We start from the raw sequence: 49,989 nt of genomic DNA, 5'->3' as shown, positions 1-49,989 counted from the left end.
TAGCGTGTTTCGTGTCCGCAGCCGCCTGTGGGGCCACTGGCGCCCCCTACCAGGTAAAGGGGGTGGGGACCGCCCGCGGAGGGGGGAAAAAAACGCGCGTACCCCCCCGGATTGCCCGGGGGCCCACGCCTGTTTCGACAGTGCTTCGACCTCAGGGAATGGCGATGCGACCCTCGACCGCGGCCAGCCCGATGTCCTTCCGGAAGTGACTTCCCGGCAGCTTGATCGCGGAGATCTTGGAGTACGCGTCGGCGCGCGCCGCGTCGAGGTCGGCTCCGACTCCGACCACGCTGAGCACGCGTCCGCCCGCGGAGACCACCTGGTCGTCGACGAGCTTGGTGCCAGCGTGCAGGACACCGTCACCGTCGGCGCCGGTGATCACGTCGCCGGTGCGCGGGGTCGCCGGGTAGTGCTCGGCCGCGACCACGACGGTCACCGCCGAGCCGTCCTGCCACTCGAGCGGTGCGACCCGGTCGAGCGTGCCGGTGGCCGCCGCGTTCAGCAGCTCCCCGAGCGGGCTCTTCAGCAGCGCGAGAACCGCCTGGGTCTCGGGGTCACCGAAACGGCAGTTGAACTCGACGACGGCGGGGCCGTCCTTGCCGATCGCCAGCCCCGCGTACAGCAGCCCGCTGAAGGCACTGCCGCGAGCCACGAGTTCGGCGGCGACCGGCTTCACGACGTCGTCGACGATCTGGGTCACGGTCTGCTCGGGCAGCCACGGAAGCGGCGTGTAGGCGCCCATGCCGCCGGTGTTGGGTCCGGTGTCGCCGTCGCCGACCCGCTTGTGGTCCTGGGCCGGCAGCAGCGGCACGACGGTCTCACCGTCGACGACGCAGAACAGCGACACCTCGGGGCCGTCGAGGAAGGATTCGAGGAGGACGGGGTGGCCGTTCTCGAGCAGTTCCGCCGCGTGGTCGCGGGCGGCGTCCCGATCGGTGGTGACCACCACACCCTTGCCTGCCGCGAGGCCGTCGTCCTTGACCACCCAGTTGGGCCCGAAGCGGTCCAGTGCCTCGTCCAGCTTCGCGGGCGAGTCGACGATCTCGCTGTGCGCGGTCTTCACGCCGGCGGCGGCCATGACGTCCTTGGCGAACGCCTTGGAACCTTCGATGCGCGCGGCGTCGGCCGACGGGCCGAAGCAGGCGATCCCTCCCGCGCGGACGGCGTCCGCGACACCGAGCACCAGCGGGACCTCGGGGCCCACCACGACGAGGTCGGCGTCCAGCTTCTTCGCGAGCGCCGCCACCGCTTCCCCGGACGCGATGTCGACGGAGTGCTGCTCGGCGATCTTGCCGATCCCGGCATTGCCGGGCGCGCACATCAAGGCACTGACACCCGGATCGCGAGCAAGGGCGAGAAGGAGGGCATGTTCACGGGCTCCGGAGCCGATAACGAGTACGCGCACGGATGTCAGCCTACGGGCCGCGCCAGGCTGCGGCTCCGCCGCCCGTGAGTACTTGTTAACCGCCCGCGGTTAACAAGTACTCACGGGCGACGGCATGACCTTCGGCGACGGCGTGTGCGACCTTGCGTGGGACGAGCGCATCGCCGATGACGTGCACGCGTGGGTTGCCGGGCGCGAGGTGCGACCAGTCGGCCGAGCGCCGCTCGCCGGCGACGACGACCCGGTCGGCGTCGAGGCGGGTCCTCGCCCCCGACAGCGTGCTCTCGAACTCGACCGAGCCGTCGGAGACCGCGACCGTCGACGACAGCACGCGCACGTCGACCGGTTGGCCCGACAGCCGGCGCAGGTACTGCACGCGTCCCTCTGCGGGGAGGCCCGACGCGAAGGCCGCGGCCGGCGTCAGGACCGTCACGAGGCCGGCTCCGGCGGCGAGTGCGGCTTCGACCGAGCTCGCCGCGGGCCAGAGCCCGAATCCGTCGTCGACGACGACGACATGGCCCGCGCCGCGCAGCGGCTCCCCTCCCCCGGCCAGTGCCTGCGACGTGAGCAGCGACGTCGTTCCCGCCGCTTCACGGGGCAGCGTCTCCTCGGCCCCGACCGCCAGGACCACGTCGTCGAAGCCCTCCAGCTCGGCGGCACTCACCCGGTGGCCCAGCCGCATCGTCACCGCCGACAGGTTGTCCGAGTAGTAGTCGAGGAGGCGACGCCACCCGCTGCGGTTCGGTGCGTCCGCGGCAATCGCGAGCTGGCCCCCGATCCGGGCGCGGCTCTCGAAGAGGGTGACGTCGTGGTCGGGTCCGAGCCGCATCGCGCACTCGAGACCGGCCGGGCCCGCACCGACGACCGCGATCCGGCGCCGGTCCGCGGACCGGCGCGTCGGGCCGAGGGTCAGCGGGTACGCCGGACGCGCGGACTCGCCCGGCGGAGCGAGTTCGGGGTTGACCGAGCAGAGCAGGACCGGGTCGAACGTCCGGCAGTCCTCGTTGCAGGACACGCACGGGCGGATCGCGGTTTCCCGGCCGGTCAGCATCTTCCGCGGGAAGTTCGGGTCCGCGATCAGCGGTCGTGCCACGCCGACGAGGTCGGCACCCGACTGCAGGGCGCCGTCGATGGACGCGCCGGTGCGGAAGGACTGCGACACGAGCAGCGGTGGCCCGGCGGCCGCGCGTAGCCGTCCGACCGCGTCGAGCAGCGGCGGGTCGGTGACGGCCATGTCCCGGACGTAGGTGGTGCGCACGCCGACGGTGACGTTGACGTAGTCGAAGCCCGAGAGGTGCGGAAGCAGCTCGCACAGCCCGTCCATGCCGAGGCCTGCCTCTTCTCCTCCTTCGGCGGAGACGCGCACACCGAGGACGAGACCGGGACAGGCGTCGCGGATCGCGGCCGCGATGCGGTCGAGGATCCGTACCCGCTGCGAGACCGTCGCGGCGTCGGAGCCGAAGTTGGTGACCGGCGAGAGGAACTGCGCCAGCAGGTATCCGTGGGCAGCGTGCAGTTCGACGACGGGGAATCCGGCGGACCACGCGTGAACAGCGGATGTGCGGAAGGCGTCGACGATCCCGTCGACCTCGGCGGGCCCGAGTGCGCGGGGACGCGTCGGTTCGCGAGGCGAGCGGACGACGGTCGGTGCCACGGGATGACTCCACAGTTCGGCGCCGAGCGTTTCGCGACCGAGGTGGACCAGTTGGCACGCCGCCACGGCCCCCTCCTCCGTGATCGCCCGTGCCCGGGCCTCGAGGCCTGCGACGACTTCCGGACGCCAGGCCTCGGTGATGTTGCCGTTGCGGTTGGCCGAGTTCGGTGACACCACGGTGCCGCCGACGATCAGCATCGCCGCCCCTCCCGCCGCCCGGCGGCGCCAGTAGTCCGCGTCGCCGGGCGACGGGACACCGCCGGCGACGGCTCCCGAGGCGTGCGCCGTCCCGACGAGACGGTTCGCCAGCCGAAGCGGGCCGAGCTGCAGCGGCCGAGCAGCACGTGGAGACGTCATGAATACTCCTAACTGAACTGGATTCACTTCACGCTAGCAGGTGATTGACATCACACGGCAACTTCTTTAGATTCAAACTGATATCAGTTCAATTTGAGGGGAATCATGTCGTTCGTTCTCATCCACGGCGCGGGAATGGGCGCCTCCTGCTGGGACCCACTCCTGCCGTTGCTCGAAGGCGACACTCTCGCAGTCGATCTCCCCGGACGGGGTACACGCCGATCCGCCGACCCGCGGACCGTCACCCTTGCCGACTGCACCGCGGCCGTCGTGGCGGATGTGGAAGCGGCGAACCTCGATGACATCGTTCTGGTCGCGCATTCCTTCGCCGGAGTGACGGCCACGCCGGCCATTCCTGCGCTCGCGGGCCGATTGCGGCACGTCGTCTTCCTCTCCGCTGTCGTCCCCGCCGACGGCACGCGAGTGATCGACCAGATCGACCCGGACGTCCGCGCCGCCGTGGAAGAGTCGATACGAGGCGGTCTCTATCGCCAGGATCCTGCGGGCGCCACAGCGATGCTCTGCAACGACATGGACGCCGAGCAGACCGGCTGGATGATCGACCAACTGGTCGACGACTCCGCCGCGTTACTCACCGAGTCCGTCGATCTGTCCGGCCTTCGGGCCGACATCCCCCGCACCTACGTACGCCTGACGAAGGACGCCTGCTATCCGCCCGAACTGCAGGAGCGATCGGCCGCCGTCGTCGGCGGCGACACCGTCTTTCTCGAATCCGGCCACATGGCCATGGTGACGATTCCCGATCAGGTCGCCGCGCTGCTGCACGGGCTCTCGGCGTAGGCCCTCACCGCACGTTCGATCCCCTCGCTCACAGACCGAAATACACGGATTCGCATCCGGCGAACCGATTCCGGAAGGACTTTCATGCCATGAGAAGTGTGCCGATAAAGCTGATGGCGGTCGCGGTGGTCGCCGCGTTCGCTTCCGCCGCCTGCGGATCCGGCGGGTCCGGCGTCAGTCGACCAGTGTCGGGCACGTGGGACGACGTCGTCGCCGCGGCCGAGAGCGAAGGCAGCGTACTGCTGTACTCGAGCCAGAATCCCGCCAATCTCGAGGCGCTCAAAGTGGCATTCGAGCAGGAGTATCCCGAGATCTCCCTCGAATACGTCCGGGGAACGGACGCCGACATCAACCCGAAGGTCGAGGTCGAGAATCAGACGAAACGCGGCACGGCCGACGTTCACATGCTCACCGACTCCGCCTGGATCGAGACGGCCGCGGAGTCGGGCACGTACTCGGCCGACCTCGTCGGCCCGGCGTTCGACGCGCCGGAGTACGAACCCCAGAAGAGCATCATCTCCGACAGGTTCTTCCTGACCAGCGCGGCGGTGTTCTCCCTCGGATGGAACACGACAGCACTTCCCGGCGGCCTGCAGAAGCCGGAAGACCTCCTCGACCCGGCGTTGAAGGGCAAGATCGGCATCGTCAACCCGTCGGGGATCGCCTCCTACGTCGACTTCTACCGATTCTTCGAGAAGAACTTCGGCCCCGGCTATCTCCAGAAACTCGCCGAACTGAAACCGCGCATCTACCCGAGCGCACTGGGGGTCGCCCAGGCCTTGACGTCCGGCGAGATCGTCGCCACGCCGGTGGTGCAACCCCTGGTGCGGGAGAAGGAATCGGGTGCGCCCGTCGACTGGGCTCTGCCCACACCCCCGTGGGGAACACCCTGGTTCACGCATGCCCTGTCGGCGGCGCCGCACCCGAACGCGGCTCAGGTGCTGGCGAACTTCATGGTCACGCCGGCCGGTCAGAAGGCGCTGTCGCTCGGCTACGCGAGCGCCCTTCCCGGCATCGAGGGAAGCGTCGCGCGGGCCCAGGACATCGCACTGCCCAACCCGTCCGATCTGACGCCCGAATCGCTCACCGAATACCAGGCCGACTGGGAAAAGAGATTCATCCAATGACGTCACACGACGCGCGACTGGGTGACACCTGCGCTCTCGTCACCGGTGCCGCTCGCGGGATCGGCGCCGCGACCGCGGAACTCTTCCATGCGCAGGGCGCGACGGTGTACCTGTGCGACGTCGACGACGACCTCGGCAACAGTGTCGCCGCGAAACTCGGTGCGAGAGCCCACTATCGGCACCTGGACGTGACCGACGAGGCCGACTGGTCCCGGGTGACCACCGAGATGGCGGACCGCGGCCATCCGATGCGCATTCTGGTCAACTCCGCCGGCGCCGCGTCCAAGTCGTCGATCATGGACACCTCGCTCGCCGAGTTGCGGCGCATGATCGACCTCAACCTGGTGGGCACGTTCCTCGGACTGCAGGCCGCGGGCGCCGCGATGACCGCAGGCGGGTCGGTGGTCAACCTGTCCTCGCTGCGCGGCGTCCTCGCGGAGAGGAACATCCGGGTCAACGCGGTGTGCCCGGGCAGTATCGACACGGCCATCACCGCGGGCGCAGGTTTCGCCGACGACGACATGAATGCGTATGTGAAGAGCATTCCGATGCAGCGACGGGGTCTGCCGCTCGAGGTGGCGAAGGCCATCCTGTTCCTCGCGAGCGACGAGAGCAGTTACGTCACCGGCACCGATCTCATGATCGACGGTGGAACCTCGGCGGGCGCCAGGACTCCCAAACTCTCGTCGTCGTGACGGACCGGCCCGGCAACTCCTTGCCCGCCGGCCATCCCACCGCTACGCTGAAATGAACTGAATTCACTTTATATTCGTCCACCGCTCCGAAACCGGGAGCCCGGACGGACGCCCTCCCCGACAAACCACTCGCAACCAGGCAGGTGCCAGGTGACATCGCAATTCAGGGTTTCCAACCTGACCAAGACCTTCGGGTCCAACACCATCGTCGACCAACTCGATCTCGACATCGAGGACGGTGAATTCCTCGTACTGCTCGGCCCCAGCGGTTGCGGCAAGACGACCACGCTCCGCTGCATCGCCGGCCTCGAGACACCCGAGGGCGGGTCGATCGCGTTCAAGGACCACACCGTCTTCGACGCGTCGGCCCGAATCAACGTTCCGGCCTACAAGCGCAACATCGGCATGGTCTTCCAGTCCTACGCGCTGTGGCCGAACATGACGGTGCGGGAGAACATCCGGTACCCCTTGAAGGTCCGCCGGATGAAGACTGCCATGGCCTCCGGCCAGGTCGAAACCGCTGCGGGCATGGTGGATTGCGGGGCCCTGCTCGACCGGTACCCCTCCCAGCTCAGCGGTGGGCAGCAACAGCGGGTGGCGGTGGCGCGCGGATTGGTCGCACAACCCGATCTGGTGCTGTTCGACGAACCCCTGAGCAATCTCGATGCGCGACTGCGCGACCAGGTGCGGTCCCAGATCCATCAGCTCCACCAACGTCTCGGCTTCACAGCCGTATTCGTCACCCACGATCAGGCCGAGGCGTTCGCGCTCGGAGACCGGCTCGCCATCATGAAGGCGGGCAAGATCGAGCAGTACGACACCCCCGAGCGGGTCTACGAGACCCCGGCCTCCGACTATGTCGCCGCGTTCATCGGTATGGCGAACCGACTCGAACTCGTCCGGCGGCACGAGGGCTGGACAACGCGCGCGGGCACTCCGGTAGACCTCGATGCGGCCGTCATCCAGGGCGGACACCTCGGGGGCGACGCTGCCCTGGGAAGAATGCGCCCCGACGACCTCGCCCTGCATCGTTCGCTCGACGAGGTCGCCCCGGGCGATGTCGGCCTGACCGGTGAACTCGTCACCTCGGAGTACGGCGGTCGCCATTTCGACGTGACGGTCGACGCCGGCGGTGAGCGGTTGTACCTGCGCGCGGATGCGGGACGGCACGGATCCTGGTTGCGCGGCGCCGCCACGGGATCTCCTCTGGTGGTCAGCTTCTCCCCCAGCGCCCTGCGCGTGTTCCCGCACCCCGACGGGCACGTCGATCTGCACGCTCCCGAGCTCGCTCGGGCCGCAGCCCGAGCGGAGGCGTGATGGCTACCGTCGCCGTGAGCCGCGGTGCGCGGCCGCTCGTCGTCAGCGCGGTGTGGCGGACCCGGCTCGGGTACGGTGCGCTGCTGGCGTTTCTCGCGTACCTCGTCGTGCTCCCGCTGTTCCGGCTGCAGTCGCTGGCGTTCGAAGACGGCGCGCGCGGATATCAGGCCCAGTACGGGCGGTACGACATCGGTCAGACCATCCGGACGACCATCGCCCTCGCCGTCACGTCGCTCGCCATCGCGATGGTGCTGGGCACGGTGCTCGCGTTCGCGGCCACCAGACTGCCACGCCGGCTGAGCTTTCTCCGGATCGTCCCCATCCTGCCCATCGTGATGCCCGCGGTCGCCAACGTGGTCGGGTGGGCATTCCTCCTGTCTCCGGGGCCGGGGTACCTGAACGCACTCCTGCGCACACTTCCCTGGTGGAACACCGTGGATTCCGGACCGATCGACGTCTACAGCACCCCGTGGATCATCATTCTCACCGGTTTCGGACTCACGTCGTTCGTATACCTGTTCGTGAGCGCGGGCATGCAGAACATCAGTTCCGAGCATCTCGAGGCCGCGCAGATCAGCGGTTCGTCCACGCTCGGAGTGTTCTTTCGCGTCGTGCTTCCCCTGCTTCGCCCGTCCCTGGTGTACGGCGGCGGAATCGCGCTGCTTCTCGGACTGGGCCAGTTCACCGGGCCGCTCCTGTTGGGGCAGAACGCGGGCGTGAAGGTGCTCACCACCGAAATGTACCGCCGTGTGTCGGAGTCGCCTGCGGATTTCGCTGCCGCGGCGGCCGCGGGGTCACCGCTCGTCATCTTCGGCATCGTCGTCGTGCTCGCGCAGAAGATGCTTCTCGGCAATCAGAAGCGCTTCGTCACCCACGGCGGAAAAGCGTTCGCGCCGAACACCGGACGCTCGATCTGGGCCGCCGCGGCGATCTCCGTCTACGCGATTCTCGCACTTGTCGTTCCGCTGATCGGGCTCGCCATCGTGGCCGTGTCTCCGTACTGGTCGGAATCGCTGTCCTGGAATCTGTTCACACTCGACAACTTCCGGGCGCTCTTCCAGACGGCGAGCATCGTCGACTCCGTGTTCACCAGTCTTCTCACCTCCGTCGTCGCAGTGGCGATCTGCGTGCCGATCGGCTATCTCACCGCCACTCTGCTCGTGCGAGGCCGCACGCACCGGGTCCTGGGGACCATCGGTGACGTCATCACGGCTCTCCCCCTCGGCATTCCGGCGGTGATCTTCGGCGTCGGGTTCCTGCTCACCTACACGCAGCCTCCGCTGATCCTCTACGGCACCAAAGCGGTCATCATCCTCGTGTACGTCGTGCTCATGGTGCCGTTCTCCACCCGGATGCAGATGACGGCGATGCTGTCGCTCGGGGAGACGTACGCCGAGGCGTCGGCGACCAGTGGCGCGAGCCCGTTCGTCACCAATCTCCGGGTGATCCTGCCGCTGATGAGACCGACCGTGCTCAGTGCCGTCGCCTTGATGTTCATCCTGCTGACCCACGAGTTCGCCGCCTCACTGCTCGTCCGTGCCGCCACGACACAGGTGATGGGCACGCTGCTGTTCGACCTGTGGGAGAACGGCTCGTATCCGCTGGTGGCGGCGATGGCGCTGCTCATGACGGCCGTGACCAGCATCGGCGTCGTGTTCGCGATGCTCGTCGGTGGCCGGAACGTGTTGAGCAACCTGTGATGTCGGCATGTCCGGCCCGATCCGAACGAAAAACGAGGAGTACAGATGAGTGTGGGACCTGACCGGCTTCGCGACAAGGTCGTCCTGCTGACGGGTGCGACCGGTGGGATCGGCGTCGAGATCGTCCGCAGGCTTGCCGACGAGGGCGCCCACGTCGTCGTCACCGATCTCGACGAATCGGCCTGCCATGACCTGCTTCGCACTCTCGCCCGGCCCGAGCGACATGCCGCGCACGCCCTGGACGTCTCCTCCGAGGAGCAGTGGGAGGCGGTCGTCGCAGCAGTCGAGAAGAAGTTCGGCGCTGCGCACGCCCTGGTCAACAACGCCGCCATCGGCAGTGTCGCGACGGCCGAGGACGAAACCCGGGCGCACTGGGATCGTGTGATCGGGATCGGTCAGACCGGCACGTGGCTGGGCATGAAACATGCCGGTCCCCTGATCGAGCGCAGCGGCGGCGGATCCATCGTGAACATGTGCTCGATCCTGGGAACCGTCGGTGGCCTGGGCAACAGCGTCGCCTACGCGGCCGCCAAGGGTGCCGTCCGCACGATGACGAAGAACGCCGCCCTGCACTGGGCGAAGGCGGGCGTGCGGGTCAACTCGCTGCACCCGGGATTCATCGCGACGCCACCCCTGCTCGAACGGTGGGAGGGCACCGAGCGTCACCGCGAGATGCTGGCCGGCACGCCGATGGGCAGGCTCGGGCGCGGTGAGGAGATTGCGGCCGCGGTCGCCTTCCTCGCGGGCGACGACTCCACCTTCGTGACCGGAGCGGAGATCTACGCCGACGGCGGGTGGACGGCTGCCTGAACCCCGGCAGACGAACATGGCCTCCGCGCGATGCGGAGGCCATGTTTGCTGTGCGGCTGGGTTTGCTGTGCGGCTGGGTTTGCTGTGCGGCTGGGTTTGCTGTGCGGCTGGGTCGTCACCGCAGACGGCACAGTGTCTTTCCCACGGTGCGGCCGCGCAGCATCGCGACGATGGCGTCCGGCGCCGACTCGAGACCGTCGAACACGGTCTCCTCGGCAACGAGCCGCCCGTCGCGAAGATAGGCCCCGACCTCGGCGCGCATGTCGCCGAGCAGGTGGTCGTAGGCACCGGCCCGGAAACCCTTCACCGTGAGGCTCTTCGACACGATCTGAAAGAGGTTGCCCGGACCTGCCGCCGCCGTCTCCGCGTCGTAGGACGCGACGGCGCCGGCCATGGCCACTCGGCCTCCCGTCCGAAGGCGATGCAGGGCGGCCCCGAGATGCGTTCCGCCCACGTTGTCGAAATACAGATCGATGCCGTCGGGTGCCGCACTGTCGAGGGCCCGGGTCAGGTCCGGCGTGTGGTAGTCGAACGCGGCATCGAGATTCAATTCTTCCAGCAGGAACCGGACCTTTTCGGCGGATCCCGTGCTGCCGACCACGTAGTGACCTCGGAGCTTGGCGATCTGTGCGGCGAGGCTGCCGACCGCTCCGGCCGCCGACGAGATCCACACGACGTCTCCGCCTGCGAGTTCACCGATGCAGTGCAGTCCCACGTACGCGGTGAGCCCGGCGCTGCCCAGCGCTCCGAGATATGCCTGCGGCGGGTGCTCGCCGGTGTCGAGTCGCGTCACACCACCGGCACCGGCGAGGGTGTCACCGTCCTGCCGGATCACGGCGAACTCACGAAAACCGTTGATGTGCAGCACCGTGTCGCCCGGCTCGAAGCCGGGGGCACGGGACCGGAGTACCTCCCCGACAGCCAACCCGGTCAGCGTCTCCCCGATGCGGAACGGCGGCAGGTAGCCGGCGGGGCCGGTGGGGCCGAGCCGCATCCTGACGGACGGGTCGATCGACGACCACGAGTTGCGCACGAGAATGTCACCGGGACCGAGTTCTTCGGGAACCGTCACCACGTCGAGGCGGAAGTCCGACGGTCGAACCCTCCCCTGGGGATGGTGTGCCAGTGTGAGTTCACGACTCTGCATAGGAATCCTTTCGACTCGGACCACGGAGAAGACTTCGACTCAGACGACGGCGAAGACGTCGTGGCCGTCTCGTTTTCGGACGGTGAGCCTGCCGCGGTCGACCAGGGTGTCGAGGTGCGCGAGGGTCTCACAGGTGGCGATCATCTGATTGAACGGGTCGAGCGTGGTGAACGGCCTGTCGCGACGAGTCCACGTGACCACGTGCGCCACGGCGGTCGCGGTCCCCTGCCCGAGAGAGATCAGCGCGGTGCGCATGGCATCGAATCGCTGGTCGTGGTGCGCGAGAAGCTCTTCTACTCGACGGTGCACGCTCGGTGCCGGATCTCCGTGTGCCGGCAGGAGCTGCGAATCGGGGCGGTCGAGCAACCGGGACAGCGAGTCGAGGTAGTGTCCCAGCGGCAGGTCCCACTCGCCCAACTCGAAGCCGATCGACGGCGTGATCGAGGGCAGGACGTGGTCGCCGCTGAACAGCAGCCCCTGATCCACGTCGTGAAACACCATGTGTCCCTTGGTGTGGCCCGGGGTGTGCACGACGTCGAGGGTGTGCCGGCCGATCGGGAGTGGACCCGCGGCGAGCCAGTGGTCGGGTTCTTCCCAGTCCGCGGGGTAGAACGGTTCCGCGGCGGTCAGGGTCTTGACGGTGTCTGCCAGGACGGGGGCTCCCGCGCGGCGGAGTTCGTGCAGCGAATCCGTCGGAACGTTGCTGCCGAGGGCGCCGACCGCTGCCAGACCGTCCGCCTCCGCGACTCCGAGGTGGACGCGTGAACCGTGACGGCGGCGGAGTTCGACGGCGAACGTGTAGTGGTCGCGGTGCACGTGGGTGACGTAGATGTCGTGAATCTGGTCGGGGCGGTGGCCGATCCGGAGCAGTGCCCGCTCCATCTCCTCGAACGTCGTGCCGACTCGCCAGCCGCCGTCGACGAGGGCCAGGCCGTCCGGGGTCTCGAGGGCGTAGACGTTCACGGCCCCGAGTCCGTCACCGGGCATCTGGAGGGGTATTCGATGCACACCGGGCGCCACCTCGTAGCAGCCCGGCTCCATCCACCCCGCCCTCATGATGTCGCGCTGTCCACTTCGACCATCGTCTTCTCCTCGCCCATGACGAGGATGCGCTTTCCGCGCATCTTGCCGACGTTCTCCACTGCGGCTTGCCATTCCGGGCTGGCGAGCGCGGCATCGAGGTCCTCGCGGGAGTCGAAGCTCAGGATCGACACGCCGTCCCATTCCCGGGACCGGTCGTCCATCGCGTCCAGCACTTCGGTGTGCTGCCAGCGTCGCAGGCCGGGAAGCGGATAGGTCACGTCGGCGTGCTCACCGCGCCACCACTGGATGAACTGCTCGTGGCTCCAGTCGTGCGGACGGGCGGCCAGGACGATCAAGTTGTACATCATCTCTCCATTACTGACATGAATTAGGTTCAATTATCGAGGGTGCGCAAAAGCCACTCCCCGATCTCCGCGGGTCACGCGCGGACGATACGCAGGGTGGCGTCGCGAACGTGCCGGTTGAGCTGGTCGAGTGTCATGTCGCCACCTGGCCGGTACCAGCGCCACACGCTGACGACGAGCCCGAGGACGAGCCGGGCCATCAAACGCGCATCGGCGTCGGCGAAGGCCCCGGCACCCATCCCCTTCGCGATGAGGAGAGACCACGCCTCTTCGATCGAATTCACCAGCGCCCGTGACGTCTGGCGCTCGGCTTCCTCTTTCTCGGACTGACGGGGCGTGGCCAGCAGATCCATGTGGCTCTGGAGGATCCGGCGCTGCAGGGCGTCGCGGGGGGTCGCTTCCAGGGCGCTGGTGATGGCGGCGCTCAACGCCTCGACCGGGTCGTCGATGCCCTCGATCGCGGTCGTGAATCGCTCGAGCGACTGCGCCAGTTCGAGACGCATGATCGTCAGCAGGCAGTGTGCCTTGGATTCGAAGTAGTGGTAGAGCGCGGTCTGGCCGATACCGACCTCGTCGGCGATCGACGCCCACTTCGTGTGCTCGAAGCCCACTTCCCCGAAGCGCTCGATTGCGGCCGTGAGGATGAGCCCGCGCTTGGAACGCGGACCATCGCGGAGCGTCATGGCTTCTACGGACACGGGATCCCCATCCATTTGTCGTCGGGTCGGTACCGGTAAGACTACCTGAACTGAGGTCAGGTCGGGTGGGGATCAGGTGGTCCCGGTACCGGCGAGCAGGCGTGTTGCGAGATCCACCGCATCCGGTCGGGACAGTTTCCCGACCCGGTTCTGTGGCAGGTCGTCGATCGTGAAGACGAACTCCGGCCACTTGAACTTGGGAAACTCGATGTCACCGAGGTGGGCAACCACCTCACCGAGGGTAATCGGTGCACCGGTGCTCACGACCAGGGCTGCGGCGCGTTCACCGAGCAGTTCGTCCGGCACCGGTACCACGCACACCTGGGACACGGTCGGGATGCGGGCGATAGCGGCCTCGACCTCGTTGATGTCGATGTTGCGGCCGCCGCGGATGATGATCTGCTTCTGCCGCCCCATGACCCGGATGGTCCCGTCGTCCGCGATCTCGACGAGGTCGCCGGTGGGCAGGAATCCGTCCGCGGTGAGGTCGGGCGGCGCGGGAACACCGGCCCGGGCATAACCGACGAAGAGGGACGGCCCGTTGACCTGAGCGTCGCCCACTCGCCCCGACGGCAGTGGCGCGCCGTGCGCGTCGACGGCTCGGACAACGGTGCCGGGGAACGGCCGGCCGTCCCGGCCCAGGCGTACGTCCGGCTCGTCCGACGGCAGCGGGGTGGTGTGCCCGAGGCACTCGGACATCCCGAACACCCGCAGGAACGTCGTCCCGAGAATCTGCTCGGCGCGGCCGAGCGCACCGGCGTCCATCGGGCCGCCGCCGACGGTCATCGCCCGCAGCGAGGTCAGCGCGCCCGCCGCGTCGGGTGCGACGGCCAACTGAAGCGCCATGGTCGGGACGAGCATCGTCCAGGCGACCTGGTGTTTCCTGACCACCTCGAGGGCGCGCGCCGGCTTCCAGCCGTCCATACAGACCATCGGCGCGGCCAGCATCGTGGGGAGGTAGAGACCGAAGCAGAATGCGGCCACCGACGAGAGCGGGACGAACGCGGCGACCGGGTCTCCGGCTTCGAGGCCGACGGCGTCGATCGTGCAGCGGCAGGCGTAACGGATCGCGGATTCCGACTGCACCACGCACTTGGGGTGTCCGGTGGACCCGGACGTCATCGCGATCGCGATCCCGCCGTTCCACCTCGCGACGTCGCTGACCGGCGTCCGCGACCAGCGCATCGACCAGCCGTCCAGCGCGATCGCCTCTTCGGAGAAGTGGTCGTCGGACGCGCCCCAGTGCTCGAGGGACCCGGGGTCGGCGATCACCACGTCGGGCGCGATGTCGTGCAGGGCGACGGCGAACTCCGACGGGGTGGCGTGCCTGCTGAACACTGCGACGACACCGCCCCGCAAACCGACCGCGAGTGCCGCGGTCAGAGTCCGCCAGCTGTTGTCCGCCTGGACGAGCACGGTGGGCGAACCCCCGCGAGCGGTGTCCAGCAGAGCGGCGAGTTCGGTCGCCGCCGCGGCGATGCGCGCGGCGGTGTACTCGCCCGAGACGTCGACGACCGCGATCTCATCGGGCGAATTCTTTGCGCGAGCAACGAATTCGCGAGCCAACTCCCACATCCCGCAATCCTCCTGTTCAGCGAACACTGTCATTCTCGATCATCGTGCGCGGTATCGCGCAGGCCTCGCCGGTCACGGCACGAGGACGGCACGCCCGCGGATCTCTCCGCGGCGCAGCCGGTCGTACACGTCGACGGCGTCGTCCAATCGGTACGAGGTCGACTCGACGCTCAGCAGCCCTCGTTGCGCGAGATCGACCACCGCCTCGAGGTCGGCGCGGGTTCCCCAGAACGGGGCGCTGACCTGCCAGCCGCCGGGTAGTCCGAGGTCCTTGCCGACCGTGAGCCGGCCGCCGCCGCTGCCCACGGTCACCAGGCGGCCACCGGGGCCGAGCAACTGCACGGCCGACTCCATCGTGGCCGGGGATCCCACGAAATCGAACACCACGTCGGCGGAGCGCGGCTCGGTGCCGGAATCGGCCACCTCGCTCACCGCCCGGTCCGCCCCCAACCGGAGGGCGAGGTCGCGCGAGTCCTCGCGTGGATCGACCGCGATGATCGTGCCGGCGCCGAGAGCGCGAAGGATCTGGACGGCGAGATGGCCCAGTCCCCCGACACCGACCACGACGGTGACCGCGTGGCCGTCGACGAGGTCCCGGTTCGTGCGGATCGCGTGGTAGGCGGTCAGGGCGGCATCGGCGAGCGGGGCGGCACTCTCGGGAGCGAGCCCCCGGGTGCGCACCACGAACCGTTCCGAGGGAACGATCATGGCCTCGGCGAGGCCGCCGTCGTGCCCGAGACCGTTGCCGATCGCCGGGAGCCTGCCGTCCGCCCGCGGACGCAGGTCGTGACAGTAGTTCTCCCGGCCCCGCCTGCAGTTGCGGCACTCCCCGCAGGACCACACGCCGTGGACCACCACGGACTCGCCGATCCACGACCTGTCGGCGTCCGGTCCCGCGGCGACCACGGTTCCGGCCACCTCGTGCCCGAGTGTGAGCGGGAGCGGGTAGTCGAACGCGCCTGCGGGTGCGTCCATGACGTGCAGGTCGGATCGGCAGAGCCCGGCGGCCCGGACCTCGATCAGCAGTTCGGCGTTCCGCGGTTCGGGGACGGGGACGCGCTGGACCTGCACGGGTTGGCCCCACGTGGTCAGGCGCACTGCTCTCATCATCTCGATGGCCATGGTCCCGTCGCCTACCTGGCTGCCCAGCCGCCGTCGACGACGAGCGTCTGTCCGGTGACATACGAAGAAGCATCCGATGCGAGGAACAGCACGGCGCCGTCCACCTCGCCCGCCCTGCCACCGCGGCCGAGCATCGTGTTGCGGCGCACCCAGTCGGCCGAGCGCTGGTTGCCGAACAATCCGTCCGTCATTTCGGTATCGAACCATCCGGGCACGACGGCGTTGACACGGGCGCCCCGCCTGCCCCACTGACCCGCCAACTCGCGGGTCAGCCCGAGAATGCCCGCCTTCGACGCCGCGTAGCTCGCACCGCCGATGGGAGCGGTGGACACCAGACCGATCACCGACGAGATGTTGATGATCGAGATCCCCGCGCCCTCCGGAACGGTCGACATGGCATACGTGGCCAGATGGAAACCCGCCGCGAGGTTGACGTCGAGGATCGACGAGAACCCGTCGGCGGTTTCGTCCTCCGCGTTCGGAGGTCCGGGCTTGCCGGCGTTGTTGACCAGGACGTCGACGTGGCCGGTTCGCTCGCGGGCGCGGTCGACGAGACGGCGGCGGTCGGCGTCGACGGTGATGTCGCATTCGACCGGGACCACGGTGTCGACCTCCGCTGCCAGTGCCTCGAGCCGATCGATGCGGCGAGCGGCCGCGTAGACGGTGGCGCCTGCCGCGGCCAGCGTCCGCGCGAATCCCATCCCCAGTCCGGACGACGCACCCGTGACGACGGCGACGCGACCGCTCAGCTGGAACAGCTCGGGTACCTGCATGTGGTTGGCTCCTACTCCTGTTCGTGGCACGCGCGTCAGTAGACGGCGGTGCGTCCGCCGTCGACCGGGATCACGGCGCCCGTGGTGTAGCCGGCACGGTCCCCGGCCAGATGCACGACGAGGCCGGCGATTTCATCCGGATGCCCCAGCCGTCCGGCGGGCAGCCGGTCGACGATCTTGCCGACGAACTCGTCGTCCCAGTCGGCAGCCATGTCGGTCGCGAATCCGCCCGGCATGATGCAGTTCACCCGCACCCGGGGCGCGTATTCCTGCGCGAACGCCATCGTCAGCGCGTTGAGGCCGTTCTTCGACGCCGCATACATCGCCTCGGGCGGGCTGGGACGCACCGCGCCGATGCTCGAGATGTTGATGATCGAACCGCCTCCGGCCGCGCTCATCCTGGCGCCGGCCACCGCCATCAGCCGGAACGGTCCCTTGAGGTTGACCTCGATCGTCTTGTCGAACAGCGACTCGGACACCGACTCCAGCGTCGGTGACAGGGGTGCGATGCCGGCGTTGTTCACGACGACGTCGAGCTTTCCGAATCGGGTGACGATGTGGTCGACCGCGGTTTCGATCGCGTCCCACTTCCCGACGTGCAGGGCGAGCGGTTCGGCGATGCCGCCGGTGTCCCGGACGATCGCGTGGGCCGCGGAGACACACGCCTCCTCCTTGCGGCTCGACACGATCACGGTAGCGCCCGCGGCGGCGAGGCCGCCGGCGATGGCGTATCCGAGCCCGCGGGTCGCCCCCGTGACCAGTGCGACCTTGCCCGTCAACTCCTGTGTCGTGTTCATGCGTACTTCTTCAGTTCGAGGCGCGCGATCGTGCGCAGATGGACTTCGTTCGGGCCGTCGGCGATCTGCAGTGCGCGGGTGATCGCGTACAGCCGGGCCAGGATCGTGTCGTCACTCACCCCTGCGGCGCCGTGCGCCTGGACGGCGCGGTCGACCACGCGATGCGCCACCTCCATCGCGGACACCTTGATCGCGGCGACCTCCGAGCGGGCGGCGGCGTTGCCGCGGGTGTCCATCAGCCACGACGACTGCAGAACCAGCAGCCGGATCTGGTCGATCTCCATCCGGCTCCGCGCAATCCACTCACGCACCACACCGCGATCGGCGAGGGGTCCACCGAACGCGGTGCGCTGCAGGACCCGTCGGCACATCAGCTCGAGGGCGCGTTCGGCCATGCCGATCGCCCGCATCGCGTAGTGCATGCGCCCCGGCCCGAGTCGGCCCTGCGCGATCGCGAACCCGTCACCCTCGGCGCCGAGCATGTGGTCGGCGGGCACCCGCACGTCCGTGAACTGGACCTCGCCGTGGCCGAGCCGGTCCCGGTAGCCGAACATCGGCAGATCGCGGAGCACGTCGATGCCGGTAGCATCCGCCGGCACCAGGATCATGCTCTGCTGCCGGTACGTCGGCGCGTCGGGATCGGACTTGCCCATGAAGATGACGAGCTTGCAGTCGGGATCGAGAATGCCCGAGGTGTACCACTTCCGGCCGTTCAGGACGTATTCGTCGCCGTCGCGGCGGATGGTCGAGGTGATGTTGGTGGCGTCCGAACTCGCCACCTCCGGTTCCGTCATCGCGAACGCCGACCGGATCGTGCAGTCCAGGAGCGGCGCGAGCCAGCGTGACTGCTGCTGCGGGGTGCCGTACATCGCGAGGATTTCCATGTTGCCGGTGTCGGGTGCCGAGCAGTTGATCGCCTCGTTGCCGATCACCGACCGTCCGACCATCTCGGCAAGAGGCGCGTATTCGAGGTTGGTGAGCCCGGCGCCCCATTCGCCGTGCGTCATGAAGAGGTTCCACAGTCCGAGTTCCCGTGCCTTCGCCTGCAGGTCCAGCATGACCTTCGGCTGTTCGTGCGGGTTGTCGTTCGACCTGATCTGCTCGTCGTACACGGCCTCGGCCGGATAGACGTGCTCTTCCATGAAGGTCCGCAGTTGCTCGAGCAGTCGCTCGGTGCGTGCGGAGTATCCGAAGTCCACGTGAGGTCCTCTCTGAGGTTGATCAGGCAAGTAGTGCGGTGCCGCTGCGGATGAGCTGCGCGATGGTGTCGGGTAGCCGTTCCTGATCGGGGTCGTGGTGGCGGCCCTCTCGGTGCCTGCGCAGGTTGTGGCCCATGATCGCCGCCATCTTCAGACGGCCGAGTGCGTTGAACCAGTGCATGTCCGGCAGTGCCGGCTGGTCCCCGGTGTAGAGGTCGATCAGCTCGTCCTCGCTCGGCAGGTTCGGCACCGCGCGCCCCACACCGGGGAAGTTCGCGCCGTCGGCGAAGACGAGGAACCAGCCGAGCTCGACCCGCGGATCGCCCAGGCTCCAGATCTCCCAGTCGATCAATGCCGCCGGCTCCGTGCCGCGCGCGAGGATGTTGCCGAGCCGGTAGTCGCCGTGCACCAACGTGGGCGCCATCCCGTCCGGGACATCGGCGGCGAGCAGACGCAGCAACGCCTCGCCCCCGGTCACGAGTTCGGGGGGAACGGCGTCCAGGGTGCGTTGCCACCGCGCCAGCTCGGCGGCCGGCGACAACGGATCACCGGCGGCCGGGATCGTGTCGAGGGGCACCGCGTGCAGCAGCGGGAGCACCTCGGCGGCCCGGCGCATCCGCGCGGCAGCGACGGCCGGTTCGACCGCCGGTGTATCGAGCACCGGCTCGAGGGATTCGCCTGCGACGCACTCCATCGCGAACCACGCCGGACCGTCCTCGTCGACGGTGACGATGCGGGGCACGGGAACCGCTGTGGCTCCGAGCGTTTCCATGATCCTCGCCTGGCGCACCATGTCGTGCCGCCCGACGGGACGCTGCCCCTCGGGCACAGCCTTGACGACGAGGTCGCCCCCACCGGTCCGGACCTTGTAGGTCAGTCCGGAGTGCCCGCCGGGCAACGGCTCGAGCGGGCCGACGTCCAGGCCCGGGTTCTGCTCGCGCAGGCGACGCGCCACACGGTCGTCGAGGGTGATCGTTGCACTCACGGGCGGGGCTCCCTCGGCAGGCCGAGCACGCGCTCGGCGAGGATGTTGCGCTGGATCTCGTCGGTGCCGCCTGCGATGCGGTAGCCGGGTGCGCCGAGCACGTGCTCGGTCCACGCGAACGTGCCCCACTCGCCCGAGTCGGCGATCAGGTCGCGCCCCAGCAGCATCCGGACGACCTCCGAGGTGCGCGCCATGGTGTCGGTGGCGAGCAACTTGCCCACCGACGCCTCCGGGCCGGGGTCCTTGTCGGCGACGACGGCGGCGGCCACCCGCATGCCCGTCACCCGCTGGACATAGCTGCGCGTCACCAGATCCGCGACCTTGTCGCGCTCGATCTCGGACAGTTCCCGGCCCAGGTGGCGGGCGAGTTCGACGGCCTGATCCGCGTTGGCCAGGCCGAGATTCCCGGCGTCGAGGCGCTCGGCGGCCAGCACGGTCAATGCGACCGGCCAGCCCTGCCCCACCGGCCCCAGCCGGTAGTCGTCCGACAGTTCGACGCCGTCGAGATACACCTCGTTGAAGGAACTGCCCCCGGTCATCTGGCGGATCGGCCGGACGGTGACGCCGGGAGCGTCCATCGGGACGAGGAAGACGGTGAGGCCCTTGTGTTGGGGCGCGTCGGGGTCGGTGCGGCACACCGCGACCCCGACGTCGGCGACCCGGGCGCCGGACGTCCAGACCTTGTGCCCGGTGATCGTCCACCGGCCGTCCCGCTCGACCGCTCTCGTCCGGACCGCCGCCAGGTCGGATCCGGCTTCGGTTTCCGAGAACAGCTGACAGGCGATGATGTCGGTGCGGAGCATCGCCCGCACGTACCGCTCGCACTGTTCGGGCGTTCCCCATTGGGCGATGGCGGGTGCGACCAGTTGCTGAGTGACCGAGAACATTTCGGTTCGGCGCGGCACGTCGAAACAGTTCTCCTCCCGCCGGAAGGCGAGCACATAGGACATCGGCAGGCCTCGTCCACCGAATTCGACGGGCCAGTTCATCGAACCCCAGCCGGCGTCGAACTTCGTCTGCTCGTACGCGCGGATGTGGTCGGTCTCTTCGCGTTCCTGCGCCGCGGTCCAGTTCTCGAAGACGGCGACCGAGTCTGGTCCCACCCCCCATTTGATCTGGGTGCGAGGTTCGGCGACCGTGCGCAGCCACGCGCGGGCGTCGTCCACGAACTGGTCCAGGCCGGGCATCGTTGCTTGATTCATGGCTCTTCCTCAGACAGACAGGACGGTGCAGGCGCTGATCCCGGGCGCACCGTAGACGTGGGTGAATCCGATGCGCGGGCTTCCGGGCACCTGCCGGGCACCGGCCTCCCCGCGCAATTGCGTGACGATCTCGTGTATCTGCCGGAGGCCGGACGCCCCGATCGGTTCCCCGTTCGCGATGCAGCCGCCGTCGGTGTTGACCGGGATCCGTCCGCCGATCTCCGTCTCGCCCGCGGCGATCAGCTTTTCCTGCTCGCCGTGCTCGCAGAATCCGCATTCGGCCAGGTGCATGATCTCGGCGCCGCTCTCCGTGTCCTGGAGTTGCGCGACGTCCACGTCGGAAGGTCCGAGTCCGGCCTGCTCGAATGCGGCGGCCGCAGTGGACGTGCTCACGCTCGACGGGGTTCCCGCGCCCTGTATCGACGGACCGAACACCTCGAACGAGCCGAACCGGCGGGTGCCCGCCGCAATGCCCCGCAGTTGTACCGGTCTTCCGCCGAGTCGACGGACGGCGGTCTCGCTCGCCACGACGACGGCCGCACCGCCCTCGCCGGGTGAGCAGAACATGTACCGGGTGAGGGGGTCGTTGACCATGTCCGCGGCGGCGATCTCCTCGGCGGACATCGGTTCACGCCGCCAGGCATTCGGGTTCAGGGAGCCGTTGCGATACGCCTTTTCCGCGACGGCGGCCAGTGTGGGGGCGCTGATTCCGTGTTCGCGCATGTACCGCGCGATCTTGATGCCGAAGAACTGGGTGGTGACCATGAGACCCGCCTCGCCGTAGCCGACTGGCAGACCCCAGTCCTGTGGTGCCGGGTCGAACGCGCCGCGCGGGTGCTTGTCGAAGCCGACCGCGATCGCGATGTCGGCGGCGCCGGCACGAATGGCGTTGACGGCCGACACCAGTGCGCTACCCCCTGTCGCGCAACCGTTCTTGACGTTGGTGAACGGGATCCCGGTGAGCCCGAGTTCGGACACCAGGGTGTCGGCGAGCCCGGAGCCGTCGCTGCCACCGAACGCGACCTGAACGTCGGTCCACGCGATGCCGGCGTCGGCCAGGGCGGACGCGATCGCGTCCAGGGCGAGCCCGCGGCCGGTCTTGTCCGGTTGGCGCCCGAATTTCGACAGTCCGGCCCCGATGATCGACACGGTGGACATCAGCGGGTCTCCTTCAGATATGCGTCGGTGGCGAACCGGGGCACCGGCACCGTGGCGACCAAGGTCACCGGCGCCCCGTCGTCCAACTCGTCGAAGTCGTGGCAGTCGAGCACGCCTTCGATCCTGATTCCCTCGGGGAGTTCGACGTATCCGACCGCGAACGGCGAGAACCCGTCCGGCGGCGGAACATACGGCGGCGATTTCGGGGCGAACCGCTGAACCGTGTACGCCCAGACCGTTCCGCGTGCACTCAAGGTCAGCGGCGACATCGCCGGCCCGGCGCACCTCGAGCACACGGTGGTGGCCGGGAACGCGACGGTCGAACAGTGGGCGCAGCGGCTCGCTTCGAGCCCCGGCGCGGTGGGTGTCTCGCCCATCGTCACTCTCTCCTCGGGATTCGTCGTCGGGGTCGGGTCAGCGACCGACCCAGACCGGGTCACGCTTTTCGAGGAAGGCGTTCACGCCTTCGCGTGCGTCCTCAGACTGCAGCGCGTTGCCCACGGCGAGGTGCTCCATCACCATGAGCGACTGGATGTCCGCGTCGAGACCGCGGTCGATGCACATCTTGGTGAGCTTCATCATGAACGGGCTCTTGTCGACGATCGGTGCGATGAACTCGGCGAGAAGCTTGTCCAGGTCGTCGGCCGGCGCCGACGCGTTGATCAGGTCGAAGGCCTCCGCCTCCTTGCCTGTGAGGAGCTTGCCGGTGAGCATGAGTTCCTTCGTCTTGCGAACGCCGATCATGCGCGGCAGCCGGTAGATCGGGCCCGCGCCACCGAACAGTGCGCGACGGATGTGGAAGTCGCCGATGCGGGCGTCCTCGGCGGCGATCGCGAAGTCGCAGGAGATCATCAGCTCGAATCCGCCTGCGGTGACGAAGCCTTCGAGGACGGCGACGGACGGGGTGTTCATCGAGTACAGGCGGTCGCACACCCGGGCCGACAGCACCGCGACATCCATCGCGGTGGTGGAGCCGACGTACTTCTCCCGCAGTTCGTCGAGGTCGAATCCCGAGCAGAACGTGCCGTCACGTCCACGCAGGACCAGCACCTTGAGTTCGGGGTCGTTGTCGACCTCGACGATGATCTCGTCGAGGCGGTGCAGCAGCTCGACGGTGACCGCGTTCTTCTTGTGCGGGCGGTTGAGCCACACGCGGGCGATGTCGCCGTCCTTCTCGAGCACGATGTGGTCGGTGTCCACCATGTCGGGGTCCTTTCGAGGAATGAAACTGAACTGGATTCACTTCAGTTCTACTGGGTGGGAGGTGGTCCGTCAATAGCGGGATCGAAAAGCGTTGGTTTCGGCCGGCAGCAGCCGGCCCGATGTCAGAGTCCGACGAGATCCGCGATCCGCCCGCGGTGCGCCCGCGAATCCCCCAGCAGCGGTTCGTCTCCGAGCGCGCGGCGAACATAGGAGTGCGTCGCGTGTTCCCAGGTGAAGCCGACTCCCCCGTGCAGTTGCACGGCCTCCATCGCCGTGGCGATCACGGCCTCGGTGCAGACCGCACCCGCGACAGCGGCCGGAAGCGCCGCGGCGCCCGGGTCTTCCGCGAACACCGCGGCCGCGTACCGCGCCGCCGATCGCGCCTTCTCGAGGTCGACGAGAGTGTTCGCCAGTCGATGCTTGACGGCCTGAAAGGAGCCGATCGGCCGCCCGAATTGGCGGCGCTGCATAGTGTATTCCCTTGTACTGTCCAGCAATCGGTCGATCACGCCGACGTGCTCGCAGGCCAGTCCGATCACCCCGAGGCTGTGCAACGATTCGACCGCGCGCGGTGCGTCACCGGGTCCGGCGAGACGCACCGCCTCCGCGTCGTCGAAGAGCAGATTCGCCTGCCGCCGGCTGGGGTCGACCACCGGAAGTTCTGTTCGCCGCACCGTCGCGGTCCGCAGATCGACCGCATAGAGGCCTGGTCCGTCGTCGGCGTGCGCGAGCAGCACGACGACATCGGCGGCGCCGCCCTGCACGACATTCGTCGCGCGACCGGACAGCGACCATCGGTCGCCGGCACGCGTGGCGTCGACGAAATCGGTCTGCGCACTCAGGGCCGTCACCGTCGCGACGAGTTCGCCCCGGACGACCCGGTCGAGCAGTTCGTCGACCCGGGGCGACCTTTCGGCCGCGAGTAGGGCGTGCACTCCCAGCGTGGCGGACGTGAGCACCGGTTCGCAGACCAGCGCGCGCCCGCATTCTTCGAGAACGATGCCGAGTTCGACCACGCTGTATCCGAGGCCGCCGCGATCCTCCGGCACCGTCAGGGCCGCGACGTTCATCTCCTCGACGAGCAGCGACCACAACTCGGGGGAATAGCCGACCTCGGACCGGGCGGCGAGTCGGCCGTCCCCGAGGGTCGAGTGGCGGTCGAGCAGGCGGCGGATGACGTCGCGGATGTCTTCGTGCTCGGCAACGGGGGTCATCGCCGGGGGTTCGGTCTCGGGCCAGGGGCTGGAATGGGAGGACTGCATTGAACTCTCCTGTAAATTGACGTGAGTTCAGTTTAGTTTCGCAGAAGTCGAGACGGCAAGGACTCTCGACAGACCCACCCGTGTTGAACTAAGTTCATTTCATGACCGATGCACTCGTGATCGAGCAGTACTACGCGATCCTCGACAGCGGCCGGATCGACGACGCGGTTGCCCTGCTCGACGAATCGATCGAGTTCGCCATAGTTCTTCCCGGTACCGTCCGTCGCGGCCACAGCCGCGCCGACATGCTGAGCTACCTCCGGGGACGACCCCCGGTCGATCGACGGCACGTGCTGCTGAGGACGAGCAGCGCCGGCGACGTCCAGTTCGCCTACGGCTCCGTCGTCGAGAACGAGACGAAGACGACCGGCTGGTTCCTCGCCGCCATGCACATAGGCGCCGACGGCACCATCGACGCGTACGAAGTGTCCTTCGACACGGAATTCAGCATTCTCACAAGGGAGTTGGCTCATGACAAGCGCGACTGACGCGAATGCGAGGACGTCACCGACGCCCGTGCTGGTCGCATGGTTCGCGATCATGGATTCGGACGATCCCGACCGCGTCCTGACGATGATCACCGACGACTTCCGGATGTCGGTCCAATTCTCCACCGGCGGCGGGAAGGCAGCCGAATTCGTCGGCGATCGCGCAGGTCTCGTCGGGTACCTGCAGCAACGCGAGAAGAGCGTGCTGGTGCACGAGATCCTCGCGGGCTCGCGGGTGGATGACGTCGAACTGGCGCTGGGACGCACCACCCGGAACGGCGAATTCGAGGCGTCGTTCAACACCTCGGCGCAGCTCGACGAGTCCGGACTCGTGCGGAGGTTGCTCATCTGCCGCACGCCCGAGATCTCGTTCTGACACCCCTGTGAGTACTTGTTAACCGCGGGCGGTTAACAAGTACTCACAGGGGGTTTCGGTCAGGACGTGAGGTCGTACAGGGTCACGCCGTCGACGGTGACGGCGGTGAAGTTCGCCTGCACCCACGCGGAGATCTCCGACGCGGTGCCGTCGCCACCCATTCCGCCGCCTCGGCCGCCGGCGATGAAGTAGTGGATCTTCCCGTCGGCCACGTACTGCTGGAACTGCTCGAGCGTGGGCGACGGATCGCTGCCGTTGAACCCGCCGATCGGCATGACCGGGTCCTCGGTGGCCAGCTGGTAGCCCGACGCACTGTTGGAACCGATCGCCGCCGCCACCCAGGTGTAGTTGCCGGCATCCTGTTCCAGCAACGCCACGAGTTCCGCGCTCGGGTTACTACCGGACAGCAGTCCCCCGGCGGCGCCGCCGCCCATGGCACCCATACCACCCATGCTGTCGGTGGCGCTTGCGCCGAAGGTGGCACCGGGAGCGATGCCGGGAGCTGCACCGCCCGGCATCGTGGGCGCGGCTGCGCCGTCGGTGCGCCCGCCCATGCGTCCGGCACCGTCCATGCCACCGGGGCCACCCATTCCGCCGAAGCCGCCTCGCCCGCCCTCGACGGTGGGTCCGGCCGAGACGATCGAACCGGTGTGCGGCGTCGCGATCGTGTCGACGGCGTACGCCGTCGGTCCGGCGAGCCCGGTGAACATCGCGGCCAGCGTGACGACGGCCGCGATCCGGCCCCTGGTCAGCGCCGGGATCAGCACGGCCGCGGCGGCGAGAACACCGGCGACGACCACGGCCCACTTCAGCCACGGCACGAACGACGCACTGCGCCCGAGCAGACCCCAGGACATCGCGGCGGTGGCCAAGAGTGTGACGGCGAGGACCGCACGCACCCACAGCATGTCCCGTCGACGCCACAGCGTCACCGAACCGATCGCCACCAGCGCGGCGACGGCCGGAGCAAGCGCGACGGTGTAGTACGCGTGGAAGATGCCTGCCATGAAGCTGAACGTCAGTCCGGTGACGAGCAGCCACAGGCCCCATACGACGAACGACGCACGGTGCGTGTCGGTGCGTGGCGCCCTGCCGCGCACTGCAAGACCGGCGACGAGCAGGATCAGCGCGCCCGGGATCAGCCAGGCGATCTGGCCGCCCTGCGCCGACTCGAACATGCGCGTGATGCCGGTGCTCCCCCACATTCCGCCGCCACCGCCGGGGCCGCCTCCGGGGAAGCCCCCGTCCGCCATGGCGTCGCCCATTGCCGCTCCGCCTTCGCCCCGCGCACCGCCACCGGGCGTGACGCTGCCCGTCTCCTCACCGTTCAACCGGCCGAGACCGTTGTAGCCCAGCGTGAGTTCGAGGATCGAGTTGTTCTGCGAACCGCCGATCCAGGGCCGCGACGCCGCCGGCCACAGCTCGACGGTCAGCAACCACCAGCCCGCGGAGACGATCACCGCGCCGAGCGCCGCGAAGCACTGGGCGAGGCGCTTGCCGAACTTCGGCGGTCCCGCGAAGAGGTAGGTCAGGGCGAGCGGCGGGACGACGAGCATCACCTGGAGCTGCTTGGTCAGGAACCCCAGCCCGACGAACACGCCGGTCAGCACCATCCACCGGGTGCGTCCGTCTTCCACGGCGCGCAGCATCGCCCACACGGACGCGATCATCAGCAGCACCAGCAGTGCATCGGGGTTGTTGAATCGGAACATCAGCACCGCGATCGGCGTCAGCGCGAGCACCAGGCCGGCGAGCAGACCCGCAGGGGCGCCGAACCACCGCTTCACCGTCGCGTACAGCAGGGCGACGGAACCGACGCCGAGCAGCGCCTGCGGTACCAGCATGGCCCAGGTGTTGAGGCCGAAGATCCGGACCGACAGCGACATCACCCACAGCGACATCGGGGGCTTGTCGACGGTGATGGAGTTGGCGGCGTCGGAGGAACCGAAGAAGAACGCCTTCCACGACTCCGAACCCGCTTGCACCGCGGCGGCATAGAACGAGTTGGCCCAGCCGGAGGCGCCGAGTCCCCAGATGTACGCGACCGCGGTCCCGACCAGGAGAGCGGCGAGTGCCCAGGGCTCCCACCTCCGCCGGGCGGGGGGTGGTTCGGCCGTGTCGACCTTCGGTTGTTCGAGGGTCGTCGTCATGCGTGAGCTCCTTCGGTGCGAGCGTTCCGGAACACCCAGCGAAGGGCTATGAAACGGCTGATGGTGGCAACGAGATTGGCGAGAACGAGAACGGCGAGTTCGACGTGCTTGGACACGTCCGGGGCCGCCGAGTGCAGGATGTACAGCGAACCGCTGGTGAGTATCAGCCCGAAGGCGAAAACGAGTAGTCCCTGCAGCTGATGCCGGGCCGCGCCGTCGGATCCGCGGACACCGAACGTGAACGCGCGGTTCGCGGCCGTGTTGAGCACGGCCGTGACGAGCAGTGAGACGGCGTTGGCCCACTGCGCGCCCAGGACCGGATGCAGGATCAGATACAGCAGCGCGTACGCGACGGTGGACGCGACACCGATCACGGCGAACCGGGCCAGCTGCCCGACCATGCCGCGGGGAACCCCGGGCACCAGCGGCTCGCGCCCGAAACTGTCCCGCAGGCTACCGATCGGGAGCGATCCGCTGGACAGCGCGCGGCCCACCCGCCACACGCCCTTGAGGTCGGCGACGGCGGTCGCGACGATGTCGACGCGACTGTCCGGGTCGTCCACCCAGTCGACGGGGACCTCGTGGATGCGCAGGCCCGCGCGTTCCGCGAGCACCAGCAGCTCCGTGTCGAAGAACCATCCGGTGTCCTCGACCAGCGGCAGCAGGCGCTGCGCGACGTCCGCCCGCATCGCCTTGAACCCGCACTGCGCGTCGGAGAACCGCGCGTGCAGCGCGCTGCGGAGGATGAGGTTGTAGCTGCGGGAGATGAACTCGCGCTTCGGGCCCCGGACCACCCGCGAGGAGCGGGCGAGCCGGGACCCGATGGCGAGGTCCGAATGCCCCGACAGCAGCGGGGCGATCAGCGGCATCAGGGCGTTGAGGTCCGTCGACAGGTCGACGTCCATGTACGCCACCACCTCGGCGTCGGAGGCACTCCACACCGCACGCAGAGCGCGGCCGCGTCCCTTCTCGTCGAGGTGCACGACGTGGACGCCGTCGATCTCGGCGGCCAGGCGGTGGGCCACGGCGAGGGTGGCGTCGACGCTGGCGTTGTCGGCGATGGTGATGCGGGCGGTGTAGGGAACGGTCTCGTCGAGGTGCCGCCGCAGTCGGCGCACGCAACGTTCGAGTCCGGCTTCCTCGTTGTAGACCGGCACGACAACGTCGAGCACGGGCGCGGTCTCGGAGGTTCCGGAAGTCTCGAGTCGTCCCATGGCGCCCGGTGCGCGGGAGAGGGAATTCGTCGTCATGCGTCCAAGGGTCGGCCCGGACGCTCCGATGACTCTGGGCGGAGGCTGGGAGTTTCCTGTGCGCTTCGCACCCGTGAGTACTTGTTAACCGCCCGAGGTTAATAAGTACTCACGGGGGCGAAGCCGCATAATGGCGGCCATGGGATCTGTATTCAGCGCCATCATCAACGGAGATCTGCCCGGACGGTTCGTGTGGGAGGACGAGGACGTCGTCGCGTTCCTCACCATCGCGCCCGTCACCCAGGGCCACACCCTCGTCGTGCCCCGCGAGGAGGTGGACCAGTGGCAGGACGTCGACGGAGCGATCTGGAACAAGGTCATGGACGTGGCCCGCACGATCGGGCAGGCCGTCCGCCCGGCGTTCGACGCACCGCGCGCGGGACTGCTGATCGCCGGCCTCGAGGTGCCCCACCTGCACCTGCACGTCTTCCCCGCCTACGACCTCGGCGATTTCAACATCAGCAACGCCGAGCAGAACCCGTCGCAGGAATCGCTCGAGGAGGCGCAGGCGAAGATCAAGGCGGCGCTGCGCGAACTCGGCCACGGGGACAACGTCCCCGACTGACGGTCAGCTCGACCGCGGAAGTTCCACCCGGAACGTGGCACCTTCGCCGGGCCGGCTGTCGACGGTCACCGACCCGCGGTGGGCGGCGACCAGGGCCGCGACGATCGACAGGCCGAGCCCGCTGCCCCCGCTCTCCCGGGTGCGGGACGCGTCGGTGCGGTAGAACCTCTCGAATACCCGGGCCGCGTCTTCCTCGGTCAGTCCGGGTCCGGTGTCGGTCACCTCGAGCACGACGCTGTGCTCGGTGGTGCCGAGCCGCACCGTCACGTCCGCGGTGGCGGGGGTGTGTTTGACGGCGTTGGCGAGCAGGTTGCCGAGGACCTGCCGCAGCCGGGCCTCGTCACCGATCACCTCCGGTGTCCCGGGTCCGGGGCGGACGTCGAGGGCGATGGACCGTTCGGGGGCGACGGCACGCGCCCCGTGCACGGCGTCGGACGCCACCGACAGCAGGTCGACGGGCCGGGCCTCGAGGGGGCGCTGGGCATCGAGCCGGGCGAGCATCAGCAGGTCCTCCACCAGGAGACCCATCCGCGATGCTTCCCCTTCGATGCGGCTCATCAGGGTTTCGGTGTCGGTCATCGCGCCCTGTCGATACAGTTCGGCGAAGCCTCGGATGGTGGTGAGCGGGGTGCGCAGTTCGTGACTCGCGTCGGCGACGAAGCGTCGCATCTTCTCCTCGGACCGTCGCGCCGACTCCTCCGACGCCTCGGTGGCGGCGAACGCGTGCTGGATCTGCGCGAGCATTCCGTTGAGCGCCACGGACAGTCGCCCGATCTCGGTACGGTCGTCCCGTTCCGGGACGCGCCGGTGCAGGTCTCCCGACGCGATCGCCGCGGCGGTCTCCTCCACCTCGACGAGGGGGCGCAGACTGCGCCGGACCACGAAGTACGCGACCACTCCCAGCACGATCAGCACCACCACACCGATGATGAGTTGCAGCACGGCCAGCCGGTTCACGGTTTCGTCGTTCTCGGTGAGTGTCATCGCGACGGTCGTCTCGGTGCCGTCCGGCGCGGTGGTGGTCAGCACCCGCCACCGCACGTCGGAACCGTCGGTCGAGCCGACCGTCACGGGCACGGACGCCGGGTCCTCGGGCAGTGCGGGCGAGACGGATTCGTCGTTGATCTCCCGCAGCACGGTGCCGTTGGCCAATGTCGTGCGGACGTAGAACGGGCTCGGCGGACGTCCGGGATTCGGTTCGTCGGGCGGCGGCAGCGGGCGCGACTTGCCGGGCTTTGCCCACCCCTGAGCGGCCTCGTGGAGTTGGTGGTCGACGCGGTTGGTCAGCGAATTCTCGAGTGCCGACGTCACCGCGACACCGGACGCGAGAAGCCCGAGCGCAGCGAGCAGGAGCACGGCGCCGACGAGGGTGATGCGTAGTGGCATCGCGCGGATCCACCGTCGCGCAAGCCCGTTCGGGACAGCGGCGACGGTCTCGGCCGACTCCTGCGGAGCCGCGGGCGCGATCATCGCCGCGGTTCGCGCATCACGTAGCCGACGCCGCGGAGGGTGTGGATCAGCGGTGTCTCGCCGGTGTCGACCTTGCGGCGGAGGTAGGACACGTACGACTCGACCACCCCGACCTCACCGCCGAAGTCGTAGTTCCAGACGTGGTCGAGGATCCGCGGCTTGCTCAGCACCGTGCCGGCGTTGACCATGAAGTACCGCAGCAGTGTGAACTCCGTCGGCGACAGCGACACCAGGTCGCCCGCCTTCCACACCTCACGCGTGTCGTCGTCGAGTTCGATGTCGGCGAATTTGATGCGGGCCGACTGCTCCTCCACCGACACCTTGCCCGCCCGCCGGAGGATGACGCGCAACCGGGTCACCACTTCTTCGAGACTGAACGGCTTGGTGACGTAGTCGTCCGCGCCGAGGGTGAGGCCACTGATCTTGTCCTCCACCGCGTCCTTCGCGGTGAGGAACAGCACCGGCGCGTCCACACCGTCGGCCCGCAACCGCTTGAGCAGGCCGAACCCGTCCATTCCCGGCATCATGACGTCGAGAATGACGGCGTCCGGGCGGAAGGTGCGCGCCGTGTCGAGTCCCTCGGCCCCGGTCGACGCCGTCGCCACCTCGAATCCCTGGAATCGGAGACTCACGGAGAGCAACTCGAGGATGTTCGGTTCGTCGTCGACGACGAGGACGCGGGCTTCGACAGGCTTATCGTTCACGCAACCCATCATCACTCGTGACGCTGGATCGTCGCTGCACGTTTCCTGGGAGGTTCCTGTGAGCCGGTGCGGCCGGCCCCGTCCGGACGGATTCCGATCGTCAGTTGACGACGATATTGAGGTTGAACACTACCCCGCCGAACGTCAGGATCGTGTTGGCCAATCCGAGTGTGACACCACTGTTGAGCGCCCCGAGCAGTCCCAGCATCATGACCTCCATCGTCGCCCCGGTGACGGGGTGTGTGCGCGCTGTCCGTGCGCGTTGCGGATGACACTAAGTCACGTTCGACGAATTCGTGGCGACACGCGCACGCAATTTCCCTGAATAAAATCACCCATTCTTCTCGAGCGAAAAAGGGTGAAATTCCGGGCGCATGAGCGAGGATGGGACAGTTGCGCTCCCGCGCCCCGGCGCTCACGGTCGCCGCACACGCGACAACCCCGCCATCGAGCCGACGGCGGGGTTGCAGTGGCGGAGTTGTCTTGACAGGCAGGAAGTTCAGGCGACGACGTTCATGTTGAGCACCACTCCACCGAACGTGCCGATCGTGTTGGCGAGTCCGAGGGTGAAAGCGCTGTTGATTGCGGCGAGCAGTCCGAGCATCATGATGTTCCTCGTTATCTTCCGTGGTATACGCACAGAATTCACTGTCGCGCTCGACAATAAGTCAGCAGGTTTCGATCTGCGAGATATTCGGTGTATTCCCGTGCCGTGCGCGCGAAGCGAGTCTGTGGAGTCGCTCACCACTCACGGGCGCGGAGCGCCTCGTTGGGTACCGTGGAAGACGTCGACACGACATCCGGACGAGCGCACCGTACCCGGCCAGCGACAAGACGGTGCCCGGAGGTGTGTCATGGCGTGGATCGTGCTCGTGCTGTCGGGGGTTCTGGAGGCCGTCTGGGCGACCGCACTCGGCCGGTCGGAAGGGTTCGGCAAGCTCGGCCCCAGCATCGTCTTCGGCGTCGCCCTGGTCTTCAGCATGGCGGGTCTGGCCTACGCGATGCGCAGTCTCCCCACCGGAACGTCGTACGCGGTGTGGGTCGGCATCGGCGCGGCACTGACGGTCGGGTTCGCGATGCTGACGGGCGCCGAGAGTGCCACGCCGGTGAAGATTCTGCTGATCCTGGGCATCGTGGGATGCGTCGTCGGGCTGAAGGCTCTGCACTGACCGGATCGGGACGCTCGATGATTGTGTGTTGCGGGTTACAGTAATTCCCATGAACCTGGTGTCGTTGATGACCCTCCCGGTGCGCGCCGGTATTGCGGCGGCCGATGTCGGTCTCGGTATCGCCGAGGCCACCCTCGTGACGGTCCGGACCGCGGTCGCCGGGACCGGCGTGGTCACGGGCATGAGCACCCAGGGCAGCCCGTTGCAGGTGATCAGCCAACTGTCCTCGCTGGCGGCCAACGACCGGCCGCTCGGGCAGGCACTGCAACCGGGCGGTCCACTCGACCGGCTCCTCGCCCCGGGCGGTCCCGTCGACCGTCTCACGTCCGAGGGCGGCACCCTCGAACGACTGCTCGAGCCGGGCGGCCCGCTCGAGCGCGTCCTCGCCAAGGACGGCCCGCTCGACCGAGTCCTGGCCGAGGACGGCACCCTGGAACGGCTGCTCGCCAAGGACGGTCTGCTCGACCGTCTCACCGCCGAGCAGGGCCCCCTCGAACGGCTGACCGCGCAGGACGGTGCGGTCGAGCGGCTCACGGCGCCGGGCGGACTCGTGGACCGGGCGCTCGCCGAGAACGGCATCCTCGACACACTGCTGTCGGAGGGCGGCGCGTTCGAACGCCTCATCGCCGAGGGCGGCCCGCTCGATCAGATCGTGGCGCTGTCCGAGACGTTGACGGCACTGGCGCCCAACCTGGAGCGGATGAGCGCGAGCGTCGACCTGCTGCAGGAAACGGTGGGCGTTCTCAGCGCCGCCGTCGGGCCGCTCGGCGAACTGGCGGGCAAGTTGCCGGGGCGCTGGCTCAACAAGGGCAAGGGCGACCGCCCGGGCGTCGACTACACCCTCGGCCCGGCCTGACGCCTTGACCTGAAGCGAACTCGAGGTTTTACGGTCGGGTCATGACCCGCATCGAAGGCCTCGGACCCATCGGCATCTCCCTGAACATCGCACCGGACGAGACACATCTCGGCGAGGCGGCCCGGCTGGAATCCCTCGGCTATTCGGCGATCTGGTTGGCGGGCGGCCAGATCGACAGTCTGGACCGGATCTCGGCCGTCGTCCGGGCGACCGAGTCGATCCCGGTCGCGACCGGCATCATCCCCGTCGACGTGTACGACGCGGACGCGGTCGCGCGCCTCCATGCCGATCTGCAGGTCACGGCGCCTGGCCGGTTCGTCGTCGGACTGGGCGGCCCGCAGATCCCCCGGCCGCTCCGCGCGCTGAACGCGTACCTCGACAGGCTCGACCGTGCCGACCCGCCGGTGCCGACGGAGCGGCGGATCCTGGCCGCGCTGGGCCCGCGCAAGCTGGAACTCGCGCGGGAGCGGGCGGCGGGGGCCGTCCTGCTCCTCGTCACACCCGAATACACCGCCGAGGCCCGGCGCATCCTCGGCCCGGACGCCACGCTCATCGTCTCGGCGATGACGGTGCTGGACACCGACGCGGCCCGTTCCCGCGACACCGCCCGCGTTCCTCTCCGGTTCCTCTCCGGGGTGGGCGGGTACGCCGCCAATTTCGCGCGGATGGGGTTCACTGCCGACGACATCTCGGGGCTGAGCAACCGGCTGGTCGACGACCTGGTGGCCTGGGGCGATGCGGACGCGATCGTCGCGCGGGTCCACAGCCATCTCGCGGCCGGCGCGGATCACGTCGTCGTCAGTGAACTGGGCGACCGGCCGGGCGAGGTGGCCGGACAGCTCGCGGGGCTGCTGCCACTGCGCGCACGGGACGGCCTCGGAGCGACCGGCCGACACTGACCGACACCTGCCTCTGGTATGTATTTCGCATGACACGAACCATCGTTGCGCTGTTGATCCCGGCCGCCCTGCTGCTCGGGGCGTGCAGTTCCGAATCGACCACCACCGAGGCCGAGTCCCCGGCGAGCGCAACGACCGAGGCCACCGAGGCGTCCTCCGCGGACCTGCCTGCGGTCGCGGACCTGTGCAAGGGCCTCCTCCAGTACGCGAACGGCGCCGAAGCCCGCGCGCAGCAGAGCGGCGAGACGTTCGACCGCACGAAGGCCCTCGACGATCTCTTCACGCAGTCGGCCGAGACGGCGGAGTGGAAGGACGCTCCGCAGGACCGCAAGGACCAGATGATCCAGGCCTACGACGCCGCCAAGACCGGGGCCTGCTGACCCGTTCTCGATCGAGGACCGGAACTGTCCTCAATCCTTCGTAGCGTGGTCTGCATGACCGACACGACGAAGTCCATCCGACCGTTTCGCATCGACATCGCGCAGTCGCAACTCGACGATCTCGCCGATCGACTCGCGCGGACCCGGTTCGGCACCCCGCTCCCGGGTGACGACTGGACGACGGGAGTGCCCACGTCGTACCTGGTCGAACTCGTCGCGTACTGGCGAGACGAGTTCGACTGGCGGGCGCAGGAGAAATCACTCAACACCATCCCGCAGTTCGTGACCGAGATCGACGGGCAGAACATCCACTTCCTGCACGTCCGCTCGCCCGAACCGGACGCCCTGCCCCTCGTCCTCACCCACGGCTGGCCGGGTTCGTTCGTCGAATTCCTCGACGTGATCGGGCCGCTCACCGACCCCGCGGCGCACGGCGGCAACCACGAGGACGCGTTCCACGTGGTCGTGCCGTCGCTGCCCGGATTCGGATTCTCCGGACCGGTCCGCGAATCGGGCTGGAACATGACCCGCATCGCCGGGGCGTGGGCGGAGCTGATGGGCCGGCTCGGATACGACCGTTACGGGGTCCAGGGCGGCGACATCGGCGCCGGCGTCTCGCCCGAGGTCGCCCGCATCGCCCGGAACGCGGTGGTCGGGGTGCACCTCAACGGCAACGTCGGCGTTCCGTTCCACGAGTTGGACGAGGCTGAGCGGGCGAGCCTGACACCGCTGGAGCAGGACCGCCTGGACCGGGTGTCGCGGTTCATGACCGACGAGTTCGGCTACATCTCCATCCAGTCCACGCGACCGGCGACGCTCGGCGCCGCGCTCGCCGATTCACCGGTCGGTCAGCTCGCCTGGATCGTCGACAAGTTCCGCGAGTGGACGTATCCGCGGGAGACGCTTCCCCACGACGTCATCGGCATCGACCGCCTGCTCACCAACGTCATGCTGTACTGGCTCACCGACACCGCCTCCTCGGCCGCGTACGTCGGCTACATGCAGGAATCTTCTTGGGCCACCGACAATTCCGTGTCCGGCGTCCCGACCGCCGTCATAGTCTTCGCCCACGACGTCGGCATCCGCCGCTACGCGGAGCGGGAGCATGCGATCACGCGGTGGACCGACGTCGAGGATCGCGGCGGCCACTTCGCCGCACTCGAAGAGCCCGAGACTCTGACCGCGGACATCCGGGAATTCTTCGCCGAACTCCGCTGAGCAGATCCGGCGCGGTCAGATCAGGCTGGAGATCAGGAAGGCGGCGAGCAGGACGCCGACGAGAACGGATCCGGCGGTAGCGGCGGCGAGGACGACCGAACCGGTGACGGTCATCGCCGGCGCAGCGGCGACGAGGGCAGCGACGAGCGCGGTTCCGAGCGAGAAGCGGCGGTCGGGTTCGACCTGCCTGTCCTTCGCGTGCCGGGCAGTGTGGGTGCGGAATGCATTGTGGGCCGTGAGGGTCATGGTTCTTTTGTCCCGTCTGGAGTCGAATGCGGACCAGAGCCGGAGCTCTGTCGGGTACAGAGTTCACCTCCTCGGCGCCGGCGGATCGCTATCCGGGCGTGCCGCCCGGCCCGTCCAGCCGTGACGCCAGTTCGGCGTTCTCGGATTCGAGCGCGAGGATGCGCCGAATCCCGGCGACGTTCACACCGTCGTCCATGAGCTGAGCGATGCGTGCCAACCTGATCAGGTCGTCGTCGCTGTATCTGCGGGTGCCGCCGCTGGTCCGGGCCGGGGTGAGCAACCCGCGGCGCTCGTACAGGCGAAGAGTCTGCGGGCCGATACCCGTCAGCTCCGACGTCACCGCAATTCCGTAGACCCCGCGACGTGAACGGGGTAGGACGTCGATGGTCACAACAGGCTCCCTTCTGCTTAAGGAACACCTGATGTTAACACGCGAATTAAATGAATCTGCAACTGGAGATATAGATTTTGCGTTTCGAACCCCTCATACCTGGGCTGCAGCAGCCAGAACGAGCATCGGGTGACGTAATCTCGGACCCGAACCGAACGCGAACCGCCGCCGACCCCGGACGGATTCGCCGAGGTGTCGTGGCCATGAGCGCCACGGCCTCTGTGCGAGAGACGAGAAGACGGTGCCCCGTACTCAGGAACACGCAGATCGCTACCGTGACGCCCTCACGGCGCTCGCCGCGGCCACGCAGCGACCGGCCAATGTGGTCAACACCGGTGCGGGCTACGCGATCCGGGTCGACTTCGAGTTCAACCGCTACCTTCTCGCGTCCAATGCCGCCGACGGACTGACCGACGCCGTCGAGGATGCGTCCGAGTGGCGGGTCAGCCTGTACCAGGGCGCCGCCGACGGCTCGTCCGACGAACTGCTGGCCACCGCCGGGCACGCGTGGCTGGTCGACGCATTCGACCGCGCCTTCGCCGACATCCGGGCCGAAGGTAAATGGCAGTCGGCCGACGCGTCGTTCGACGAGTTCAACCCCACCAACGACCAGTCCGCGAGCTGATCAGGCGCCGCTCAGGCGCGGTCCGGGACCTCGGATCGGACGAGTTGCTCGAGTTCGGCGTTCCGGGCCGCGAGCACCGCGTTCTCGGCCTCGAGCCGGAGGATCTGGCCGATTCCGATGAGATTGACTCCGGCGGCCACGAGTTCGGTGATCTTCTGGAGGCGCGCGACGTCGTCCTCGCTGTACCGGCGCGTGCCACCGCCCGTGCGAGTCGGTGTGATCAGCCCGCGCCGCTCGTACAGGCGCAGCGTCTGCGGTCCGATACCCGTCAGCTCCGACGTTACCGAGATCCCGTACACACCCCGCTGCGAACGCAGCGGTACATGAGAGGACGTCACCGGGTCTCCCTTCTTCTCAGGGCGCACCAATCTTAGCAAGCTCTGGACGACACAATGTGCCGCGGGGCGCGCAGGTTCGCTCTGGAATACCCACACCGCCGCGTGCCAGGGACCAGCAATCTTGCCAATTCGGCTTGAACTTCCCGTCCGACCGCTGTAGAACAAATCTATATTCTTCGAAGCAGATTAGTTCTCACCACCAGTTCGGGCACGAAGGAGAATCGATGACCACGCACAATCCGCAGAGCGCTCCCCACGACGGGGAGGTCCTCGTCCTCGGCGCAGGCAGCGGCGGAGCTATCGCCGGCGGCCTGATCGCCACACTCGCTCTCAGCGCGCTCACCCTCCTCTCGTCGCTGCCGACGTGATCGGAGGCCCCGACGCTGCCGCCCTCCCCCGAAACCGGCTTTTCGCACACGACAGGACACCGCGCCCATGCCCGCCAGCTCCGCATCTCACGCTTCCGCCACCAGCACTGCCACCCGAGGCGGAGCAACGATGAGCACCGAGGAAATCAAGGCCCGGATCGAGGCGATGTTCGCCGACGAGGCCGCCGACACGTCCCCCGCACTCGTCGAATAGCGACGCCATCGCCGATGCCGGCAGGACAGAGAAGGGCAGAGCCATGACAGTGTCCACCCCGCTCGTCGAACCATCGCACGACATCCATCGCATCCCCACGCGCTCGAAGCCGGCGCATCGCACCACGCCCGCGGCCGACGCCGCGCGGGGCGAGCACCTGCGGGCACGGCCGGAGACCGTCCGCCGCGAGCGTGACCAATACCGTGACGTGCCCGCGCAATGCGCGGCCATCAGCAGGCTCGCCGCCTCCGACCCCCGCCGCGAACTACTGCGACAGCGACTGATCGAGCGGTGCCTGCCGCTCGCCGAACACATCGCCCGGCGCTTCCTCGGCCGCGGAGAACCCCTCGACGACCTGATCCAGGTCGCCCGTCTCGGTCTGGTCAAGGCCGTCGACCGTTTCGACTCGAGCTGCGGCGCGAACTTCGTGTCCTACGCCGTCCCGACCATCACCGGCGAGGTCCGCAGGCACTTTCGCGACACGGGATGGGCGATGCGCGTCCCCCGCAGCATGCAGGAACTGCACCTCTCCCTCACCACGGCGACCACCGACCTGACCACCACACTCGGACGCGCCCCGACGGCGAGCGAACTGGCCGAGGCCCTCGGGATCGACAAGGAGGAGGTGCTACGGGGTCTGCGGGTCGCCGACGCCTACAGCACCCTGTCTGTCGATTTCCCGCTCGGCGAGGACGAGCGCCCGCTGTCGGAGACGATCGGCGATGTCGACCCGTCCCTCGCACACGTCGAGGACCACGTGGTCCTCGAGCCGCTGCTGGGATCCCTCCCCGACCTCGAACGCACCGTCGTCGTCCTGCGCTTCTTCGGCAACATGACCCAGTCGCAGATCGCCGCTCGGGTGGGCGTCTCGCAGATGCAGGTGTCCCGGCTGCTGACCAAGACCCTGGCGGACCTGCGCGGGAAACTCGGCGATGCCGGCGGTCAGATGCCCGGGTAGGCGGCCAGAAAGTCCTCCCACGTCCGTTTGCCCGTCGTCGCCTCGAGCGACAGGTTGACGCCGTCCCGGTACGCGCGGCCCGCCTTTCCCGGCATCCGCACCGGCATCGTCAGCCGGTGCCTGCCGGTCGCCTGCAGGTAGCTGCGCGCCAGTTCGCCCATCCCGTACACGGTCGGCCCGGGTAGGTCGGGAACCAGGCCGACCGGGGCGCCGAGCGTCAGTTCCACCAGGCGCGCCGCCACCTCGCCCGAGTCGACCGGCTGGAAGCGCAGTCCGCCCGGGACCGGGATCACCGGCAGTTTCGCCATCTTCTGCAGCATGCTCAGCACCAGTTCGTGAAACTGGGCTGCGCGCAACGTCGTCCACGGCAGGCCCGAGTCGGCCACCGCTCGCTCCGCCGCCAGCTTGGCTGTGAACCAGCCGAGCGGAACCCGGTCGGCCCCGATCACCGAGATGTAGACGAGATGCTGCACCCCGGCGCGCGAGGCGGCCTCCACCAGGTGCCGGGTCGCCACCTCGTCGCCCTTGGGGCCACCCGCCAGGTGCAGGACGGTCTCGACGCCGTCCAGTGCGGGCACTATTCCCTTGCCCTCGAACAGGTCACCGGTCAGGTACGCGACGCCGTCGCCGGGGCCGCGGCCGTGCCGGGTGAGGACGCGAACGTCGCGCCCCGCCGCCCGGAGCAGTGGAACGACCTGGCGTCCGAGCGTGCCGGTACCGCCGGTGACGAGAATGGGTGATGTCATGATCTCTCCAGATTCTTCGGTGAGAATTTTCGGTGGGTCTACCTGTGAGACACGCCGCGAGGAAGGAATGTGACACGGTGGGCGACCGCGATCGGCTGACCGAGCGTTTCGAGGAACACCGGCCGCGACTGCGGGCCGTCGCGTACCGGATGCTGGGGTCGGCGAGCGAGGCCGACGACGCCGTCCAGGAAGCGTGGCTGCGCACGATCCGCGCGGACACCGGCGAGGTGGAGAACCTCGAGGCGTGGCTGATCACGGTGGTGTCGCGGGTGTGCCTGAACGTGCTGCGCTCCCGCGAGCAGCGGCGCGAGGAACCTCTCGACGTGCAGGCACACGACCCGGCCGTCGGCCACGACGACGGCGGCGACCCCGAACACGAAGCGATGCTGGCCGACTCGGTCGGGCTGGCGCTGCTGGTCGTGCTGGACACGCTGACCCCGGCCGAGCGGCTCGCGTTCGTGCTGCACGACATGTTCGACGTGCCGTTCGACGACGTCGCCCCCATCGTGGGCCGCTCCTCCCAGGCGGTTCGGCAACTCGCCAGCCGCGCCCGCCGGCGGGTGAAGGGCGCGTCGCCGGCGCCGGACCCCGCCGACCTGGACCGCAGGCGAGCTGTCGTCGACGCCTATCTGGCCGCCACCCGCGGCGGCGACTTCGACGCGCTGGTCGCTCTGCTCGATCCGGATGTGGTGCTCCGGGCCGATCCGGCTGTCGGGCCAACCCCGGGACCTCTCGTGATCCGGGGCGCCCGCGTCGTAGCCAAGGGCGCGCTCGCGTCCGCGGAACGGGCCCGGGTCACCCAGGTGGCCCTGGTGAACGGGTCGGCCGGGCTCGTGATGGCTCCCCGCGGGCACTTGTACCTGGTGCTGGCGTTCACCATCGTGGACGGGAAGATCACCGAGATCGACGTCATCGCGGAGCCGGATCGCGTCCGCCGACTCGACCTGGCCGTCCTCGGGGACTGACCGGTCACCCGAACCGGGTGATGACCGTCGGCGCCGCGACCCGCAGCATGGAGGGAGCCGACACTCCGGGAGAGGGACGCGAACGTGAATACTGCCTCGGACGACGATGCCCCGCCCCGGAGCGCGGCCGCGCCGTCGCCGTTCCCCCCGATCGCCGACTACGCCTTCCTCTCGAACTGCCACACCGGGGCGCTGATCGCGCCGGACGGTTCCGTCGACTGGCTGTGCGTGCCCCGGTTCGACTCCCCCAGCGTGTTCGGTTCCCTCCTCGACCGCGAGGCCGGGATGTTCCGGCTCGGCCCGTTCGGCCTCAACGTTCCGGCGTCCCGCCAGTACGAGCCGGGCACCAACATCATCTCGGCGGTGTGGAACACCCCGACCGGGTGGGTGAACGTGCGCAGCGCGCTGACGATGGGCCCGACCCGCGGTGAGGACACCGTCACCCCGCACACGAGGCCGCCGGCGGACGAGGACGCCGATCACATGCTGGTCCGCACGGTCACCTGCCTCGACGGCAGCGTGGAGGTGGAGTTGGTGTGCGAGCCCGTGTTCGACTACGGACGCGCACCGGCGGAGTGGGTTCTCGTGGACGGCGATCGGCACACCGCCGACGCGAGCGGTGCGGGGCTCACGTTGCGCCTGCAGACGGACATGGCACTCGGCATCGAGGGCGGACGGGTTCGCGCGCGCCACATACTCGAGAAGGGCGAAACCCTGTACTGCGCGCTGACCTGGGCGGCGGAACTCGCCGCGCCGGGGACGGCGGAAGAGGCCGCCTCACAACTCGATGCAACCGCGGCGTTCTGGCGGCGCTGGTTCAGTCACGCCCGCTTCCCCGACCATCGGTGGCGTGAGGCGATCCAGCGATCCGCCCTGACCATCAAAGGCCTCACGTACATGCCGACCGGCGCCACCGTCGCAGCCCTCACGACATCCCTGCCGGAAACCCCGGGCGGCGAACGCAATTGGGACTACCGGTACACGTGGATGCGGGATTCCACGTTCACGCTGCAGGCCCTGCACTACCTGAACCTGGACTGGGAGGCCGACGAGTTCATGCAATTCATCGCCGACCTCGAGTCGAACGGTGATGGCGCACTGCAGATCATGTACGGAATCGACGGCACCCGCGACCTCACCGAGTCGACCCGCGACGACCTGTCCGGCTATGCGGGCGCGCGCCCGGTGCGGATCGGCAACGGCGCGTTCGACCAGCGGCAGAACGACGTGTTCGGCGCCGTCCTCGACTCGATCCTGCTGCACACGGTGCGCAGTAAGCGCCTTCCCCGCCGGCTGTGGCCGCTCGTGCAGCAGCAGGCGGCGTGCGCCTCGGCGGTGTGGCGTAACCCCGATCAGGGGATCTGGGAGGCTCGCGGCGCACCGCAGCACTATGTGTCGTCGAAGCTGATGTGCTGGGTGGCACTCGACCGGGCGTCGAAGATCGCGGGCATCCGCGGCGATCGTTCGGCCGAGGACACCTGGCGGGCCACAGCCGAGGAGATCCGCGCCGACATCCTCGCGCACGGCGTGAAGAAGGGGGTGCTGCGGCAGCACTACGACACCGAGGCGCTGGACGCGTCGACGCTGCTCGCCGCGGTCTTCGGATTCCTTCCCCGCGGGGACGTCCGGCTGCGCGCCACCGTCGACGCCATCGCCAGCGATCTCACCGAGGACGGATTCGTCCTGCGCTACCGCACCGGCGAAACCGACGACGGACTGTCGGGCAAGGAAGGCAGTTTCCTCATCTGCTCGTTCTGGCTGGTGTCGGCCCTGACCGTGGTCGATCAGGTGCAGGAGGCAACCGATTTGATGGAGCGGCTGGTCAGCGTGTGCTCTCCCCTCGGCCTCTACGCCGAAGAGTTCGACACGAGCACCGGCCGCCATCTCGGGAATTTTCCGCAGGCGTTCTCACACCTCGCGCTGATCGAGGCCGCGGGGCGCATCATCCTCCACGAGCGGATGCGGGAACTGATGTGAGCCGACGCCAGAGCCTGCTCGGTCAGCCGATCGGCACGTGATGGTTCACAGTCCACCGCCGACACCGGCGAGCAGGGCGCGCGAGCCCTCGTGGAGCCGGTCCCGGACGACGTCGACGGTGGTCTTCATCGTCGCCGCCACCTCGTCGCAGGACATTCCCCGGTAGAACACGAGTGCGAGCGTCTCCCGTTCGAGGGCGGGCAGCGCTTCGACCGCGTCCAATACCGCCGACCTGCACGAAGTCACCGGATTAATCAGAGGAAGCCTGGCCCTTCAGGGCCGGGAGGAAGCGGATTCTGTACTGCGCGATCGTGCGTAGCGGGGTCGCGGTCTTTCGTGGGTTCGGGTCGTTTTGGTTGGTGATGTACTCGGCGATGATGGCGAGTGGGGCTCCGCCTGCGGAGGCGGCGAAGTAGGACGGTGACCAGAAGTGAGTTCCCCACAGGTATTTCCGGATGTGGTCGGGGAACTCTTGGCGCAGGTAACGAGCCGAGACGCCCTCGAGGCTGTTGACCAGGGTGGACAGTTGCGCGGTGGGTGGGTAGTGGATCGAGAGGACGTGGTCGGTTTCTCCGGTGAACTCGGTCAACGTTGCGCCGAACTTGTCACACACCTCTGCCATCATCTCGGTGACATAGACCAAAGGGCATCCGCAGGGAAAGGCGCAGGGTGTGAAGCGGATCGTTGTCGTGAAGCTGGCTCCGACCCCCGAGCAGTATGTGGCGCTGACATCGACACTGGAGTTGTGCAATGCGGGGGCGAACATGGTTTCGCAGCTCGCGCACACCGCCGCTGATCGGCGTCCGTTCGCGCTGCAGAAGCAGGTCTATGCCCAGCTCAAAGCGTGCGGGTTGTCGGCGCAGCCGGCGATCCGGGTCATCAAGAAAGTCGCGGATGCGTACGCGACCCGGACGGCGAACCTGCTCAACGGGAATTACGGCACGCCGGGATCTACACGGTATGCGAAGGTTGCGGGTAAGGCGATCGTGTTCCGTCAGGACGCGGGCCAACCGTTCGACGATCGGTGCTTGTCGTGGCAGGTCGATCGATCGACGGTGTCGATCTGGACGAGCGCGGGCCGGATGCGCAACGTCGGATTCGTGTGCGCGCCGTGGCAGCTGACAATGCTCGCCGACCGCAAAGGCGAGTCGGATCTGATTTTCCGGGACGGATGTTTCTACCTGCATGCAACCGTCGACACCGACGCCCCGCAGCAGCTGGTTCCCGCCGACGACGCCACCGGGTGGCTGGGTGTGGACTTGGGGATCGTGAACCTGGCGGTGACCACCGCAGACGACCCGGCTGAACTGGACGTCCGGTGGTCCGGTGGTGCGGTCACGGCCCGCCGGAAAAAGTACGCAACCATCCGGTCCGCGCTGCAGAAGGTGGGGACCAAGTCCGCGAAACGGAAACTGAAGAAACGGCGGAGGAAGGAGACTCGGTACGCCACCGACATCAACCACCAACTCTCGAAAACGATCGTTGCCCAAGCACAACGCACCGGTCAAGGGATCGCGGTAGAAGACCTATCGGGAATCCGGGACCGGGTACGGCTCGCACGCAGACAACGGCAACAACTGCACTCCTGGGCATACGCGCAACTGCGCGACCAGATCACCTACAAGGCGCAAGCCGCAGGAGTGCCGGTGCAGGTGATCAACCCGCGCAATACCAGTAAGACTTGCCACCAGTGCGGGCACTGCGACACCGCGAACAGGCACAGTCAAGCACTGTTCCGGTGCCGCGGCTGCGGATGGACCGGCCACGCCGACTATAACGCCGCCGCCAACATCGCCGCACTCGGACACAACAACTACCGGGCCGCCCAATCAACCGTGCCTAAAGCAGCCACCCCTCTCACAGCCAGTGAGAACGTGAGCAGCAAACCCGCGTCCTTCAGGACCGGGTAGTTGATTTGCATGAAGCCATCGTCAAGGACCGGCGGGTTCGGAAACAGGGACCCCAGGGTGACGAACTGCCCACCCGGGGGTGAGCGTGCGGGAAACGACAGAGGGCCACCTTCCGGGGAAGGTGGCCCTCTGTGTGCGGAGACGATTCCGCGGTGGAGCCCCCTGTCAGGATTGAACTGACGACCGCTCGCTTACAAGGCGAGTGCTCTACCACTGAGCTAAGGAGGCGGACACGCGCGCCCATCATATCCATTGCAGGAACGTCGGCTACTTCCGCCCACATTGGATAGCGTTGGAGCCATGAGTACCTCGGAGATCGCCACCGTCCTCGCTTGGCACGACGCCCTCAACTCCGGCGACATCGACACTCTGCTGTCGCTGTCGAGCGACGACATCGAGATGGGTGGGCCGAAAGGCGCGACCCAGGGCCTGGCGGCGCTGCGGGAATGGGCGTCCACCGCGGGCATCACGCTGAATCCGCAGCGAATGTATTACTACGACGGAGTGCTGGTGGTCGAACAGCAGGCGACGTGGGCCACGGACCCGGAAGAGACGCGTATCCTTGCCTCTGCATTCCGTGTCGTCCACGATCAGGTCATCTCCACGTTCCGCCACGAGACACTCGAGTCTGCACTCTCCGCTACCGATCTGACCGAGAAAGACCTTGTCTCCGACACGTAGTATGTCCAAGCTCACAGAATCCCTCCAACGTCTCACAGGCGACCGTCGCGCAACGGTCGATGCGGTCACCGCTGCACCCACACCGCTGCAGCCGATCGACCTCACCGACGATGCGGTCGTCGCCGAAGTACTCGACCTCGCCGTTCGAGTCGGTGAAGTGCTCCTCGCCTCGGGCACCGGTGCGATGGACACCGCCGAGCAGGTGCAGTTCATCGCCGCCACGTACGGCCTCGCCCAGTGCGATGTGGATGTCACATACAACTCCATCGTGCTGTCGGCGTACCGCGGGCCCACCCTCCCGCCGGCGAGCACGATGCGGATCGTGCACTACCGCTCGATGGACTTCACCCGGCTCGCGGCGGTCGACCGTCTCACCCGGCGCATCCGCCGGGAAGCGGTCACCCCCGGCGAGGCGCACGAGGCCCTGACCGCGGTCACCACGGCGCCGCACCCGTACAACCGCTGGATCGCGACGCTCGCCTGGGCGTCCATGGCCGCGTCGGTGTCCGTGTTGATGGGTGGTGGGGTGCTCGTGGCATCCGTCGCCTTCCTGACGACGATGGTGATCTACCGGGTCAACCGCGTTCTCAACCGCATCGGTCTGCCGTTCTTCTTCCAGCAGGTGGCGGGCGGTCTGGTGGCCGCGACCCCGGCGGCGACGCTCTACACGTTCCAGGATCAGCTGGGTGTCGAGATCAGACCGTCGCAGATCATTTCGGCCGGTGTGGTGGTGCTGTTGTCCGGGCTGTCACTGGTCGGTTCCGTGCAGGACGCCATCACGGGAGCACCGATCACGGCGGCGGCGCGATTCTTCGAAGTGGTCATGATGACCGGCGGCATCATCGCCGGTGTGGCCATCTCGCTGCGTCTGACCGGCGTGCTGGGCTCGACGCTGCCCCCGGTCAACGTCGAGATCACCGAACTCGTACAACTCCCTGTGCTGGTGATGTCGGGCGCTTTCGCCTCGATGTTCTATGCGCTGGCCTGTTACGCCGAGCAGCGAGCCCTCACGGCCGCCTGGTTCGGTGGCGCGGCCGGCGCGCTCGTGTACATGGTGGCGCACCAGTTCGGGATCGGCCCGATCATCGGTTCGGCACTCGCCGCCACCGTGGTCGGCTTCGCCGGTGGTCTGATGGCCCGCCGCGCACTCACGCCGCCGTTGGTCGTCGTGGTGGCGGGTATCACGCCGCTGCTGCCGGGTCTGTCGCTGTACCGGGGTCTGTACGCCCTGCTCAACAACGAGGTCGTGATCGGACTGGGCTCGCTGCTGGCGGCGTTCGGTATCGGTTGCGCGCTCGCGGCCGGCGTCACACTCGGCGAATGGATCGCCCGGACCCTGCGGAGGCCGCGCATCCTGCGCCGCACAGACGACATCCGCCGCCCCGTCTTCAAGACGAGGCGGCGGAAGCCGGTCGAAACACACACACAGAAAGCGGCCTGAGGCAGTTTCAGGTGACGGCCTCCCGGCCGTCGGCCGGGCGCGACCGCCGGAATCTCACCGGACGGTCGTCCCGGCCCGGATCGGCACCGAACCGCGGGCGCCGTGGAGGTCAGCTCTTGTCGACGCTGTGCCGTCCGCCCGACTTCTCGTCGGCCTCCATGGCCTCACGCAGGCTCTTCGGCCGCATGTCGGTCCAGTTCTTCTCCACGTACTCGAGGCAGGCTGCCCGGCTTTCCTCGCCGAAAACCACGCGCCAGCCTGCCGGCACCTCAGAGAACGTGGGCCACAGTGAGTGCTGGTCCTCGTCGTTCACCAGCACGTAGAAGCGGCCTTCTTCGTCATCGAATGGATTGGTGCTCATCTCGCCTCGCTTGTCGCATACGTGTCCTGTGCGTTCACACTAGCAAGCGCGCCGTTGCGGCTACGCCTTGTTACGACAGATGTAACGATCTCTCCCGCCCGCACGGCAACGTTCGACAGGAGCGACGACGTGATTCCGTGCGTTTTCTCCGTGCCGCCCTGCAGATAGATTCCCGCTGTGACGTCCGGTGAAACCGCCAATCGGTAATCTCGGCCGACTTCCCGCGGCGGGTGGGTTTTCGGCGCCAGATCGCCGAGCAGCGGCTCGAGCGGGGCGGGCGTGAAACCGGTGGCCAGAATCAGTGCGTCGCAGGCAAGAGTGTCGGTGAGGCCGTCCACACCGCTGCGCACCGACACCTCGATTCCGTCCGAAGTCTCGTCGACGGCAACGATCTCCGACGCGCGGCGCATGAACAGCCGGCGGCGTCCGCGCACGCGTTCCTGGTACTCGGTCGCGTACAACTCGTTGATGAGCTCGATGTCGACCACCGAATAGTTAGTACTCCTATGGACATCCAGCAATCGCAGACGCTCCGCCTCCGGGGCGCCGTGCAGGTCGTCCACGGCCTCCGGATCGAAGATGCGGTTGGCGTACGGACTGTCGTCGGCCGGGCTGTAGCCGTAACGCGAGAAGACGCTGTGGACTTCGGCTTCGGGGTAGTTTCCGTGCAGGTACTGCACGATCTCGGCGGCGCTCTGGCCCGCCCCGAGGACGACGAACCGCTGGTGGACCGGGGCAGGCATCTCGCCGAGCCGGAACAGGAATTGATGGTTGTGGAAGCACCGCGTAGAGGGGTTGGCCCACTCGGGGATTCGTTCCCGCAGGCCGGCGCCCACCACGACGTTGCGTGCGATCACCGCGCTGCCGTCGGCGGCCCGGACCTCGAAGCGGTCGATCACCCCGTCGTCGCCGCGGATTCCGCGTACCGTCTCCACCGCTGTGCCGTACCGCACGTCGGCGTCCACTCGGCGTGCCGCCCACTGCAGGTAGTCGTGGAACTCGTGCCGAGTCGGGAAGAAGGTCTGGTGATTGACAAAGTCGACGAGGCGACCCTGATCGAAGAGGTAATTGAAGAACGTGAATGCGCTGCGCGGATTCCGGAACGTCACCAGGTCCTTGGGGAACGCGATCTGCATGGTCGCGCCGTCGAGCAGCATCCCGGGATGCCACCCGAATCGATCCTGCTTCTCGAAGAACTGCGCGCTGATCCGCTCGCGCGGGGGGCACTCCGCATTGTGTTCCTCGATGGCAATGGCCAGTGCGAGGTTGGCGGGACCGAATCCGACACCCACGACATCTCGCACCGGGAGATCTGTACCGGCCGTTTCCGGCGATTCACTCATAGCTCGTTGTCCGTCCTCGACGCCGCGCCGCACCCGACCCAGCCGCCGTCTGTCTTCCGGCAAGATAGTGAAGCCTATCCTTATTTCGAGCACAGTACCAAGTACTTCCGGCTCCCGCGGCGGCGAAGTCCGCCCCGAATGTGCGATCTAGATCACTCCTGATCATCGGGCTCCTTCCGCCCATGCGGTAACCAGCGTCGACAACTCCGACGCCCAGCCACGGACCTCCCCGGCATCGAGCACATCCGAGGAGAACGAGAAATATGCGTGGACGGGTCCGCCGCCGATCGGCTCGTAGAAGCTCAGCGTCAGATCCGAATCCGGCACACCCACCGGCACCGGCATGAAGCCGCCCAGCGCATCGAGGTGACCGAGCCTGGCCTGTTCGTGATGAACGATCATGACCTGCGGACGAAGCACCGGCGTGTCGCCGAGCGCCTCCGCGACGTCGGCGAACGCCACGTCCTGGTTGTCCAGCGCGTCGAGATTCGCGGCGCGGATACGCTGCAGCAACTCCACGGGATCGGGATCGCCACTCGTATCCGTTCGCAGCAGAACGATATTGAAGAAGCAGCCGACCAGCGCGTCCAGCGTCTCCTCCGTGCGTCCCGCGACGAGCGATCCCAGCGGGATGTCCGTGCCTGCGCCGTGCCGTGTCAGCACGGTGGCGAGCGCCGCCTGCAACACCATGAACAGGCTGGTGCCCGTGTCGCTCGCGAACTTCGCGACCGCACTGTGCAGTTCCGCGTCGATCTCGACCGGCACGATCTCCGCAGTCCGCGGTCCGCGGACGGTCGGGGCAGGAAGGTCGAGCCGGGACGGCATCCCGTCCAGCGTCTCGCGCCAGTACGCGAGCTGCCGGGACCGGCGGCTGTCCGGGTCCGCGGCATCGCCGGCGAGTGCCCGCGACCACACCACGTAGTCGGCGTATCCGACGGGCAGCGGTTCCCATTCGGGTTCCGCGCCGTGTGAGCGGGCGGCGTATGCGCCCATCAGATCCCCGAGCAGCGGCACCACGGACCACTCGTCGACGGCGATGTAGTGCATCGCGAGGAGCAGAGCCTGGGTGCCGTCGGCGCCGGTCACCAGATGCACCCGCAGCGGTGCGTGCTCGGTGAGGTCGAGGGTCGCCTGCGCCAATTCGAAGACCGTGCGGTGCACGTCCCCGTCCCCGACGTCGACGAGTTCGAGGGCGGGCCGCACCGCCTCCTGGGCGAACACGTGGTCCCCGACCTCCACGTACACGGTGCGCAGCGGTTCGTGCCGCGACGTGACGTCGTCGAGAGCCTGCGCCAGGATCTCGGGGTCGACGGTGTCGCGAAACTGCAGCGACAGTGCGTGACTGGCGCGCGCGTCGGCGCCGGCCGCCCGGAACTGCTTCCAGAACCGGCGTTGCGGCCCGGACAGCGGAAGCGTCTCGGGCCGGGGATCCGACGCCGTCAGCACCGGCCTGCCGGTGGGGGAGAACCCCACCCACAGCCCCGCCAACCCTGCCCCCCCCTGCACCCCCCCCCCCCCCCCCCCCCCCCACCCTCTCGCTCAACAC

General features: G+C 68.1%; 52 protein-coding genes, 1 tRNA gene, 1 pseudogene and 1 riboswitch. Of the genes and pseudogenes, 23 read left to right on the top strand and 31 right to left on the bottom strand.

The window, feature by feature from the left end:
• Positions 1 to 151 precede the first annotated feature (151 nt).
• Together purD and ACFU5V_RS02585 are read right to left on the bottom strand one after the other, a co-directional pair.
• Positions 152 to 1,405 (bottom strand): phosphoribosylamine--glycine ligase, encoded by a 1,254-nt coding sequence (gene purD / locus ACFU5V_RS02590; protein ID WP_378696576.1) that lies wholly within the window; start codon positions 1,403 to 1,405, stop codon positions 152 to 154.
• A gap of 55 nt (positions 1,406 to 1,460) precedes the next feature.
• On the bottom strand, positions 1,461 to 3,395 hold the full coding sequence (locus ACFU5V_RS02585) for an FAD-dependent oxidoreductase (RefSeq protein ID WP_378696574.1): 1,935 nt from the start codon (positions 3,393 to 3,395) through the stop codon (positions 1,461 to 1,463).
• Between the two features lie 105 nt (positions 3,396 to 3,500).
• Between ACFU5V_RS02585 and ACFU5V_RS02580 the strand changes: the two genes are divergently transcribed.
• The 6 genes from ACFU5V_RS02580 (at position 3,501) to ACFU5V_RS02555 (ending at position 9,845) form a co-directional block, all read left to right on the top strand.
• Positions 3,501 to 4,196: an alpha/beta fold hydrolase gene (locus ACFU5V_RS02580; protein ID WP_378696572.1), complete on the top strand. Its 696-nt coding sequence runs from the start codon at positions 3,501 to 3,503 to the stop codon at positions 4,194 to 4,196.
• Positions 4,197 to 4,285: 89 nt separating this feature from the next.
• On the top strand, positions 4,286 to 5,323 hold the full coding sequence (locus tag ACFU5V_RS02575) for an ABC transporter substrate-binding protein (RefSeq protein WP_378440485.1): 1,038 nt from the start codon (positions 4,286 to 4,288) through the stop codon (positions 5,321 to 5,323).
• Entirely contained in the window at positions 5,320 to 6,018 is a 699-nt protein-coding gene (locus ACFU5V_RS02570; protein ID WP_378696570.1) for an SDR family NAD(P)-dependent oxidoreductase, read from the top strand. Before ACFU5V_RS02575 ends, ACFU5V_RS02570 begins: the two co-directional genes overlap by 4 nt.
• A gap of 150 nt (positions 6,019 to 6,168) precedes the next feature.
• Positions 6,169 to 7,335: an ABC transporter ATP-binding protein gene (locus ACFU5V_RS02565; RefSeq protein ID WP_378696568.1), complete on the top strand. Its 1,167-nt coding sequence runs from the start codon at positions 6,169 to 6,171 to the stop codon at positions 7,333 to 7,335.
• Positions 7,335 to 9,035: an ABC transporter permease gene (locus ACFU5V_RS02560; protein ID WP_378696566.1), complete on the top strand. Its 1,701-nt coding sequence runs from the start codon at positions 7,335 to 7,337 to the stop codon at positions 9,033 to 9,035. The genes ACFU5V_RS02565 and ACFU5V_RS02560 overlap by 1 nt, the downstream gene beginning before the upstream one ends.
• A gap of 45 nt (positions 9,036 to 9,080) precedes the next feature.
• On the top strand, positions 9,081 to 9,845 hold the full coding sequence (locus ACFU5V_RS02555; RefSeq protein WP_378696564.1) for an SDR family NAD(P)-dependent oxidoreductase: 765 nt from the start codon (positions 9,081 to 9,083) through the stop codon (positions 9,843 to 9,845).
• A gap of 115 nt (positions 9,846 to 9,960) precedes the next feature.
• Here ACFU5V_RS02555 and ACFU5V_RS02550 read toward each other — a convergent pair whose 3' ends face one another.
• The 15 genes from ACFU5V_RS02550 to ACFU5V_RS02480 all read right to left on the bottom strand — a co-directional run bounded on the left by ACFU5V_RS02550 (position 9,961) and on the right by ACFU5V_RS02480 (position 24,354).
• A complete protein-coding gene (locus ACFU5V_RS02550; protein ID WP_378696562.1) occupies positions 9,961 to 10,992 on the bottom strand; it encodes an NADP-dependent oxidoreductase in 1,032 nt (343 codons plus the stop codon).
• Positions 10,993 to 11,031: 39 nt separating this feature from the next.
• A complete protein-coding gene (locus tag ACFU5V_RS02545) occupies positions 11,032 to 12,033 on the bottom strand; it encodes an MBL fold metallo-hydrolase (RefSeq protein WP_378696755.1) in 1,002 nt (333 codons plus the stop codon).
• Positions 12,034 to 12,044: 11 nt separating this feature from the next.
• Entirely contained in the window at positions 12,045 to 12,380 is a 336-nt protein-coding gene (locus ACFU5V_RS02540) for an EthD family reductase (protein ID WP_174705508.1), read from the bottom strand.
• A gap of 74 nt (positions 12,381 to 12,454) precedes the next feature.
• Positions 12,455 to 13,063, bottom strand: a complete 609-nt coding sequence (locus ACFU5V_RS02535; protein WP_378696753.1) for a TetR/AcrR family transcriptional regulator — start codon at positions 13,061 to 13,063, stop codon at positions 12,455 to 12,457.
• Positions 13,064 to 13,150: 87 nt separating this feature from the next.
• Positions 13,151 to 14,653, bottom strand: coding sequence for a class I adenylate-forming enzyme family protein (locus tag ACFU5V_RS02530; protein WP_378696751.1), 1,503 nt, complete (start codon positions 14,651 to 14,653; stop codon positions 13,151 to 13,153).
• A gap of 72 nt (positions 14,654 to 14,725) precedes the next feature.
• Positions 14,726 to 15,775 carry an NAD(P)-dependent alcohol dehydrogenase gene (locus tag ACFU5V_RS02525; protein WP_378696559.1) on the bottom strand — a complete coding sequence of 350 codons (1,050 nt, stop codon included), beginning with the start codon at positions 15,773 to 15,775 and terminating at the stop codon, positions 14,726 to 14,728.
• Between the two features lie 11 nt (positions 15,776 to 15,786).
• Positions 15,787 to 16,548 (bottom strand): SDR family NAD(P)-dependent oxidoreductase, encoded by a 762-nt coding sequence (locus ACFU5V_RS02520; protein ID WP_378696557.1) that lies wholly within the window; start codon positions 16,546 to 16,548, stop codon positions 15,787 to 15,789.
• A 35-nt stretch (positions 16,549 to 16,583) separates the two neighbouring features.
• Entirely contained in the window at positions 16,584 to 17,345 is a 762-nt protein-coding gene (locus tag ACFU5V_RS02515; RefSeq protein WP_378696555.1) for an SDR family NAD(P)-dependent oxidoreductase, read from the bottom strand.
• The gene (locus tag ACFU5V_RS02510) at positions 17,342 to 18,544 is read right to left on the bottom strand and encodes an acyl-CoA dehydrogenase family protein (protein ID WP_378696553.1); all 1,203 of its coding nucleotides are present in this window, start codon (positions 18,542 to 18,544) and stop codon (positions 17,342 to 17,344) included. Before ACFU5V_RS02510 ends, ACFU5V_RS02515 begins: the two co-directional genes overlap by 4 nt.
• Positions 18,545 to 18,566: 22 nt before the next feature.
• The gene (locus ACFU5V_RS02505) at positions 18,567 to 19,529 is read right to left on the bottom strand and encodes a phosphotransferase family protein (RefSeq protein WP_378696551.1); all 963 of its coding nucleotides are present in this window, start codon (positions 19,527 to 19,529) and stop codon (positions 18,567 to 18,569) included.
• A complete protein-coding gene (locus tag ACFU5V_RS02500) occupies positions 19,526 to 20,731 on the bottom strand; it encodes an acyl-CoA dehydrogenase family protein (RefSeq protein WP_378696549.1) in 1,206 nt (401 codons plus the stop codon). Before ACFU5V_RS02500 ends, ACFU5V_RS02505 begins: the two co-directional genes overlap by 4 nt.
• A 9-nt stretch (positions 20,732 to 20,740) precedes the next feature.
• Positions 20,741 to 21,889 carry a thiolase family protein gene (locus ACFU5V_RS02495; protein WP_378696547.1) on the bottom strand — a complete coding sequence of 383 codons (1,149 nt, stop codon included), beginning with the start codon at positions 21,887 to 21,889 and terminating at the stop codon, positions 20,741 to 20,743.
• Positions 21,889 to 22,266, bottom strand: coding sequence for a Zn-ribbon domain-containing OB-fold protein (locus ACFU5V_RS02490; RefSeq protein WP_378696545.1), 378 nt, complete (start codon positions 22,264 to 22,266; stop codon positions 21,889 to 21,891). The genes ACFU5V_RS02495 and ACFU5V_RS02490 overlap by 1 nt, the downstream gene beginning before the upstream one ends.
• Before the next feature lie 37 nt (positions 22,267 to 22,303).
• Complete coding sequence (locus ACFU5V_RS02485; RefSeq protein WP_378696543.1) at positions 22,304 to 23,092, bottom strand: enoyl-CoA hydratase/isomerase family protein; 789 nt, start codon at positions 23,090 to 23,092, stop codon at positions 22,304 to 22,306.
• A 122-nt stretch (positions 23,093 to 23,214) separates the two neighbouring features.
• On the bottom strand, positions 23,215 to 24,354 hold the full coding sequence (locus tag ACFU5V_RS02480) for an acyl-CoA dehydrogenase family protein (protein WP_378696541.1): 1,140 nt from the start codon (positions 24,352 to 24,354) through the stop codon (positions 23,215 to 23,217).
• A gap of 101 nt (positions 24,355 to 24,455) precedes the next feature.
• Here ACFU5V_RS02480 and ACFU5V_RS02475 point away from each other — a divergent pair, with 101 nt between their 5' ends.
• Together ACFU5V_RS02475 and ACFU5V_RS02470 are read left to right on the top strand one after the other, a co-directional pair.
• Positions 24,456 to 24,842 carry a hypothetical protein gene (locus tag ACFU5V_RS02475; protein ID WP_378696539.1) on the top strand — a complete coding sequence of 129 codons (387 nt, stop codon included), beginning with the start codon at positions 24,456 to 24,458 and terminating at the stop codon, positions 24,840 to 24,842.
• Entirely contained in the window at positions 24,826 to 25,218 is a 393-nt protein-coding gene (locus ACFU5V_RS02470; RefSeq protein ID WP_378696537.1) for a hypothetical protein, read from the top strand. The genes ACFU5V_RS02475 and ACFU5V_RS02470 overlap by 17 nt, the downstream gene beginning before the upstream one ends.
• 59 nt (positions 25,219 to 25,277) lie before the next feature.
• On the opposite strand, the gene ACFU5V_RS02465 is transcribed toward ACFU5V_RS02470, so the two are convergent.
• Both ACFU5V_RS02465 and ACFU5V_RS02460 read right to left on the bottom strand, forming a co-directional pair.
• On the bottom strand, positions 25,278 to 27,368 hold the full coding sequence (locus ACFU5V_RS02465) for an ArnT family glycosyltransferase (protein WP_378696535.1): 2,091 nt from the start codon (positions 27,366 to 27,368) through the stop codon (positions 25,278 to 25,280).
• The gene (locus ACFU5V_RS02460; protein ID WP_378436080.1) at positions 27,365 to 28,618 is read right to left on the bottom strand and encodes a glycosyltransferase; all 1,254 of its coding nucleotides are present in this window, start codon (positions 28,616 to 28,618) and stop codon (positions 27,365 to 27,367) included. Before ACFU5V_RS02460 ends, ACFU5V_RS02465 begins: the two co-directional genes overlap by 4 nt.
• Before the next feature lie 139 nt (positions 28,619 to 28,757).
• Between ACFU5V_RS02460 and ACFU5V_RS02455 the strand changes: the two genes are divergently transcribed.
• Complete coding sequence (locus tag ACFU5V_RS02455; protein ID WP_378436078.1) at positions 28,758 to 29,183, top strand: HIT family protein; 426 nt, start codon at positions 28,758 to 28,760, stop codon at positions 29,181 to 29,183.
• 3 nt (positions 29,184 to 29,186) lie between these two features.
• Here the strand turns inward: ACFU5V_RS02455 and ACFU5V_RS02450 are convergent, their stop codons facing one another.
• Entirely contained in the window at positions 29,187 to 30,569 is a 1,383-nt protein-coding gene (locus ACFU5V_RS02450; RefSeq protein ID WP_378436084.1) for a sensor histidine kinase, read from the bottom strand.
• 80 nt (positions 30,570 to 30,649) lie between these two features.
• The gene (locus ACFU5V_RS02445) at positions 30,650 to 31,366 is read right to left on the bottom strand and encodes a response regulator transcription factor (RefSeq protein WP_167372175.1); all 717 of its coding nucleotides are present in this window, start codon (positions 31,364 to 31,366) and stop codon (positions 30,650 to 30,652) included.
• A gap of 773 nt (positions 31,367 to 32,139) precedes the next feature.
• A riboswitch (guanidine-III (ykkC-III) riboswitch) is annotated at positions 32,140 to 32,201 on the top strand.
• A 10-nt stretch (positions 32,202 to 32,211) separates the two neighbouring features.
• Between ACFU5V_RS02445 and ACFU5V_RS02440 the strand changes: the two genes are divergently transcribed.
• Genes ACFU5V_RS02440 through ACFU5V_RS02420 form a run of 5 tightly spaced genes read left to right on the top strand, consistent with a single transcriptional unit; the run spans position 32,212 to position 35,879 of the window.
• Complete coding sequence (locus tag ACFU5V_RS02440; protein WP_378436075.1) at positions 32,212 to 32,526, top strand: DMT family transporter; 315 nt, start codon at positions 32,212 to 32,214, stop codon at positions 32,524 to 32,526.
• Positions 32,527 to 32,575: 49 nt separating this feature from the next.
• Positions 32,576 to 33,382 carry an ABC transporter gene (locus ACFU5V_RS02435; protein ID WP_378436073.1) on the top strand — a complete coding sequence of 269 codons (807 nt, stop codon included), beginning with the start codon at positions 32,576 to 32,578 and terminating at the stop codon, positions 33,380 to 33,382.
• A gap of 41 nt (positions 33,383 to 33,423) precedes the next feature.
• Complete coding sequence (locus ACFU5V_RS02430) at positions 33,424 to 34,281, top strand: TIGR03620 family F420-dependent LLM class oxidoreductase (RefSeq protein ID WP_378696533.1); 858 nt, start codon at positions 33,424 to 33,426, stop codon at positions 34,279 to 34,281.
• 29 nt (positions 34,282 to 34,310) lie between these two features.
• Positions 34,311 to 34,661 carry a hypothetical protein gene (locus ACFU5V_RS02425; protein ID WP_124395682.1) on the top strand — a complete coding sequence of 117 codons (351 nt, stop codon included), beginning with the start codon at positions 34,311 to 34,313 and terminating at the stop codon, positions 34,659 to 34,661.
• 54 nt (positions 34,662 to 34,715) lie between these two features.
• On the top strand, positions 34,716 to 35,879 hold the full coding sequence (locus tag ACFU5V_RS02420) for an epoxide hydrolase family protein (RefSeq protein ID WP_378696531.1): 1,164 nt from the start codon (positions 34,716 to 34,718) through the stop codon (positions 35,877 to 35,879).
• A gap of 15 nt (positions 35,880 to 35,894) precedes the next feature.
• Here ACFU5V_RS02420 and ACFU5V_RS02415 read toward each other — a convergent pair whose 3' ends face one another.
• Both ACFU5V_RS02415 and ACFU5V_RS02410 read right to left on the bottom strand, forming a co-directional pair.
• The gene (locus ACFU5V_RS02415) at positions 35,895 to 36,125 is read right to left on the bottom strand and encodes a hypothetical protein (protein ID WP_378696529.1); all 231 of its coding nucleotides are present in this window, start codon (positions 36,123 to 36,125) and stop codon (positions 35,895 to 35,897) included.
• Positions 36,126 to 36,213: 88 nt separating this feature from the next.
• On the bottom strand, positions 36,214 to 36,516 hold the full coding sequence (locus ACFU5V_RS02410; protein ID WP_378436068.1) for a MerR family transcriptional regulator: 303 nt from the start codon (positions 36,514 to 36,516) through the stop codon (positions 36,214 to 36,216).
• Between the two features lie 241 nt (positions 36,517 to 36,757).
• On the opposite strand from ACFU5V_RS02410, the gene ACFU5V_RS02405 reads away from it, so the two are divergent.
• Positions 36,758 to 37,141, top strand: coding sequence for a hypothetical protein (locus ACFU5V_RS02405; RefSeq protein ID WP_378696527.1), 384 nt, complete (start codon positions 36,758 to 36,760; stop codon positions 37,139 to 37,141).
• A gap of 11 nt (positions 37,142 to 37,152) precedes the next feature.
• Here the strand turns inward: ACFU5V_RS02405 and ACFU5V_RS02400 are convergent, their stop codons facing one another.
• Positions 37,153 to 37,479, bottom strand: coding sequence for a helix-turn-helix transcriptional regulator (locus ACFU5V_RS02400; RefSeq protein ID WP_124395687.1), 327 nt, complete (start codon positions 37,477 to 37,479; stop codon positions 37,153 to 37,155).
• A gap of 224 nt (positions 37,480 to 37,703) precedes the next feature.
• Between ACFU5V_RS02400 and ACFU5V_RS02395 the strand changes: the two genes are divergently transcribed.
• From ACFU5V_RS02395 to ACFU5V_RS02385, 3 genes are all read left to right on the top strand, one after another.
• Positions 37,704 to 37,847 (top strand): hypothetical protein, encoded by a 144-nt coding sequence (locus ACFU5V_RS02395; RefSeq protein ID WP_378436062.1) that lies wholly within the window; start codon positions 37,704 to 37,706, stop codon positions 37,845 to 37,847.
• A 67-nt stretch (positions 37,848 to 37,914) separates the two neighbouring features.
• On the top strand, positions 37,915 to 38,061 hold the full coding sequence (locus ACFU5V_RS02390) for a hypothetical protein (protein WP_378436060.1): 147 nt from the start codon (positions 37,915 to 37,917) through the stop codon (positions 38,059 to 38,061).
• A gap of 43 nt (positions 38,062 to 38,104) precedes the next feature.
• Positions 38,105 to 39,019, top strand: coding sequence for a SigB/SigF/SigG family RNA polymerase sigma factor (locus tag ACFU5V_RS02385; RefSeq protein WP_378696525.1), 915 nt, complete (start codon positions 38,105 to 38,107; stop codon positions 39,017 to 39,019).
• On the opposite strand, the gene ACFU5V_RS02380 is transcribed toward ACFU5V_RS02385, so the two are convergent.
• Positions 39,004 to 39,765 (bottom strand): SDR family oxidoreductase, encoded by a 762-nt coding sequence (locus ACFU5V_RS02380; RefSeq protein ID WP_378696523.1) that lies wholly within the window; start codon positions 39,763 to 39,765, stop codon positions 39,004 to 39,006. The two genes, ACFU5V_RS02385 and ACFU5V_RS02380, sit on opposite strands and share 16 nt — an antisense overlap.
• A gap of 77 nt (positions 39,766 to 39,842) precedes the next feature.
• Between ACFU5V_RS02380 and ACFU5V_RS02375 the strand changes: the two genes are divergently transcribed.
• Positions 39,843 to 40,730 carry a sigma-70 family RNA polymerase sigma factor gene (locus ACFU5V_RS02375; RefSeq protein WP_378436054.1) on the top strand — a complete coding sequence of 296 codons (888 nt, stop codon included), beginning with the start codon at positions 39,843 to 39,845 and terminating at the stop codon, positions 40,728 to 40,730.
• Positions 40,731 to 40,814: 84 nt separating this feature from the next.
• Complete coding sequence (locus ACFU5V_RS02370; protein ID WP_378696521.1) at positions 40,815 to 42,707, top strand: glycoside hydrolase family 15 protein; 1,893 nt, start codon at positions 40,815 to 40,817, stop codon at positions 42,705 to 42,707.
• Between the two features lie 45 nt (positions 42,708 to 42,752).
• On the opposite strand, the gene ACFU5V_RS02365 is transcribed toward ACFU5V_RS02370, so the two are convergent.
• A complete protein-coding gene (locus ACFU5V_RS02365) occupies positions 42,753 to 42,953 on the bottom strand; it encodes an RNA polymerase sigma factor (protein WP_378436050.1) in 201 nt (66 codons plus the stop codon).
• A 4-nt stretch (positions 42,954 to 42,957) separates the two neighbouring features.
• Positions 42,958 to 43,329, bottom strand: coding sequence for an IS200/IS605 family transposase (tnpA, locus tag ACFU5V_RS02360; RefSeq protein ID WP_378696749.1), 372 nt, complete (start codon positions 43,327 to 43,329; stop codon positions 42,958 to 42,960).
• Positions 43,330 to 43,378: 49 nt separating this feature from the next.
• On the opposite strand from tnpA, the gene ACFU5V_RS02355 reads away from it, so the two are divergent.
• Positions 43,379 to 44,617, top strand: a complete 1,239-nt coding sequence (locus ACFU5V_RS02355; protein ID WP_378696519.1) for an RNA-guided endonuclease InsQ/TnpB family protein — start codon at positions 43,379 to 43,381, stop codon at positions 44,615 to 44,617.
• A 153-nt stretch (positions 44,618 to 44,770) separates the two neighbouring features.
• Here ACFU5V_RS02355 and ACFU5V_RS02350 read toward each other — a convergent pair.
• Positions 44,771 to 44,845: transfer RNA gene (locus ACFU5V_RS02350), tRNA-Thr, on the bottom strand.
• A gap of 72 nt (positions 44,846 to 44,917) precedes the next feature.
• On the opposite strand from ACFU5V_RS02350, the gene ACFU5V_RS02345 reads away from it, so the two are divergent.
• Together ACFU5V_RS02345 and ACFU5V_RS02340 are read left to right on the top strand one after the other, a co-directional pair.
• Positions 44,918 to 45,298, top strand: coding sequence for a nuclear transport factor 2 family protein (locus ACFU5V_RS02345; protein ID WP_072947940.1), 381 nt, complete (start codon positions 44,918 to 44,920; stop codon positions 45,296 to 45,298).
• A 1-nt stretch (position 45,299) separates the two neighbouring features.
• The gene (locus ACFU5V_RS02340; protein ID WP_072947937.1) at positions 45,300 to 46,739 is read left to right on the top strand and encodes a threonine/serine exporter ThrE family protein; all 1,440 of its coding nucleotides are present in this window, start codon (positions 45,300 to 45,302) and stop codon (positions 46,737 to 46,739) included.
• A 109-nt stretch (positions 46,740 to 46,848) separates the two neighbouring features.
• Here the strand turns inward: ACFU5V_RS02340 and ACFU5V_RS02335 are convergent, their stop codons facing one another.
• The 3 genes and pseudogenes from ACFU5V_RS02335 to ACFU5V_RS02325 all read right to left on the bottom strand — a co-directional run.
• Positions 46,849 to 47,100 (bottom strand): MbtH family protein, encoded by a 252-nt coding sequence (locus ACFU5V_RS02335; protein ID WP_005244517.1) that lies wholly within the window; start codon positions 47,098 to 47,100, stop codon positions 46,849 to 46,851.
• Positions 47,097 to 48,443: a lysine N(6)-hydroxylase/L-ornithine N(5)-oxygenase family protein gene (locus tag ACFU5V_RS02330; RefSeq protein WP_378696517.1), complete on the bottom strand. Its 1,347-nt coding sequence runs from the start codon at positions 48,441 to 48,443 to the stop codon at positions 47,097 to 47,099. Before ACFU5V_RS02330 ends, ACFU5V_RS02335 begins: the two co-directional genes overlap by 4 nt.
• Positions 48,444 to 48,605: 162 nt before the next feature.
• Positions 48,606 to 49,931 (bottom strand): annotated as a pseudogene (locus ACFU5V_RS02325) (condensation domain-containing protein); the annotation flags it as partial.
• Between the last annotated feature and the right edge of the window lie 58 nt (positions 49,932 to 49,989).

It is taken from the genome of Rhodococcus sp. NPDC057529 (assembly GCF_042802055.1).
GTDB lineage: Bacteria > Actinomycetota > Actinomycetes > Mycobacteriales > Mycobacteriaceae > Rhodococcus_F.
This window is presented reverse-complemented; position numbering and strand designations above follow the sequence as displayed.

What these genes read in the sequence shown, in the direction of transcription:
- ACFU5V_RS02585 (WP_378696574.1), bottom strand. Translation starts at nt 3,395, where the DNA reads ATGACGTCTCCACGTGCTGCTCGGCCGCTGCAGCTCGGCCCGCTTCGG.
- ACFU5V_RS02580 (WP_378696572.1), top strand. Translation starts at nt 3,501, where the DNA reads ATGTCGTTCGTTCTCATCCACGGCGCGGGAATGGGCGCCTCCTGCTGG.
- ACFU5V_RS02575 (WP_378440485.1), top strand. Translation starts at nt 4,286, where the DNA reads ATGAGAAGTGTGCCGATAAAGCTGATGGCGGTCGCGGTGGTCGCCGCG.
- ACFU5V_RS02570 (WP_378696570.1), top strand. Translation starts at nt 5,320, where the DNA reads ATGACGTCACACGACGCGCGACTGGGTGACACCTGCGCTCTCGTCACC.
- ACFU5V_RS02560 (WP_378696566.1), top strand. Translation starts at nt 7,335, where the DNA reads ATGGCTACCGTCGCCGTGAGCCGCGGTGCGCGGCCGCTCGTCGTCAGC.
- ACFU5V_RS02555 (WP_378696564.1), top strand. Translation starts at nt 9,081, where the DNA reads ATGAGTGTGGGACCTGACCGGCTTCGCGACAAGGTCGTCCTGCTGACG.
- ACFU5V_RS02550 (WP_378696562.1), bottom strand. Translation starts at nt 10,992, where the DNA reads ATGCAGAGTCGTGAACTCACACTGGCACACCATCCCCAGGGGAGGGTT.
- ACFU5V_RS02545 (WP_378696755.1), bottom strand. Translation starts at nt 12,033, where the DNA reads ATGGAGCCGGGCTGCTACGAGGTGGCGCCCGGTGTGCATCGAATACCC.
- ACFU5V_RS02540 (WP_174705508.1), bottom strand. Translation starts at nt 12,380, where the DNA reads ATGTACAACTTGATCGTCCTGGCCGCCCGTCCGCACGACTGGAGCCAC.
- ACFU5V_RS02535 (WP_378696753.1), bottom strand. Translation starts at nt 13,063, where the DNA reads ATGACGCTCCGCGATGGTCCGCGTTCCAAGCGCGGGCTCATCCTCACG.
- ACFU5V_RS02530 (WP_378696751.1), bottom strand. Translation starts at nt 14,653, where the DNA reads ATGTGGGAGTTGGCTCGCGAATTCGTTGCTCGCGCAAAGAATTCGCCC.
- ACFU5V_RS02525 (WP_378696559.1), bottom strand. Translation starts at nt 15,775, where the DNA reads ATGGCCATCGAGATGATGAGAGCAGTGCGCCTGACCACGTGGGGCCAA.
- ACFU5V_RS02520 (WP_378696557.1), bottom strand. Translation starts at nt 16,548, where the DNA reads ATGCAGGTACCCGAGCTGTTCCAGCTGAGCGGTCGCGTCGCCGTCGTC.
- ACFU5V_RS02515 (WP_378696555.1), bottom strand. Translation starts at nt 17,345, where the DNA reads ATGAACACGACACAGGAGTTGACGGGCAAGGTCGCACTGGTCACGGGG.
- ACFU5V_RS02500 (WP_378696549.1), bottom strand. Translation starts at nt 20,731, where the DNA reads ATGAATCAAGCAACGATGCCCGGCCTGGACCAGTTCGTGGACGACGCC.
- ACFU5V_RS02495 (WP_378696547.1), bottom strand. Translation starts at nt 21,889, where the DNA reads ATGTCCACCGTGTCGATCATCGGGGCCGGACTGTCGAAATTCGGGCGC.
- ACFU5V_RS02490 (WP_378696545.1), bottom strand. Translation starts at nt 22,266, where the DNA reads ATGGGCGAGACACCCACCGCGCCGGGGCTCGAAGCGAGCCGCTGCGCC.
- ACFU5V_RS02485 (WP_378696543.1), bottom strand. Translation starts at nt 23,092, where the DNA reads ATGGTGGACACCGACCACATCGTGCTCGAGAAGGACGGCGACATCGCC.
- ACFU5V_RS02480 (WP_378696541.1), bottom strand. Translation starts at nt 24,354, where the DNA reads ATGCAGTCCTCCCATTCCAGCCCCTGGCCCGAGACCGAACCCCCGGCG.
- ACFU5V_RS02475 (WP_378696539.1), top strand. Translation starts at nt 24,456, where the DNA reads ATGACCGATGCACTCGTGATCGAGCAGTACTACGCGATCCTCGACAGC.
- ACFU5V_RS02470 (WP_378696537.1), top strand. Translation starts at nt 24,826, where the DNA reads ATGACAAGCGCGACTGACGCGAATGCGAGGACGTCACCGACGCCCGTG.
- ACFU5V_RS02465 (WP_378696535.1), bottom strand. Translation starts at nt 27,368, where the DNA reads ATGACGACGACCCTCGAACAACCGAAGGTCGACACGGCCGAACCACCC.
- ACFU5V_RS02460 (WP_378436080.1), bottom strand. Translation starts at nt 28,618, where the DNA reads ATGACGACGAATTCCCTCTCCCGCGCACCGGGCGCCATGGGACGACTC.
- ACFU5V_RS02455 (WP_378436078.1), top strand. Translation starts at nt 28,758, where the DNA reads ATGGGATCTGTATTCAGCGCCATCATCAACGGAGATCTGCCCGGACGG.
- ACFU5V_RS02450 (WP_378436084.1), bottom strand. Translation starts at nt 30,569, where the DNA reads ATGCCACTACGCATCACCCTCGTCGGCGCCGTGCTCCTGCTCGCTGCG.
- ACFU5V_RS02445 (WP_167372175.1), bottom strand. Translation starts at nt 31,366, where the DNA reads ATGGGTTGCGTGAACGATAAGCCTGTCGAAGCCCGCGTCCTCGTCGTC.
- ACFU5V_RS02440 (WP_378436075.1), top strand. Translation starts at nt 32,212, where the DNA reads ATGGCGTGGATCGTGCTCGTGCTGTCGGGGGTTCTGGAGGCCGTCTGG.
- ACFU5V_RS02435 (WP_378436073.1), top strand. Translation starts at nt 32,576, where the DNA reads ATGAACCTGGTGTCGTTGATGACCCTCCCGGTGCGCGCCGGTATTGCG.
- ACFU5V_RS02430 (WP_378696533.1), top strand. Translation starts at nt 33,424, where the DNA reads ATGACCCGCATCGAAGGCCTCGGACCCATCGGCATCTCCCTGAACATC.
- ACFU5V_RS02425 (WP_124395682.1), top strand. Translation starts at nt 34,311, where the DNA reads ATGACACGAACCATCGTTGCGCTGTTGATCCCGGCCGCCCTGCTGCTC.
- ACFU5V_RS02420 (WP_378696531.1), top strand. Translation starts at nt 34,716, where the DNA reads ATGACCGACACGACGAAGTCCATCCGACCGTTTCGCATCGACATCGCG.
- ACFU5V_RS02415 (WP_378696529.1), bottom strand. Translation starts at nt 36,125, where the DNA reads ATGACCCTCACGGCCCACAATGCATTCCGCACCCACACTGCCCGGCAC.
- ACFU5V_RS02395 (WP_378436062.1), top strand. Translation starts at nt 37,704, where the DNA reads ATGACCACGCACAATCCGCAGAGCGCTCCCCACGACGGGGAGGTCCTC.
- ACFU5V_RS02390 (WP_378436060.1), top strand. Translation starts at nt 37,915, where the DNA reads ATGCCCGCCAGCTCCGCATCTCACGCTTCCGCCACCAGCACTGCCACC.
- ACFU5V_RS02385 (WP_378696525.1), top strand. Translation starts at nt 38,105, where the DNA reads ATGACAGTGTCCACCCCGCTCGTCGAACCATCGCACGACATCCATCGC.
- ACFU5V_RS02380 (WP_378696523.1), bottom strand. Translation starts at nt 39,765, where the DNA reads ATGACATCACCCATTCTCGTCACCGGCGGTACCGGCACGCTCGGACGC.
- tnpA (WP_378696749.1), bottom strand. Translation starts at nt 43,329, where the DNA reads ATGGCAGAGGTGTGTGACAAGTTCGGCGCAACGTTGACCGAGTTCACC.
- ACFU5V_RS02345 (WP_072947940.1), top strand. Translation starts at nt 44,918, where the DNA reads ATGAGTACCTCGGAGATCGCCACCGTCCTCGCTTGGCACGACGCCCTC.
- ACFU5V_RS02340 (WP_072947937.1), top strand. Translation starts at nt 45,300, where the DNA reads ATGTCCAAGCTCACAGAATCCCTCCAACGTCTCACAGGCGACCGTCGC.
- ACFU5V_RS02335 (WP_005244517.1), bottom strand. Translation starts at nt 47,100, where the DNA reads ATGAGCACCAATCCATTCGATGACGAAGAAGGCCGCTTCTACGTGCTG.
- ACFU5V_RS02330 (WP_378696517.1), bottom strand. Translation starts at nt 48,443, where the DNA reads ATGAGTGAATCGCCGGAAACGGCCGGTACAGATCTCCCGGTGCGAGAT.